Annotated in this window: 43 protein-coding genes (2 of these 43 running past the window's edge); 17 read left to right on the top strand and 26 right to left on the bottom strand. The window is 59.8% G+C overall.

Annotated elements, in window-relative coordinates:
* The 3 genes from R3C19_10720 to R3C19_10710 form a co-directional block, all read left to right on the top strand.
* Positions 1 to 3,368, top strand: partial view of a c-type cytochrome gene (locus tag R3C19_10720; protein MEZ6060827.1) — the 3' portion only. 133 nt of this gene lie to the left of the window's left edge; only the last 3,368 of its 3,501 coding nucleotides appear in the window; its start codon lies beyond the left edge, outside the window; the stop codon is at positions 3,366 to 3,368.
* 569 nt (positions 3,369 to 3,937) lie between these two features.
* Positions 3,938 to 7,231 (top strand): FG-GAP-like repeat-containing protein, encoded by a 3,294-nt coding sequence (locus R3C19_10715; protein MEZ6060826.1) that lies wholly within the window; start codon positions 3,938 to 3,940, stop codon positions 7,229 to 7,231.
* Positions 7,232 to 7,306: 75 nt separating this feature from the next.
* Complete coding sequence (locus R3C19_10710) at positions 7,307 to 8,233, top strand: hypothetical protein (GenBank protein ID MEZ6060825.1); 927 nt, start codon at positions 7,307 to 7,309, stop codon at positions 8,231 to 8,233.
* Positions 8,234 to 9,229: 996 nt separating this feature from the next.
* Here the strand turns inward: R3C19_10710 and R3C19_10705 are convergent.
* Positions 9,230 to 9,622: an SMI1/KNR4 family protein gene (locus R3C19_10705; protein ID MEZ6060824.1), complete on the bottom strand. Its 393-nt coding sequence runs from the start codon at positions 9,620 to 9,622 to the stop codon at positions 9,230 to 9,232.
* A gap of 342 nt (positions 9,623 to 9,964) precedes the next feature.
* Here R3C19_10705 and R3C19_10700 point away from each other — a divergent pair, with 342 nt between their 5' ends.
* Positions 9,965 to 10,378, top strand: a complete 414-nt coding sequence (locus R3C19_10700) for a phage integrase N-terminal SAM-like domain-containing protein (protein ID MEZ6060823.1) — start codon at positions 9,965 to 9,967, stop codon at positions 10,376 to 10,378.
* Here R3C19_10700 and R3C19_10695 read toward each other — a convergent pair.
* The 17 genes from R3C19_10695 to R3C19_10615 all read right to left on the bottom strand — a co-directional run bounded on the left by R3C19_10695 (position 10,371) and on the right by R3C19_10615 (position 27,604).
* The gene (locus R3C19_10695; GenBank protein MEZ6060822.1) at positions 10,371 to 10,739 is read right to left on the bottom strand and encodes a hypothetical protein; all 369 of its coding nucleotides are present in this window, start codon (positions 10,737 to 10,739) and stop codon (positions 10,371 to 10,373) included. The genes R3C19_10700 and R3C19_10695 overlap by 8 nt on opposite strands.
* A 79-nt stretch (positions 10,740 to 10,818) precedes the next feature.
* Positions 10,819 to 11,031, bottom strand: a complete 213-nt coding sequence (locus R3C19_10690; GenBank protein MEZ6060821.1) for a hypothetical protein — start codon at positions 11,029 to 11,031, stop codon at positions 10,819 to 10,821.
* Between the two features lie 78 nt (positions 11,032 to 11,109).
* Positions 11,110 to 11,646 (bottom strand): hypothetical protein, encoded by a 537-nt coding sequence (locus R3C19_10685; protein ID MEZ6060820.1) that lies wholly within the window; start codon positions 11,644 to 11,646, stop codon positions 11,110 to 11,112.
* Between the two features lies 1 nt (position 11,647).
* Positions 11,648 to 13,984 carry a molybdopterin-dependent oxidoreductase gene (locus tag R3C19_10680; protein MEZ6060819.1) on the bottom strand — a complete coding sequence of 779 codons (2,337 nt, stop codon included), beginning with the start codon at positions 13,982 to 13,984 and terminating at the stop codon, positions 11,648 to 11,650.
* Positions 13,985 to 14,057: 73 nt separating this feature from the next.
* On the bottom strand, positions 14,058 to 15,839 hold the full coding sequence (locus tag R3C19_10675) for a multiheme c-type cytochrome (GenBank protein ID MEZ6060818.1): 1,782 nt from the start codon (positions 15,837 to 15,839) through the stop codon (positions 14,058 to 14,060).
* Between the two features lie 99 nt (positions 15,840 to 15,938).
* Positions 15,939 to 16,988, bottom strand: a complete 1,050-nt coding sequence (locus R3C19_10670; protein MEZ6060817.1) for a cytochrome bc complex cytochrome b subunit — start codon at positions 16,986 to 16,988, stop codon at positions 15,939 to 15,941.
* Positions 16,985 to 17,527 (bottom strand): Rieske (2Fe-2S) protein, encoded by a 543-nt coding sequence (locus tag R3C19_10665; GenBank protein ID MEZ6060816.1) that lies wholly within the window; start codon positions 17,525 to 17,527, stop codon positions 16,985 to 16,987. Before R3C19_10665 ends, R3C19_10670 begins: the two co-directional genes overlap by 4 nt.
* A 192-nt stretch (positions 17,528 to 17,719) precedes the next feature.
* Positions 17,720 to 18,214, bottom strand: a complete 495-nt coding sequence (locus tag R3C19_10660) for a DUF4405 domain-containing protein (GenBank protein MEZ6060815.1) — start codon at positions 18,212 to 18,214, stop codon at positions 17,720 to 17,722.
* Positions 18,215 to 18,651: 437 nt separating this feature from the next.
* Positions 18,652 to 19,434, bottom strand: coding sequence for a sulfite exporter TauE/SafE family protein (locus tag R3C19_10655; protein MEZ6060814.1), 783 nt, complete (start codon positions 19,432 to 19,434; stop codon positions 18,652 to 18,654).
* Positions 19,431 to 21,875, bottom strand: a complete 2,445-nt coding sequence (locus R3C19_10650) for a cation-translocating P-type ATPase (protein ID MEZ6060813.1) — start codon at positions 21,873 to 21,875, stop codon at positions 19,431 to 19,433. Before R3C19_10650 ends, R3C19_10655 begins: the two co-directional genes overlap by 4 nt.
* A gap of 50 nt (positions 21,876 to 21,925) precedes the next feature.
* Positions 21,926 to 22,120, bottom strand: a complete 195-nt coding sequence (locus R3C19_10645) for a hypothetical protein (GenBank protein MEZ6060812.1) — start codon at positions 22,118 to 22,120, stop codon at positions 21,926 to 21,928.
* The gene (locus tag R3C19_10640) at positions 22,113 to 22,472 is read right to left on the bottom strand and encodes a hypothetical protein (protein ID MEZ6060811.1); all 360 of its coding nucleotides are present in this window, start codon (positions 22,470 to 22,472) and stop codon (positions 22,113 to 22,115) included. The genes R3C19_10645 and R3C19_10640 overlap by 8 nt, the downstream gene beginning before the upstream one ends.
* Positions 22,469 to 23,167 (bottom strand): cbb3-type cytochrome c oxidase subunit II, encoded by a 699-nt coding sequence (locus R3C19_10635; GenBank protein MEZ6060810.1) that lies wholly within the window; start codon positions 23,165 to 23,167, stop codon positions 22,469 to 22,471. Before R3C19_10635 ends, R3C19_10640 begins: the two co-directional genes overlap by 4 nt.
* A 74-nt stretch (positions 23,168 to 23,241) precedes the next feature.
* A complete protein-coding gene (locus R3C19_10630; GenBank protein MEZ6060809.1) occupies positions 23,242 to 24,672 on the bottom strand; it encodes a cbb3-type cytochrome c oxidase subunit I in 1,431 nt (476 codons plus the stop codon).
* Positions 24,673 to 24,828: 156 nt separating this feature from the next.
* Positions 24,829 to 25,494, bottom strand: a complete 666-nt coding sequence (locus R3C19_10625; protein ID MEZ6060808.1) for a hypothetical protein — start codon at positions 25,492 to 25,494, stop codon at positions 24,829 to 24,831.
* A 93-nt stretch (positions 25,495 to 25,587) separates the two neighbouring features.
* Positions 25,588 to 26,643, bottom strand: coding sequence for a c-type cytochrome (locus R3C19_10620; GenBank protein MEZ6060807.1), 1,056 nt, complete (start codon positions 26,641 to 26,643; stop codon positions 25,588 to 25,590).
* Positions 26,644 to 26,815: 172 nt separating this feature from the next.
* Positions 26,816 to 27,604, bottom strand: coding sequence for a carboxypeptidase regulatory-like domain-containing protein (locus tag R3C19_10615; protein ID MEZ6060806.1), 789 nt, complete (start codon positions 27,602 to 27,604; stop codon positions 26,816 to 26,818).
* A gap of 792 nt (positions 27,605 to 28,396) precedes the next feature.
* Between R3C19_10615 and R3C19_10610 the strand changes: the two genes are divergently transcribed.
* Positions 28,397 to 29,545 (top strand): cellulase family glycosylhydrolase, encoded by a 1,149-nt coding sequence (locus R3C19_10610; protein MEZ6060805.1) that lies wholly within the window; start codon positions 28,397 to 28,399, stop codon positions 29,543 to 29,545.
* 245 nt (positions 29,546 to 29,790) lie between these two features.
* On the opposite strand, the gene R3C19_10605 is transcribed toward R3C19_10610, so the two are convergent.
* Positions 29,791 to 29,964, bottom strand: a complete 174-nt coding sequence (locus R3C19_10605) for a hypothetical protein (GenBank protein ID MEZ6060804.1) — start codon at positions 29,962 to 29,964, stop codon at positions 29,791 to 29,793.
* A 63-nt stretch (positions 29,965 to 30,027) separates the two neighbouring features.
* Positions 30,028 to 31,965, bottom strand: a complete 1,938-nt coding sequence (gene nagB / locus R3C19_10600) for a glucosamine-6-phosphate deaminase (protein ID MEZ6060803.1) — start codon at positions 31,963 to 31,965, stop codon at positions 30,028 to 30,030.
* Positions 31,966 to 32,180: 215 nt separating this feature from the next.
* On the opposite strand from nagB, the gene R3C19_10595 reads away from it, so the two are divergent.
* Entirely contained in the window at positions 32,181 to 34,322 is a 2,142-nt protein-coding gene (locus R3C19_10595; GenBank protein MEZ6060802.1) for a hypothetical protein, read from the top strand.
* A 143-nt stretch (positions 34,323 to 34,465) separates the two neighbouring features.
* Complete coding sequence (locus tag R3C19_10590; protein ID MEZ6060801.1) at positions 34,466 to 35,608, top strand: DUF1570 domain-containing protein; 1,143 nt, start codon at positions 34,466 to 34,468, stop codon at positions 35,606 to 35,608.
* A gap of 82 nt (positions 35,609 to 35,690) precedes the next feature.
* On the opposite strand, the gene R3C19_10585 is transcribed toward R3C19_10590, so the two are convergent.
* Together R3C19_10585 and R3C19_10580 are read right to left on the bottom strand one after the other, a co-directional pair.
* The gene (locus R3C19_10585) at positions 35,691 to 36,164 is read right to left on the bottom strand and encodes a hypothetical protein (GenBank protein MEZ6060800.1); all 474 of its coding nucleotides are present in this window, start codon (positions 36,162 to 36,164) and stop codon (positions 35,691 to 35,693) included.
* A 361-nt stretch (positions 36,165 to 36,525) separates the two neighbouring features.
* Positions 36,526 to 39,567: an MMPL family transporter gene (locus R3C19_10580; GenBank protein MEZ6060799.1), complete on the bottom strand. Its 3,042-nt coding sequence runs from the start codon at positions 39,565 to 39,567 to the stop codon at positions 36,526 to 36,528.
* 429 nt (positions 39,568 to 39,996) lie between these two features.
* Here R3C19_10580 and R3C19_10575 point away from each other — a divergent pair, with 429 nt between their 5' ends.
* Both R3C19_10575 and R3C19_10570 read left to right on the top strand, forming a co-directional pair.
* On the top strand, positions 39,997 to 41,013 hold the full coding sequence (locus R3C19_10575; protein MEZ6060798.1) for a hypothetical protein: 1,017 nt from the start codon (positions 39,997 to 39,999) through the stop codon (positions 41,011 to 41,013).
* 831 nt (positions 41,014 to 41,844) lie between these two features.
* Complete coding sequence (locus R3C19_10570; protein ID MEZ6060797.1) at positions 41,845 to 42,906, top strand: hypothetical protein; 1,062 nt, start codon at positions 41,845 to 41,847, stop codon at positions 42,904 to 42,906.
* 427 nt (positions 42,907 to 43,333) lie between these two features.
* Here R3C19_10570 and R3C19_10565 read toward each other — a convergent pair whose 3' ends face one another.
* Positions 43,334 to 43,456 carry a hypothetical protein gene (locus tag R3C19_10565; protein ID MEZ6060796.1) on the bottom strand — a complete coding sequence of 41 codons (123 nt, stop codon included), beginning with the start codon at positions 43,454 to 43,456 and terminating at the stop codon, positions 43,334 to 43,336.
* A gap of 278 nt (positions 43,457 to 43,734) precedes the next feature.
* Between R3C19_10565 and R3C19_10560 the strand changes: the two genes are divergently transcribed.
* Complete coding sequence (locus tag R3C19_10560) at positions 43,735 to 44,118, top strand: BlaI/MecI/CopY family transcriptional regulator (protein ID MEZ6060795.1); 384 nt, start codon at positions 43,735 to 43,737, stop codon at positions 44,116 to 44,118.
* A gap of 1 nt (position 44,119) precedes the next feature.
* Positions 44,120 to 47,710, top strand: coding sequence for a M56 family metallopeptidase (locus R3C19_10555; GenBank protein MEZ6060794.1), 3,591 nt, complete (start codon positions 44,120 to 44,122; stop codon positions 47,708 to 47,710).
* A gap of 304 nt (positions 47,711 to 48,014) precedes the next feature.
* On the opposite strand, the gene R3C19_10550 is transcribed toward R3C19_10555, so the two are convergent.
* Together R3C19_10550 and R3C19_10545 are read right to left on the bottom strand one after the other, a co-directional pair.
* Complete coding sequence (locus R3C19_10550) at positions 48,015 to 49,484, bottom strand: DUF1501 domain-containing protein (protein ID MEZ6060793.1); 1,470 nt, start codon at positions 49,482 to 49,484, stop codon at positions 48,015 to 48,017.
* A 131-nt stretch (positions 49,485 to 49,615) separates the two neighbouring features.
* Positions 49,616 to 50,173, bottom strand: a complete 558-nt coding sequence (locus R3C19_10545) for a response regulator (GenBank protein ID MEZ6060792.1) — start codon at positions 50,171 to 50,173, stop codon at positions 49,616 to 49,618.
* A 289-nt stretch (positions 50,174 to 50,462) separates the two neighbouring features.
* Between R3C19_10545 and R3C19_10540 the strand changes: the two genes are divergently transcribed.
* The 6 genes from R3C19_10540 to R3C19_10515 all read left to right on the top strand — a co-directional run bounded on the left by R3C19_10540 (position 50,463) and on the right by R3C19_10515 (position 56,231).
* Positions 50,463 to 51,059 carry a response regulator gene (locus tag R3C19_10540; GenBank protein MEZ6060791.1) on the top strand — a complete coding sequence of 199 codons (597 nt, stop codon included), beginning with the start codon at positions 50,463 to 50,465 and terminating at the stop codon, positions 51,057 to 51,059.
* A 27-nt stretch (positions 51,060 to 51,086) separates the two neighbouring features.
* A complete protein-coding gene (locus tag R3C19_10535; GenBank protein MEZ6060790.1) occupies positions 51,087 to 51,641 on the top strand; it encodes a heme NO-binding domain-containing protein in 555 nt (184 codons plus the stop codon).
* Positions 51,628 to 52,629, top strand: a complete 1,002-nt coding sequence (locus tag R3C19_10530; GenBank protein ID MEZ6060789.1) for an ATP-binding protein — start codon at positions 51,628 to 51,630, stop codon at positions 52,627 to 52,629. The genes R3C19_10535 and R3C19_10530 overlap by 14 nt, the downstream gene beginning before the upstream one ends.
* A gap of 71 nt (positions 52,630 to 52,700) precedes the next feature.
* Positions 52,701 to 53,498 carry a response regulator gene (locus R3C19_10525; protein ID MEZ6060788.1) on the top strand — a complete coding sequence of 266 codons (798 nt, stop codon included), beginning with the start codon at positions 52,701 to 52,703 and terminating at the stop codon, positions 53,496 to 53,498.
* Entirely contained in the window at positions 53,486 to 54,748 is a 1,263-nt protein-coding gene (locus R3C19_10520) for an HDOD domain-containing protein (GenBank protein ID MEZ6060787.1), read from the top strand. Before R3C19_10525 ends, R3C19_10520 begins: the two co-directional genes overlap by 13 nt.
* A 136-nt stretch (positions 54,749 to 54,884) precedes the next feature.
* Positions 54,885 to 56,231, top strand: coding sequence for a response regulator (locus R3C19_10515; protein ID MEZ6060786.1), 1,347 nt, complete (start codon positions 54,885 to 54,887; stop codon positions 56,229 to 56,231).
* A gap of 508 nt (positions 56,232 to 56,739) precedes the next feature.
* Here the strand turns inward: R3C19_10515 and R3C19_10510 are convergent.
* Positions 56,740 to 57,671: the 3' portion of an ABC transporter substrate-binding protein gene (locus R3C19_10510; GenBank protein MEZ6060785.1), read on the bottom strand. 130 nt of this gene lie beyond the right edge of the window; 932 of the gene's 1,062 nt are visible here — the last part of the coding sequence; its start codon lies beyond the right edge, outside the window; the stop codon is at positions 56,740 to 56,742.

Raw genomic sequence — 57,671 nt, 5'->3', positions numbered from 1 at the left:
GGTTTTCCGTCAGCCTGTTTGCTTCGGAACCGCAGATTCAGAAACCGCTGAACATGGCCTTCGACGCGGCCGGGCGCCTGTGGGTGACCATGTCCACTCACTATCCGTTCCCCGCAAAAGCCGGTGAAGGGCATGACTCGATTCGCATTCTGGAAGATACCACCGGCGACGGCTTCGCGGACAAGGTCACCGTGTTTGCGGATGACCTGAATATCCCAATCGGCGTGCTGCCGTACGGCGACGGAGCCATCGTGTTCAGCATCCCCGACATTCTGTTTCTCAGAGACACCGACGGCGACGGAAAGGCCGACACGCGAAAGAAGCTGTACGGGCCGTTCGACACGACGCGCGATACTCACGGCATGAACAATGCCTTCCGCCGCGGATTCGACGGATGGATCTATGCCTGCCACGGATTCAACAATCAGTCGACGGTAGCCGGAACGGACGGCCACGCCGTCACCATGATCAGCGGCAACGTGTATCGCTTTCGTCCGGACGGTTCCCGCATCGAACATTTCGGCTACGGCCAGGTCAATCCGTTCGGCATGACGATCGACGCCAACGGCGACGTCTTCACGTCCGACTGCCACACCAAACCGGTGACGCTGGTGATTCGCGACGGCTGCTATGAAAGCTTCGGCCGCCCTCACGACGGACTTGGTTTTGTTCCCGCAGTGATGGACCACCTGCACGGATCAACGGCGATCGACGGCCTGTGTCAGTATCAGCACACCGTGTTTCCGGAAGAATACCGGGACAACATGTTTCTGGGGAACGTCATGACCTGTCGCGTCCACCGGAACACCATCGTCCGCAACGGTTCGTCGGTACGCATGAATGAGGAACCCGATTTTCTGATCGCGGCGGATCCCTGGTTTCGCCCCGTCGACATTCAGATCGGACCGGACGGAGCCATGTACGTGGCGGACTTCTACAACAAGATCATTGGCCACTATGAAGTTCCGCTGGATCATCCGGGACGCGATCGCGATCGCGGCCGCATCTGGCGCATTGCCTGGACGGGCACGACCGACAACAGTCCCGCGGCACGGGCACTTACGCAACAGCCGGCAGCGGCAGACCTGTCTCAGTTGATCGCAATGCTGTCGCACCGCAGTAACTCCATCCGGCAACAGGCCGCCGATCAACTGGTCGAGCGGATCGGAACTCCGGCGGTTCCCCAACTGAAGCAGGCGCTCTCAGCAGTGCTGCCCGGAGCCGACCACACAGCGGTGCCGCAGTTGCTGTGGACTCTTTCGCGTCTTGGCGCGGCAAACGCGGAACTGCTGGAAACCGCGTATCAGTCCGGTTCGCAGCGAAGTCGAATTCATGTCATGCGTGTCTGCAGTGAGACCGCCGCCGATGACCGCATCTTCGCGCTGATCAAGCGAGGTCTGGACGACGAAGACGCGCTGGTTCGAAGAGCGGCCGCTGATGCCGCCGGACAACATCCGAGCGTCCTGTTGCTGAAGGCTGTGATCAACGCGCTGGCAACGTGTCCGGCGGATGACGTCTTTCTGCGCCAGGGCCTGCGCATCGCGCTTCGCAATCAGCTTCGTGACAATGGCAATGCGGCATGGTTCACCGGCGAAGAACAGCCCGCGTCGGCGGTGCAGCTTGTGGTCAGTGTGCTGCCGGGACTGAAAACGCCTGCGGCCGGAACTCTGGCGCTGTCCGCTCTGCACAGCGGACACGTCAGCGATGCGGACAAGCCGACCATTCTGCAACACGCGGCAGGCTTCGCGGCGGACGAATCCATTCCGCAGTTGATCGCCATCGCCCGTGAACTTCCGGCCAGCGAACAGGACCTGCAGACGACGCTGTGGAAATCGCTGGCCGACGGGTTCCAGAGTCGACAGACAGAAGTGCCCGCGGAATTTCGTGAATGGAGCAACCAGCTTGCCGACAACATCCTGTCCGGCGCAAATCCGAACGAAGTGCAGTGGGGGCAGTATGCGTTCGACAACAAGACTCCTGTTGCCTGGAACTTCGAACAGCGCCAGCGGCCGGGATCGGAACAGAAATCCATTTTCATCAGCAGTCTGCCGAGCGGTGAGCGGCCCACGGGCGTGCTGAGATCGAAGGCTTTCGTCGTGCCGTTCTCGCTGAAAATGTATCTGTGCGGACATCTGGGACCGCCCGACAAGGCTCCCGAACCCGGCAATCGCGTCGTTTTGCGAGACCTGGAATCCGGAGCCGAGCTGGCTTCGGTACTGCCGCCTCGCAGTGACATTGCCACAGAAATCGAAATCCCGCTGGCCGGCCACGCAGGGCGAGTCGGGTATCTGGAAGTCATTGACGGACTCGATCTGGGAGCCTACGCGTGGCTGGCGGTCAGCCACATTTCGCCGCGCGTTGTCAACACCGACGAATTCGACCAGGGAGCGTTCTCGCGCCGGCTTCAATCGGCGGTTCGCATTCTGCTGGATCAGCAGCAGTCCGGAGTCACTCTGTCGGAAACTCATGTTGCGATGCTGGGCGATATCACGGAATCAATTTCGATCGATGGCGACGTCCGGGCACTGGCCGCAAAGGCTCTGCTGCAACATCACAACCGAAGCTATTCTCTGGACGCCGCGGATCTGCTTCGTTTCGGAAGCCTGCCCCGATCCGTCGACCGGCTGATTTCCGAATACGCCAGCGGCTCGAACGAAAAGCTAAACAGCCTGCCGGAAGCGGATTTTCTGAAGTACGCTTTTTCGGAAATCAATCAGCAGTTGCGGCAGCACTTGGTAAGGTCTCTGGCGTCAAAAAAACACACGGCCGAAATGCTGGTCGTGTTGATTGAATCCGGCGTCCCGTCCGCGGAAGTTCTCCGCGACGACCGTCTGGCTCAGCAGATGAACGCGCTGAGTCCCGAGATTGCTGAACGAGTCACCGCGCTGCGCGAAAAACTGCCTCCCGCGTCCGCCGACACTCAGCAGATTGCCGACCGTATCGTCACGCGGCTGCGGCTGGGTGAAGGCGATTCGGAAGCCGGACAGGCACTGTTCAAAAAGCACTGTTCGGTTTGCCACAAGCAGGCTAACGAAGGAGGCGTCGCCGGCCCGCAACTGGACGGCATCGCCACTCGCGGAGCCGCCCGGCTGCTGGAAGATCTGCTGACGCCAAACACCAACGTCGATGTCGCGTTCCGGACGTCCGTGATCGTTCTGACCGACGGTCGCACCCTGGCAGGAATCGTGAAACCGTCGCAGGACGGCCGCCAACTGACGATCATTGACGTTGAAGGAAAAGCGGTGACAGTTGGCATCGATCAGGTCGACGAACGAATCGACAGCAACCTGTCCCTGATGCCCGCCAACTTCAACACCATCCTGAGCGAAGACGACATGGTCAACCTGACCTCCTGGCTCGCGAAGTAACGGGTGTCCGTCGAATACGGCGAAAGCGAACTCACGTCGCATTCGGTAGCCGTCACGTCCCAGCAGCCGTCACGTTCCGCGTGACGAGCCGGCCGGGCGGTCTCCCATCAACCACGCCGGTCTCATCGGATCCAGACCATGTCACTTTCACGTCGCGCCGCCCGCCGATCACACGCGCGATCGGCCCGCACCGGCGAGCTGCTTGACGTCAGTCCGCAGTGACGGCGCGGCGGGAGGTGCCTGACGGTCAGTATCAACGTCCCGGCTGAAAGTGGACACGCGCCGTACGATGGTCGAGCAGAGACTTTACAATGGTCACGCACCCCCCTGATGTACGCTGCTTTCAATTTGCCCTTCGGGGAATTGCCAATCTTGTATTTAGAGCGGCCGGGGTGCCGGTTATCCTGTGCCGGGAAACGGCCCCACGGTCGGCATAACTGATTCCCGACCGAAAACCCCGATTTAGGCGACCGGTCGGCGTCATGGTTCCAGACGGGTTCTTCATTGTGCTGACGTTTCGCCACGTTCGCCTGGTGAACGGTTCCCCCATTTTCCTCAAAAGACACTTTATGAACCTGACTTCAGTTGTTGAGTTTCTGCGTAACGTTGGGAACAGTCGTCGTTCACGTCGGCGGCACAGAGCATCGGCGACGGCGGCTCCTTCAGAGTTGCTGGAATATCGCACCCTGCTGGCCGCCGATTTCGGAGACGCTCCGGAACCGTTTGCGGTGATTCTGGCGGAACAGGGTGCTCGACACGAAGCGATCGGGCCGATGCTCGGTGCTTCTCGCGACACAGAAGCCGATGGCATGCATTCGAATGCAGCCGATGCTGACGGCAGCGACGATGGTGTGACGTTCAGTGAGCTGCATGTCGGGCAATACGACGCGAGCGTGACCGTCAACGTGCAGAACGCTGCTGGCGGCGCGAAGCTGGACGCGTGGATCGACTTCAACCGCGACGGTCAATGGAACGCGGCTGTGGAACAGGTATTCGACAGTGTTTCTGTTGTCGAAGGAGACAATGTGCTGTCGTTCGATGTTCCGTCCGGGGCAGTCGGTGGTCAACTGGTCGCCCGCTTCCGACTCAGTACGGCTGGCAATCTGCAGCCCGGCGGCTCTGCTCCGGACGGTGAGGTCGAAGACTACAGCATCAACGTGGCGGGACTGGCCGCAGGGAGCCGGCACTTTGGAGGTGTCAACATCCTGCGCGGCGGGTCGAGCATCACCGCGCTGCAGTCGGCGGACATGGACGGTGACGGCGATACGGATCTGGTCACCAGCTCGAGTCTCGATGACCTGGTGCTGTGGCATGAGAATCTGGATGGCGAACGGTTTGCGTCGCACGTCATCAGCGACAACGTGATGAGTGCCTCCGACGTGTTTATCGTCGATCTGGATGCGGATGGTGACTTCGATGTGATCAGCACGGCATCAGGTAACGGACGCCTGGCGTGGCATGAGAACGATGGCCAGCAACAGTTCACGACGCATGTCATCACAGTCACCAGTGTTCTGCCGAGCACTGTCATGGCGCTGGACTTTGATGCAGACGGCGACCTGGATCTCCTGACCGATGCCGGTTCCGGTGGCCGACCAGCGTGGTTTGAAAACGACGGCATGCAGTCGTTTACCGCGCACGAAATCTCCGGTGCGAGCGGCATCGAGTCTCCTCTGTTCGGAGGCGACGTGGATGGCGATATGGACAGCGATGTTCTGGCCATTTCCTACAACAGCAATTTCGTCACGCTGTTTCAGAACAATGGCAATCAGCAGTTTTCGCGGCGAACCATCATTGTCGCGGCATCGAACATTGTCGGTGCGACAGCGTCTGACCTTGATTCTGACGGTGACATCGATGTGGTTGTTGTCACTGACAGCGGCAGTGTTCTGACGTGGTATGAGAACGACGGCCAGGCAACATTCACACCGCGCACAATCAGCACCGGTCTTGATCTCGTGGGTTTGCTTCGCGCGGTGGATTTTGACGGTGACGGGGATATGGACATCATCGCGACCTCAAACGGCAGCCAGGGGATCACGCTGCTGGTCAATGACGGCAGCCTGAATTTCTTAACCGTTCCGGTGACAACTGCCCACACCGGAATGTCGCACGCGCTGGCGGCTGACATCGACGGAGACGGCCTGATGGATCTTGTCGGTGCCTCGACACAACTAAGACCTCGGTTGACGAACGAAAGCTTTGCCTGGTATCGCAATCTGGGGGGACAGCAGTTTTCCGCACTGCGGCACGTGCAGCGACCGCCTGCGACGGCCGATCTTGCGAGTGCGGACGTCGATTCCGACGGGGACACGGATGTCATCGTCGCGCTGTCCGGTGAAAACACCGTCGTATGGTACGAAAATGACGGCGGGCAGTTCGTCGGCACGCACAACGTCAGTGAACGTGCTGGAAATGTCAGCCGCGTTTTTGCCATCGACATCGACGCTGATGGTGACATCGATGTGCTGACCGCGGCCGGAGCCGACAATCAGCTTGCTCTGCATATCAACGATGGACAGCAGGTGTTCTCTGAGTTGATCGTCAGCACGGCGATTCGAACTCCCGTCGACGTCATCGCGACCGACGTGGATGGCGATGGCGATTTGGATATCGTCGCGGCCGGAACGGAACCGCGTCTGGTTTGGTTCGAAAACGACGGGTCATTGACGTTTACGAGTCACACGATCATCGCCGGGCTGCCGAGCGACACCGACTTCTTCGTCCGGCAGAGCATCTCGGCAATGGATCTCGATGGAGATGGTGACGAGGATCTGCTGCGGACGGCCGGTGAATTCAACACGATCGAATGGCTGGAGAACGACGGATCCGGCAACTTCACAAGCAGAATGATCGACAACGCTGCAAGTCGCGCGGCAAGTGCGGTGGCCGCCGATTTCGACGGCGATGGCGACATGGACATTGCCGGCGGGTCGGCGAAGTACGGTACCGCGCTGGTCTGGTATGAGAACGACGGGGCACAGCAATTCACCGAGCGTCTGATTGAAACGATCGACTACCGTAATTCCACGACTGTCGGGTCCATCGAGGCTGCAGACATAGACGGTGACGGTGATCTGGACCTGGTCAACAATGGCTTTGGAAACCTGCCTCCCTGGTTGTTTCGAAATAACGGAGCCGGAAGCTTTTCTGTCGAGTTCATCGATGAGATCCGAGGCGCGGCGGTCGTGGATCTGGCGGATCTGAACGGCGACGGATTTCCGGAGCTTCTGACGGAATCTGAGTTCTTTCTGCCTCACCTGCGCTGGTATCCGAATGTGCCCGCCGCATTTGACTACGGTGACGCGCTGGCCGCTTACGGTGTGACCGCCAGCGCCGATGGTCCGCGTCACGCCATTGACTCTGCAGCCGCCGTACTGGGAAGCGGCGTCGACGCCGAACCAGACGGTCAGCCCGACAGCAATTCTCTCGGTGATGATGCCGATGGAGCCGACGACGGTGTTGTGTTTCCGGTCGGGATCGTGCCTGGTCAGCGGAACCTGTTCGAAGTGACAGCATCCGACGCCGGCTATCTCCACGCCTGGATTGATCTCAACCACAACCTGATCTTTGAACCCAGCGAGATGATTTTCGACAATCGGCAGGTCGCCCCAGGCACGAACAGCCTGACGGTCACTGTTTCCGCCGCGACAGCACTGGCCGGTGAGACAACTGCGAGGTTCCGGCTGACGTCGCGATTCATCCGGCGGACCCCGGAGTTCAGGGACGCCAGGCCGACGGGTTTCTTCTCCGACGGTGAAGTCGAAGACTATTCCGTCACTCTCCTGCCCGGAGTTCCCGGTGTCGCTCCGCAGGTGAACCGCGGGTTTGAGATCGCCAGGCTGCCGATCCGCGTCGCATAGGTTCGTGACGCCGTCAGTTACGAACTCTGGTACAGCAACCTGTCCACCGGGCAATCGCCCGTCATTCACCAGACAGTGACGACCACCACGTTTACGCCGTCAACTTCGTTACCGATCGGCCTGTATCGAATCTGGGCACGGGCGAATCTGGCGGGCGGCGGACATTCACCATGGAGTGCACCGGCCGACTTGCACGTCAACACGCGGGCAGAGCTGAACGTCCTTCCAATACACGGAACTGATCCGCGGCCGACGATTAGCTGGTCCGAACTGCCGGGAGCCGTGCGGTATGATATGTGGGTCAACAATGTGACGACTGGAGAATCTCAGGTTCTGCGAAACACAGACGTTACGGGAACGTCGTTGACTCCCGATCAGGATCTGGAATTTGGCAGATACCACATCTGGATTCGAGGCATCGACGCACTTGGTCGACCTGCCGCATGGTCGGAACTGGTCGAGTACTCACTGGGGCCGCAACCGCTGAACCCCGCCAACCCGACCTTTGAACAGCGCCCTGTGTTTGAATGGACGGCCACCGCCGGTGTCGGCAGTTATGAGATCTTCGTGCGATCATCTTCCGGAGATATCCGTCAAAGCGGATTGACGGGAACAACATGGACTCCTTCCACCGACCTTGCGCCCGGTCCGATTCGATGGTGGATCCGCGGTGTCGCCCCGTCGGGAACTCCCGGCCTGTGGAGTCTGCCGGTGGTGATGAACATCGTCGGACGCACCACCGTGTTGACTCCCTTCGGCTCGACGACTGACACAACCCCGGCGTTCTCGTGGCAAACCGTCACGGGGGCAGTCCGATATGAACTGTACGTTGAACGCCTCGGTGAAGGACAGGCGTTGCGTGAAAACAGTCTGACGGAAACCAGCTTTACTCCCGCCGCGCCACTGGCGTTGGGGAACTATCGAGTCTGGGTGAAGGCGATCAGTTCGCTGGACAATGTGACCGGTATCTGGAGCGACGCCGTGGTTTTCACCATCGTCTAGCCCGCAGCCGTGAGGGCTCCGCGCGAGGATGCAAGGATGCCACGACCTCACGTCGTGCTGCCCACTCACCACACGGCCCAACTTTTCACACCGGCGAGCCGCGCGACGTCAGTCCGCAATCCGCACCGCCGACCGCCAGGAAACCGGCCGAACGGCGAGAGGTCGTTCGGACGCGAAAGCGAACTCGCGTCGCATTCGGTAGCCGTCACGTTCCAGTAGCCGTCACGTTCCGCGTGACGAGCCGGCCGGGCGGTCTCCCGACAACCACGCCGGTCCCATCGGACCCAGAACTCCGTCATTCCCGCGCAGGCGGGAACCCAGTGTCCGCGCAAGCCCGCCCGCCGATCAATCGCACCATCATCACGCAACGGCGACCGCGACGTCAGTCCGCAATCGCCACCGACGAACGCCAACAAGCATCCGAACACCGATAAGCATCCGAACGCCGAGAAAGCGACTCGCTGATTCACTGGCAGAACCAGTGGCACACAATGCAACCTGTCGTCAGTCCGCGGTCGCATTCGGTAGCCATCACGTTCCAGCAGCCGTCACGTTCCGCGTGACGAGCCGGCCGGGCGGTCCCATCAACCACGCCGGTCTCATCGGATCCAGACCATGTCACTTTCACGTCGCCGCCCGCCGATCACACGCGCGATCGGCCCGCACCGGCGAGCTGCTTGACGTCAGTCCGCAATCATCGCCGCCCGTGTGGCACTGGCTGTGCCAGTGTGCGTCAACGTGGACGGCCTGTGCCGTGTCGAATTCCGCCACGGTCAAACCGGTTGACTCGGTCATCCGTCGCAAATCGGCATTCCTCGAATCACGCCCGACACATGACCAGACACCGCCAGGCGAAGCACTCGATCGTCCCCGCTGAGTCACTGGCGCAGTCACTGGCACACAATGTAACCTCTCGTCAGTGCCACCCCGCCGAGTGACTTTGTAAAGTGAATTCGGCACCGCCGCCAAGTCGGCGTGGATTGCATTGTTATGCGGTCACCACTCGCTCTCAGCTTCTGCTCCCGCTTTTTCTTTCTCATAGTAATCCTCAAATGAGGAATACTGCAGCGTGGTTTGTTGTGTCTCATGATCATACATCCAAATCCCTTGTGGATGACCATTGCGAAATATGAACCACCAATCGCCGCCTTCGTTGTCAGCAACAAGAATGATCTTTTCAATAAACTTCGGATCGTCCGGCAATTCCAATTGCGATGCCGGAGTGTTCTTGTTCGCGTGAATCACATCGTGCGGGTCGCTGTACAGCAGGTGGCCATCGTCGTACGGATCAGGAATCTGTTCTATGAGCGGCACAAGCCGTATCAAGAAGTCCCGGTAGGATGCTGGCAACTCATAGCCAAGCGACTGTTCAATTTGTGAAATATCCATTGAAGGTACTCCTGACTCGTGTGGTGCCGACAGATGCTCGTTTTCTGCACGAGGCTCGGAACAACCCAGGCAAGCTACACACGAAATCAACGTGAAAACGAGTTGACGCATTCGGATGCATTCCCGGACAACGACCAAAATCACCAGGTTGCCGCCAAGTGACTTCGACTTCAGGAAACGCCCGATCGGCAACTCGGGTGCATTTTCTTGTTCAAGTGAGCCGCTTTGCGGCGGGTGGATTGTACGAGGAGTGACTTGAGATCGGAAGGGATTTGTGTGCGATGGCTTTCTGGTGGCTGGTCATTTCGGCCGGCCCGGCTCACTCACCAGGGAGACACGCTCATGTCGCACGATCACGAGACACCCGCTCACAACGACGAACGCAGCAACGACGAACGCAACCGCAGCCGCCGCGGCAGCAACCGCGAACGCAGCCGGCCGCCGACACTGCGCGAGCGGATGTTGCAGGATCTGCAGTTGCGGGGGATGGCGGAACGAACTCAGCAGGGTTACCTGCGTGAAGTTCGCAAGCTGGCGGCGTACTACAACATGCCGCCCGATCAGGTTTCCGAGCTGTCCATTGCAGCGCACCGGAACGTTTCAGCGTGGCGGCTGGGAAGATCTCGGGAGCGGGACGAGTTTGTCGAGGCGGGAGTCTGTTGGCGGATCCACGCCGAACCCGGCGAGCAATGCCGAGAACCGGCTTTCCCCGTTCGCAGCCATCGGCTGACATCTTCGATCACGCTGCTCAGATGAAATCCTGGTACGTGAAGTCGCAGCGAACAAGGCACGCTTCCGAAAGTTCGTCGAACAGCGCAGCGATGAGAGCCCGACGACCGGCGTTCCCCAGGCGACCGTCTTCGGAAAAGCCGAATTCCGAACGCGGCAGCACGCCGTCGATGACGGGTTTCTGGCCGCCGGGTCCGTGCCCGATTTCATAAGCCACGAGGACCGCCTTGCCGTCGATGATCCGCCAGACAACACGGTCGCGGACGTGACAACAGTCAGCAAGAGCGAAGCCTTCGGGAAGGCACACTTCCGCGGCCTGCGCGCTATCGAGCTTCTCACCCGTCAGCTTGCGGCCCGCCGGTTTCGACTGCTTCGTACGGCCCGTCATCGACGTGCGGATAGTCATCGACCTGCCGGACTTGCCGCCAGTCCGACGCAGGACTTCCGCGTCGGCAGAGTACGACTGTTCAAGCTGCGTTGCCGGGATACCTGCCTGCGCTGCCTTCGAATTCGGCTATCCATCGTCGCAGCGTTTCGACTTCCGTCCGCAGCCTGGGATTCTCAATCGTCGATGCCGCGAGTTCTTCCCGCAGCCGGGCAATTTCGTCCTTCAGCGAAGCCGGTTCCTCCGGAATCCTGCCGCCGGCGCGTCCTGGTTCGGGATCACTTTGTTGTGGCACGGATTCTTCCGTCACTGCTGCCTACACACCCCGCCCATTTCACGCCACTCCATATTTCACGCTGCAATAGACACCTGCCTACGTGTCGCCGATCGCGCGGAAGAGGTGGCATTGGCGGCAGTTCACGCGTTCGGTGTGACTGCATTTGATTTCCGGACGAGCGGACGGACCGGAATGGCACGCGGCACAATTCTCCCGCATCAGTTCGGAATGCGGAATCACAGGAGGAGCACCCGGATAGGCTCGTTCGCCTTTTTCCACGCGCTGCTGAATTCCGACGAAGGTATTCGAATCGAATTCCCCGTCGGAGGTCTTAAACACGTGGCACTGGCGACAGTTCTGCGTTCGGCCGGCAACTGACGTCAGCGTATGCGGATTGGCGGGCGCGAATCCCAGATTGGGAACAGCCATGCCGACGGTAGTGTGGCATGTGGAACATTTGGCTCCCAGCGGTTCGTGGGGAATCACGGGCGGAGCGCCGTCGTAGGCCCGGCGATCGGAACGAACTTCGGTGGCCGTCAGTTTGGGGATCGCGGCCGTTCCGGAATCGTCACCGCAGCCGGACAGCAGCAGGACGATCACCACCATTCCTGTGGCGCTCAGTGCGCGGCTCATGTCACACCCTTTCAATCCGCACGGCACACTTTTTGAAGTCCGGTTCCTTGCTGATGTTGTCCATTGCGTCCAGGGTCAGTTGGTTGACCAGCCGCGATTCGTCAAAGAACGGCACAAAAACGCTGCCGCGCGGCGGCTTGCCTCGTCCGTCGACCAGTGCCTTCATCTGTACCTGCCCGCGGCGGCTTTTCACGCTAACCGTGTCGCCGTTTTGAATTCCCATCACCAGCGCGTCCGCTCGGTTGAGTTCCACATAGGCCTGAGGAATCGCCTGGTGCAGCGATTTGACTCGCCGCGTCATGGAACCGGTGTGCCAGTGTTCCAGAACGCGGCCGGTACACAGCCAGAACGGATATTCGTCGTCCGGCACTTCCGCCGGCGGCTGATAGGGACGCAGCCAGACGGCCGCCTTTTCGCCGAATCCTTTGGCTTTGTAGAAGTGGACTCCCCTGGCTTTTTTGACATACGGGTCATGTCCGGCGGCGTAGCGGTACAGAGTCTCCCGGCCGTCCACAACGGGCCAGCGCTGACCGCGAGTCTTCAGAAGCTGATCGTAGTCCGCCAGGTCCTTGCCTGTTCCCAGCGTAAACCGACGATATTCCTCGTACATCTTTTCATGCCAGTCGTCGTCGTCGGCATAGGGAAACAAATGCCCCATATCCATCCGTTTGGCGACCTGCATATACTGCCACGCGTCTTCTTTGGCTTCGCCGGGCGGATCGACCATTTTTCGCCAGTGCTGCGTGCGGCGTTCAGTATTGCCAAACATCCCCTCACGCTCGACCCAGCCGGCCGACGGCAATATCAGGTCGGCGACTTCTGTTGTCGGTGTGGGATAGATATCGCTGACGATGATGAACCTTCCATCGCCCGGTTTGCGTTCGAAGCGATGCAGATTGGGCAGTGTGACCCAGGGATTCGTTGTCTGAATCCACATGACTTTCACGTCGCCGCGCTGCAGGGCTCGAAACATGTCGACGGTGTGCAGTCCCGGCTTTTCGTTGATCGTGCCGGCTTCCAGTCCCCAGAGTTCCTCCGTGATGCGGCGATGTTCGGGATTGTTGACCACCATGTCTGAAGGCAGCCGGTTTGACAATGTGCCGACTTCGCGAGCCGTTCCGCAGGCCGATGGCTGGCCGGTCAGACTCAGCGGATTGCTGCCTGGCCGACTGATCTTGCCCGTGATCAGATGCAGGTCGTTGATCAGGTTGTTCATCCACGTCCCGCGCACATGCTGATTGACGCCCATGCACCACAGGCTGACCGTGCCGCGATTCGGGTTTCCGTAGACGGCTGCCAGAGAACGAATCTGTCCGGGAGACACACCTGTGATTTCACTAACATGTTCGGGAGTATATTCCGCGACGAATTCGCGAAGTTCATCAAGGCTGCTTTCCTTTGCTTCGTCTTTGAATGTATACGCGTTCGCCTGATCGCCGTAGCAGCCGTAGCCGATCTGCTCCGCGTCTTCGATTCCGCGCCGAAAGACGACGTTTTCGCGGATGAAAGCGTGGTCAATCCGGTCCTCCTTCAGCAGCAGGTGCAGGATGCCGTTCGCGAGAGCGAGGTCCGTGCCGGGTCGGAACTGAATGAACGTGTCCGCGAAGTCGCTGGTGGGAGTCCATCGTGTTCCCATATCAATGATGCGGACACTCGGATTGCGGCGCTTGTTTTCCAGAATGCGGCTGAACAACACGGGATGCGTTTCCGCCATGTTGTTGCCCCACATGATGAAATCGTCGGCGATGTCAAAATCGTCGTAGCAGCCCATCGGTTCGTCACTCTGGAACTGCGTCATGAAACCCATGACGGCGCTGGCCATGCACAGCCGCGCATTGGGATCAATGTTGTTGCTGCGCATGCCGCCCTTGATCCATTTGTTGGCCGCGTAGCCGTCGAAGATGGTCCATTGTCCGGAACCGTAAATGGCCACGGATTCCGGACCGGAATCCTGCAGCGCTTCCTGGTACTTTGACGCGATCAGGTCCAGAGCTTCATCCCAGCTGATCTGAGTCAGTGTACCGTTCTTATCGCGGCGCTGGGGATGCAGCAGGCGGTCTTCGCCATACAGCATCTGCGGCAGGTTGTAGCCCTTGGCACACAGCAGACCGTTGTTGACGGGGCTGTTTTCGTCGCCGCGCACGGCCACAATGCGGTTTTCCCGGACAGCGACTTCCACGCCGCAGCCGGTTCCGCAATAGCGGCAGGGAGCCTTGTCCCAGATCACGTTCAGCAGCGAGTCCTGACCTTCACCGCCGGCGAAGGCCGTTTCGCGGCCACATCCGACCAAAGCCGCCGCGCCCGTTGTTGTCGCGGCAAGGAAGTCTCGACGTTGCATCAGAATTCTCCTGAATGTCCGTGGTCCGGCGCCGTCCGCGTGGTCTTCGCGAAGTCGCCTGAGGACCGGCTTGCTACTGAGTCTCCGGCGACTGCGTTGCCGCCGCGTCTTCCTGTGGCGGATCCGCCGCGGCTGCGTCGGCGGAATCAGTGGCGGCCGCAGCGTCGGGTGAACTGGCTGCGCTGGCTGAGTCCGCTGCGTTTGCAGTGGGCGCGGAATCGCCCGCGTCCTGAACGCTGCCGTCAGCGACCGGAGCCGGCGCCGGTGATGCCGTTGCCTTTGTTTTCAGGAACCACGCGTGTTCCGGCCGAGCCAGCAGTTCATCAATCACGGCGGTGACAGCATCGGCCTGCGCGGTCTTACCTTCGGCCCGGGCATGTTCCGCAATTTCCTGAGCCTGCGGGATCATTTCCATATAGAACCGTTCGGCGACTTCGTACATGCCGTGCCAGTGAGCATAGTCGGGAGCCATCATCGACGCTCCGTGGCGAGCACGACGCCCTTCGTGGTGCCACAGATAGAACCACGTCCATTCAATTTCTTCGTCGAAGTCCTGTTTTGTGATCAGTTCCTGTTCCCGCAGCACGGCCATCAGCTTCGTGCCGGGCTTAGCGAACTTCTCGTTGTAGTTGACCACAAAATCATCGTACTGCTGATAGAAGGCGTTGACATAGTTTGGCGTGTGGCAGTGCAGGCAGACGTCTTTCATTTTCTGACGCTTGTCCTGCCACGAGCTGACGATCAGCTTCTGTCGTTCGACCGGATCGGCTTCCTTGATCACGTTGCCGTCGATGTCTGTGTCCATGGTCAGACTGACGGGAGGACGGTTTGTCCACGAAATCCGCTGTCCCGGATCGTGAGTCACGACGCCTCCGTTGCGGGAATGGCCGGACATATGACACGTGGCACACGTCGGAGCCTGCGTATAGTCTTCGCCCAGCACCCAGTTGTGAGCGTCCAGGTTCATGTGATCCTTCAGGTCGCGGAAGGCGACGCCGTGCTTGGATTCCTCATAGATTTCCTTTTGAGGATGGTCGGGGCCGAGATGGCACTTACCGCAGTTTTCCGGCTGCCGTGCCCGTCGCGGAGAAAAGTCGTGCCGCGAATGGCAGGCGGAACAGGAACCGCGGGACCCGTCCAGATTCAGACGGCCGATGCCCGTGTTTGGCCAACTGCTTTCACTCAGCACGGGGCGGCCGTTGTCATCCTTCCGAACTCGCGCGAGTGCTTCGATGTTTGTGGGAACGCCGTCCTTGTCCGGCTGCAGGTCATCCACAGTGATTAGTCCGCCGTCGGTGGCTTCCAGAGCCACTTTGCTGCCGTGGCACTGCTTGCAGCCGACGTTGACACTGGCCATACCGTTGACCATATCGACGTTCATGCCGGGAGTCGGCGAATGCGGATTAAACGGTTCCCGAGCGCCCTCCACGGTTTCCGCCAGAAAGTTGTCCAGCGACGCAAGGATGTTTCCCGCCTTGGCGTGATGGCTTGCCAGAAACTCTTCCGTTTCCGTCTTGTGACAGCGACCGCAGTCCTTTGGCGTCACGATTGTGGCAATGGTTGCCCCATAGTGATCGAACGCATCGATGTCGCCGTGAGCGGCCTGGTGGCATTCCACGCAGCCCACGCCCTTGATCGCATGCGTGCTGCCGCGCCAGTGGTCAATGATGCCCGGAGAGGATTTGGCATGGCAGTCCACACAGGATTTGGAGTTTGCCGGCACGGCAATGTGCCGCGCGATGCTGCCGGATTCTTCCCGCCGGCGCAGGACTTCCATCGCCTGCACAAAAATCAGTGATGCCAGGAATGCGAGTCCCAGAAATCCAATGATGAACTGTTTTGTTCTGACGGTCATGACACGCTTCTTGCTGTTGTTATTGGAGTTTGTCCCGGCCGGATTTCCTGAACCGGATTCCGGGGACCGGACCACGGACCTGTGGCCGCCGAAAACGGTCTAATGCGCTACGGATGCTTCCCAGACGGTCAACCCGATCAGCAGAAACGTGGCCACGATGCCGACGTAAACGCTGATGTCCTCAATGCCGGTCAGTCGTCTCAGTGCTCGATCAATCCACGGCCAAAGAAACATGGCCGCGACGATAAATCCGGTGCTCAGCACGGCAAAAGTCAGTGAGAACAGCTTCAGCCAGCGGAACGACACATAAAAAAACCACTCCGGCTTGATCAATTCGGGCGTCGTCTGCGGATCCGCCTTCGGTCCCATCGTCGCGGGGAAGATCGTGGCCAGAGCACTGAGCAGGATCATCAGCACCAGCCCGATCGTGATTTCTGAAAGCAGATGGTCCGGAAAGAAATTGAAGTGAGCGGGCTTGTCCTTCGGTTCATCTTCGAACTTCAGTTCCGTGACGCCGTGCAGCCGAATGAAGGCAATATGAACGCCCACCAGCAGGATGATGGTCGTCGGCAGCACCGCGGCGTGAAGAATGTAGAACCGCGAAAGCGTGCGGGGGTTGTAGGAATCACCGGCCAGCAGCATCTCCTTTGCAAACCGTCCCACGACGGGAACGGCGTCGCTGATATTGGCCGCGACGGTGGCTCCCCAGTAGCTGAGCTGTTCAAACACCAGGCTGTATCCCGTGAACCCCGTCAGCAGAGTACACATCAGCAGGCACATGCCGATGACCCAGTTCAGTTCGCGAGGCCGGCGGTAGGCCGACGTGAAGTAGACTCGCATCTGATGCAGAATCACGGCTGCGATCATCAGAGTCGCGCCCCACTTGTGAAGGCTGCGAAGATACCAGCCGAACGATGCTTCATTGGTGATGTAGCGGACCGATTCGTACGCGGTTGAGGCCGCCGGCTGATAATAGAACGCCAGCAGAATTCCCGTGGCAACCTGCACGACAAACAGGTACGCCGGAGTTCCGCCCAGGCAGAACCACCAGCGCTTCAGGTGATTCGGAACGGGTTCGTTGGTCAGTTCCCGCAATTGGTCGCCGGTGATCGGCACACGTTCTGCCAGCCATTGCTTCACGGTGCTCATGCGGTCTCCTCACCCGTAACCTGAATGGCTTCCGTGGGCACTTCAATCATCAGCAGCCCATTTTCCACCGACAGGGGGTAACGGGTCAGCGACTGACCGGCGGTTGCCGGAGGACCTTCGGTGGCCACGCCCGCCGCGTCGAAGGCACCATTGTGGCAGGGACAGAAGAACCGATTGTTGACGGCTTCCCAGTGCACCTTGCATCCCAGATGCGGACACACGCTGGACAGCGCGATGAATGCCTCGGCTTCGTCACCTTCGGTCTGGCGGGCCACGACCACCTTCGCTCCGCCGGGCAGTTCAAAAGACAGCGACTGCCCGATCGCGAGGTCGGCAATGCGACAGACATACTGCCACATTCCCGCACCGACGGTGGTGGGGTACAGAAACCGAATCGCATGTGCGCCCAGCATCCCGTAACCGGCGACCAATCCTCCGGCCATCGTGGCGGCTGCCGCCTGGTCCAGAAAGCCGCGCCGGTCAGTGACTGCCTCATTCGCCCCGGTGGACTCCGTTGCCACTGGCGTTTCGTCGCTCATCGATGAATGACTCCCCTCGTTACCGTGTCAGCATTTGCACAACTTGTTCCATTCACCTGCGATTGCCCGTCGCCAGGGAAGTTTCGGCCGCTCGAAACCAACATGTGCGATTGCGGAAATGTGTACTGCTCCGGACCGCACATGTGTGACCTTCCGCGCACTGAGTGAAGTTCGACGGCTGGACTGCACGGATCACGCGGGCTGCCGAATGGAAAACGTTGCCAGCGCCACGATGACGGCTCCGGACACCAGCAGTACGATCAGCAGGCCGACTCCGTAGATCGTCCGAATGCCGTCGTCGGGCATTTCCGTTCGTCCCAGCACTCGCCGCACAACCACGCTGCACACCCATGTCCAGTGCAGCATGACGTGCAGCAGCACACCAATTCCCAGCAGCGACAGCAGGGCGAACTGAACGCTGCACCACTGGCCATAGTTCATGTTCCAAAGTCGCCAGCCGCGAGCCGCGACGCCGGGAGGAAAGACGAACTGCACAATTGTCGCGACGATTCCCAGCGCCGCCAGGACGACCAGCAGCGTCGTATCCAGCCAGAAATTCAGCAGAGTCCGTGACATGCGGCCGGTTGACGCGGCAGTCTTTGTCGACGGGGGCTGCTCGCGCATGTCATCGGGCAGCGATATCTTGCTTTCCCGGCGTATTGTGTCGAGACCTGCTGGGTTCGGCATGGTGAAGAATCAACGGGTTCGGTTTCTTGAAAGAGTGTCGTGGCCAGCGCGCTTCCATGTGTGGCACTGGCCGTGCCAGTGCGTCTGCGACACGGAATCCACTTCCACAGCCGGTGCCAAACAACTCATCAATTCCGTGCTCACAAAGCACGCGGGGTGATTAACGATTGGCTGTTCGAAAGTCAGACTGGACAGCGGCGCGGGACGGCGGACATACCGGAGTGCGACGTTTCTTCGCCGTTCCTGCGAAGTTCACACGCCCGGACCGTTCGGCGGAGCTTCGGTGCTTCGTTATTCGTTAAAAAAATCCTCTACCATGGGGCTGAAATCGGCACAACGGCAGTTACCCTCCCACCGCCAGGCGCGGTCAGACGGCTGGCCATTGCGATTCGGAAATCTCATTCACTTCCCACTTCAGAATACATTGATTCCGGCCGTCAGGGAGCCGCATCGGTTCCATCGCCGGAAGCGATGGCCTCGTGAGGCACCTCGCCAGCGGCGGCTCGGGCTTCGCAGAACGGACAGGCTTTTTCCGGCTGCCTGGCCGCCGCTGTCGACGCGAACACGATGCCGCGACCGACGGTCAGCAGGCCCGTGGCCAGCACACAAGCCGCCGCCAGCCGCGTGAGTCGGCGTCGCGTTGCCAGCGATGCGACGGACAATCCGGTTCCGGTCAGCAGCATCACGGGAATCGTGCCCGCTCCGAACGCCAGCATCACCAGACTTCCATGCAGCAGGCTGCCGGTGCTGGCCGCCAGAGCCAGGAACGAATACACGAGTCCGCACGGAAGAAAGCCGGTCAGGACTCCCGCCACCAGAACAGCCGACGCCGACCCACCCTGCAGAAACTGCGAGAACAGCTTCGCCGTCAGGCACGGCGACGCGGACCGACGCACGCGCCACCGCAGCCATCCGGCCGCATGCAGTCCCTGGACAATCAGCAGCAGGCCGGCGATGACGGCAAACGCGGCCTGCAGGGGAACCGCGTTCTCCTGAGTCGCCGAAAACCGCACACCGGCGAATGCCGCGGTCAGGCCAAGAAAGACGTATGTGAATACTCGGCCGCCGCTCCACAGAAGCTGTCGAGCCAGAGCGCCGCGAATGCCCGTCGTGCCGGCATTCATCATCGCGGAAATCGCGCCGCACATGCCGATACAGTGTGCGGAACCGAGGACTCCGCTGACAAACACCAGCGGCAATTCAATTCCGGCGGGCGTCATCTGGTGCCTCCCGCGCTTTCAACAAGGCTGAACCGAGCTGACGTTTTGCACGAACTTCGCAGGACATCCTGAACGTGATTCGACGCGACCGGTATAGCGTTCCGCGACTCCGCCGCACCCCCAGCGCCGGTTTCTTCGGTGCCGGAATTGGACGGTGTCTGAGTGTCATCGTTTGCCATGTCGCCGTTTTGCATCAGTCTCAGGCTGTTGGAAATCACCAGCAGGCTGCTGCCAATCATCAGCGCGGCGGCGATGGCCGGGTTCAGCTTTCCGGACGCCGCCAGCACGACTCCCACGCTGTTGTACGCAAACGCCCAGAACAGGTTTTGGCGAATAACAGAGCGAGTCCGGCGGGCCAGATCAATGGCCCAGGGAACTCGCGTCAGGTCGTTGGTCAGCAGGCAGATGTGAGCCGAATCGCGCGACACGTCGGCTCCGCAACCCATGGCGATCCCGGCATCGCTGGCGGCCAGAGCGGGTGCGTCGTTGATTCCGTCACCGACCATCACGGTCGTGCCCTGCGTCCTGCGAATGTCTTCCACCGCCGCGACCTTATCTTCGGGCCGCAGGTTGCAGCGAATTTCCGTCTGCGAATTTTCTTCCGAGTTCGATTGCATTTGTCGACTGAACAGTGCTTCTCGCAGGCGATGTGCTTTTGCTTCTCGATCTCCGGTCAGTACATGCACGGGCAATCCCAGACCGGATAGCCGCTCAATCGCGGCGGGAGCTTCGGTTCGAATTGTCTCAGCCAACAGAACCGCGGCAGCGGGCACTCCGTTGGTCGATACCATGACAACGGAAGCCGCCTGCTGGTCCGCTGCCAGCCGCAGTCGATCCATCTGCATTCGCAGTCCCAGCGGAAGTTTGTTGCGGCACTGAGCACAGAATCGATCGGCATCGGTTGAAGACGGAATGGGAATCACAGCGGGAGCGCCGGCCGGGACGTGAAATTCGCAGCAGGCGAATTCCATGCTGCCGAGTCGCGACAGCCGTCCGTCGGACGCGATGCCTTCGACACCGCCGCTTGGAACGGTCCGAGTTTCGTATCGTGTGGACGACACCCGCCGCGCGACCTGCGGCCAGCGGAGTTCCAGGTACCGGGAGACAGCTCGCGAAAACGGATGAGCGGACGCCTGAGCCAGCTCGTGGCCGACTTCCGCAACGGACAGTGCCGCCGCGTCGCCAAGCAGCGTCATCTGCATGACTCTCGGTTCGCCGGTTGTCAGCGTGCCGGTCTTGTCGAAGCAAACGGTTTTCGCCGCGGCGAGCCGCTCAATGGCCTCGCCGCTTCGAAACAACACCTGATTGCGTACCGCGGTGCTGAGCGCCGTCCACACCGCCAGGGGAGTCGCCAGTCCCAGTGCGCACGGACACGCGATCAGCAACACGGCAAGACTGACCTGAATCGCTGTCCCGATTCCGCTGGAAAAATGCATGACGAATGCCGTCGCGGCGACGAGCGTCACAATGGGAAAGAACCACGACGCCACTCGATCCGTCAGCCGCTGATAGTGCCCGCGAGTCTGTCGGGCCTGTTGCAGAACAGCCAGCAGCCGTCCAAACGCTCCCGCCCGCAGCGCGGCGGTGACCCGCACGACGACATCGCCGTCCAGGTTCACAGTCCCCGCAAGAACCTCATCGCCGATCGCCTTCGCCACCGGAGTGCTCTCACCCGTGAAGACATGTTCGTCGACGGAGGCCGATCCCTTTACGACGACAGCGTCGGTGGCAAATCGCTCGCCCGCCCGCACACGCAGCCGGTCGCCCACTTCGATCACGGCGGAATCAATCTGTTCCTCAGTCTGTCCGTCAGCGTTGTCCGCCAGGCGGAACACATGAGCCGGCAGCAGTCCGGCCAGACTGTCCAGCGCTTCGGTGGCCTTCTGTTTGCCGACCGCTTCGAACCAGCGGCCCAGAGTCACCATCACCAGGACCATGGCACCGACTTCGAAGTACGTTGTCCCGGAGTCGCGAACGACGTTGGCCGCGGAAACCAGGTAGGCGGCGACGACTCCCGTGGCAATCAGCAGGTCGGTCGAAAAAATGCGGTGCTTCCAGCCTTCAACGGCACTCTGCAGCAGTGGCATCCCCAGCAGCAGCAGCACCGGCAGGCCAAGGACCAGACCGAGCCAGCGAAAGACTTCGAACAGTTTCTGCTGGAACGGGTCCGGCTGAACGTCGTAGACATCCAGAGACCACCTGACCATCGTAAACGCCATCAGGTTCATCGTGAAAAAGATGGCCAGACCAAGCCGCACCATCGTCCAGCGAACAGCACCGGCTGTCCCGCGTTCGCGCACAATTGTGTGAGCAACGCGACAGCCGTAGCAGCAGTAGGCATCCTGAGAAGCCGTGCTCGGCGGATGAGCCTCTGTTCCGGCGACGGTTACCGTGCCGCCGGTCGGCAGCCCGCAGTACACGCAGTATTCCGGCTGCGTCATCGCCCCCGACAACTCCAATTTCTGATTTTCGCTGTCGGGGTTCACGGGCATCATGGCGGAAGCAGCAACTCCACCTGCATCGCGGGGAAGAAGTACCGGATGATGTAGACCACCGCACCGATCCAGAAGCCGACCCAGATCAGTCGCACGTACCACGGAATCACGTTTCCGCGGTAATGATGAAACGTATGTTCTTCACGAGGCGACGGCTGTTCCACATTCGATGGCAGATTTGTATCAGACATTGGTTGGCGTTTCCTGCTGATCCAGTTCTTCTTCGTTTTTCAGCATCCAGTGTTTTGGCGATTCCAGATCTTTGAACATTCCGTTGACGGCGGCCCACAGCAGCAGGCAGAAGAAGCCCATGCTGGCCAGCAGGTAATTGACGACCGGTGTGATGGCAAAACCGCCATCCACCTCGCCCTCGGACAGAGTCACCAGTTCGGCAAACTTCATCACGAACCCCAGCATGCTGGGAATCAGAATCAGCACGGCAAACACGATCGTAATGGTCCACGCCCAACTGCGATCACCGGGTGACGAGTCGGTCCATGTGTCCCGCGTTTCCGGGGTTGATTGAGTCGTCAGGCTGCTCATTCGTTGTCCTCCGTCTGTTCGTCGTCGTTCGCAACCATCGACGGCTGGTAGGCTTCGTAATACGGATAACTTTCCTGCCACGACCCCAGCCATTGAATGTAAGTGATAATGGCCAGGCCTCTGGCATTGGGCTTGTCGGCAGAACCGTCAAAGAACCACGGGTACTCCGGCATCGGTGATCCTTCCGACAGGTCCAGTGGCCGGAAAAAGTGGACAGCGTGCCAGTCGTTGCTGCGCCGGCCTCCTTCACGGCACAGGTCCGGCCCGACTCGCCGGGTTCCGAACAGGACCGGTCGCTGCAGTTCATTCTGGTACTCCCACGAATGTGAAACCGGGCCCCAGCGTTCCTCTTCGTTTGATACCGGGCGAATGAACTGGCTGTGGCAGTGCCAGCACCCTTCACCGACGTACAACTGATGACCGTACTCCAGAGCTTCGGCGCATTTTTCGTTCCACCAGTCCTGATCGGCTTCTTCACCGCCGGGCGGTTCGCCATAGACGGCATTGAACGAGTCCGGGTACCTTCGGGCCAGGTCTTCAAACTGATATCGCAGATTGCTGTTAATCAGTTCGGCGACCTTTTGTTCCGGCAATTCGTCATACATCAGGGCGGGGACCATCGCATTGGACACAAACGCCAGCACGAAGAAGCCCAGTCCTCCGATGAACAGGATGCCCGATTTGCTTTCAAACATTTTGGAAACTCAGTCAGTGTTAGTGAAATATCCACCGCATCAATTTGCACGCGGTGAAGGAACCGGCCGTTCCGCTACGCAGCCTCAGCTTCGACACGGCCTGCGTGGCTGCCTGTCGGAGCCAGACTCCATGTTTTCCAGATGTTCCAGAGAAACACCAGCAGTCCGGAGAACATGCACAGCCCCGCCAGGGCACGCAGTACCCAGAACGGATAGGAAAAGTCGACAGACGCGTCCCAGGGTTCCAGAGCGGCCCAGGACCAGCCCTGAAAGACTCCCAGCAGAGTCAGGTCGCCGGCCATCACAAGCACACCGATCGTGCTAAGCCAGAAATGCCATTCACACGCCTTCGCGCTGTACCAGTTCCGGTTCAGCATTCTGGGGAACAGATAGGTCATCACACCCATGATCCACATCGAAAACACACCGAACATCACCAGATGAGCGTGTCCGACGACCCAGTCACTGAAGTGGATAATCTTCTGAAACGTCAGCGTCACCTGGAACGCACACTGCAGACATGTCAGGAAATAGAACACCATGCCGGTGTAGAACCAGCGAATCGGCAGGTTCGTTTTGACAGTGCTGAACGCCCCCCAGATCGTGCCGAAGAAGTTGATGACGACGGTTGTGACCACCAGTTCCACGGCGATCGTGGACACCACGGCACCGTACTGCAGAAACATGGGAATCGGCGTGTACAGAAAGTGATGGATGCCCTGCAGCGGATAGAAGAAGGCCAGACCCCAGAATCCGACCAGCGACAGACCGTGACTCCAGATGGGGCGCTTCAGCAGGATCGGAACGAAGTAGTACATCATTCCCCAGCCCAGCGGAGTCACAAACAGGCCGACCAGGTCGTGAATGAATAGTCCTCCGACAGCTCCCGCACTTGTGCCGGTCACAAAATACTGCGGCACAAAGTTGCCCATGGCGTATGTCAGAAATGTCCAGACAAACATCGCCATGAAGTACCACAGCGTGACATACAGCGGTCCCTTCATCTTTGCGATGGGCGTCATGAAGTTGATGGCCACCAGCAGAAGCCCCAGTTGAGCCACCGGGTCAATCCACACCGGAGTTTCGCCCCACTCCAGACCCTGAGCCTGGCCGATCAGCAGTCCGACGGCGGTTGCCAGGACAACGCCCTGCCAGGCAACAAAAATCGCCACGGACAGACGCCTGTCCAGAACAGGCTGCAGCGTCAGGCGAGGTACAATCCAGTGCAGAATGCCCAGAAACGCGTTCGCCAGAAATCCGTAGGCAACGGCGTTGGTATGCAGCATTCGCCAGCGTCCCGGTGAAAAGAATTCAATGCCGGCCAGCGGATTGTGACGAATCAACTGCATCGCCATCAGCAGTCCCGCAATCATGGAGATCGTCAGGAATGTCAGGGCGGCGAGAAAATACGCCTTGACCAGCGTCTCGTCGACAAGTTCCGCGTGAGACCGCAGCGATGTGCCGCCGGACTTACTGTTGTTCGCTGAAACGGTTGCTTCGCTCATATTCTGTCAGACTTCTTCAACAGTCCGCTGTGAAATTGATGAACCGAGGCCGGTGTGTCACAGGTTCCGTGCGTCGGTTCACCATCGTCAGAAGCATCGAACCCCGCTGCCGGAACGGACCGGCGGAGACTCGGCCACCACAATCCATCATTTCCATTAAGCCGGCTGATCCGTCGGGCGCGTATAGGGAACAAACGCGCCCAGGGGAGCCATCAATGCCATTGTCCATCCAAATACCAGGTGAGTTCCCAGGGCAACCCACCACGGAAGAATGCTGTTGTCTGTGATCCAGGAACCGCGGAACAGCAGCGGCTGCAACCATGCCAGAATCAGGTAGAAGTTGACGATCCAGACGACCACCGCCAGAACCGTGCCAACCGCCAGACGAGTCACCAGCGGTTTGTTCAGCGCCAGTCGGCAGATGACCCAGTGAAAGACAATGCCCAGCACCATGCCGGTTCCGATATACAGGCAGCAGCCCAGAGCCAGGATCACTCCGTCGTTAATGACGTACTGACTCTTTTCGCCGGACGTCAGACCCAGCGCCCTTTCTCCCAGCGGGAACGTCAGGTAGACGCGGATGATTTCCAGCGGGTGTTTGCCGGCGATGGGAGCGGCGATGACGTTCAGCAGCAGGCTGGCCATCGCCGCGATGCCGCCGTAGACGAAACCCACGGTGGCGTAGTATGTGGAGTAGAACTTGTCGTAGTTCCACTGGTCGGACAGCCGCGACGACGCAACCTCCGATTCCAGCGAAGCGACCTGCCGCCGCAGCGAATCCAGTTGCTGTTGTTTTTCCTGAATATCAGACGTTTCGGTCATGGCAGTTTGTTCTCGCACCTGCGATTCGTGTGGCGACATCTATTCGCGAACTCACATCACCCTCAGCCGCTGGCCTGTTTTCGTCCGGCCCGACTACTCACCTGCTTCGGAATCGGACGCATGGCCGGTATCGAACGGTTTCATCAGTCCCGCCGGAATGGCTTCTCCTTCGCGACGGCGGTTGGATACGTGCAGGACATAGGCCACCAGGTTCCAGATCGTTTCCGGCTCTTCCTGCAGCGAACTCCTGAACCCCGGCATTGGAGTTCCGTTGATTCCGTTCAGAATCCGGCGATAGATGTCGATTGGTTCCTGACCGCCGTGCAGCATTCCCGAAGTCAGGTCGGCGGCGCGCGTCGAGTAGCCCCACGAATCGCGGCCGATGTTGTCTTTGGTGTGTCCGCGTCCGTCGTCGCCGTGACACTTGCTGCAGCCCTTGCTCAGAAACGCCTTGCGCCCTTCGGTCACACGGTCGGGAGTCAGCTGTGGCTGAGGAGTCAGCGGCTGTGTCAGATCGGCTTCCGCCTCATTCCAGCGGCGCACCACGTCTTCCACGAATTCCGGTACGTATTCCGGATCCAGTTCCTCCGAAACGTCTGCTTCCATCGCCAACTGAAGTTCCAGTTCTCCGCGCTGAGACAGCACCATCACATAGTCGACAACGGCTTCGATGTCTTCCTTCGGCAGGATGCTGAATGACGGCATCGACGTGCCGGTGATTCCCCGGCGCAGAGTGCTCACCAGGTCCTCGCGACGAGGCTTGCCGCCGTATTGCGTGGACGTGAACTTGAAAATGCCCTTTGTGTAGTCGCGGGGACGCGGATACAGAAGATCAGCGGCCGGTCCGTCGCCGGCACCGGAGACTCCGTGACACTGCACGCACCGACGCATGTAGACCGCCTGGCCGTGTTCCAGATGCAGAGTGAAGGCCAGCGGCGCATCGGGTTTGCTGACGAGTTTCGGGTTAACGGCACTTCCCGAATGCTCATGCACGACATCATTCACGGCCTGCTGCAGTTGTTCGGGCAGAGCCTGCACTTCCCTGCCTGACGCCCACTGCAACGGCTCCGCCCGCTCGCATCCGACGACTGCCAGAGCCGCCATGGCTGCCACCGCGAACCGTGTGTCAACGGCACTGCGTACAATCATCCGGAATCCTGAAAGCATTGGTTCTCACACCGGAAAACAGGGAGAAGGTCGAGAATCTCATGACCTGAAGAACGGACATGCGTTTTTCAGGCCGGTGCCCGCAACGAGCGACCGTGTCGCACGCACCGTGGCTGCACGGTGCGGCCGGGCTGAACGGCGTCAGCAAACGTCGCTACTTTGCGGGAAAGCGATCGGAGCCGTACTTCAGCGTGACCTCTTCGGTCTTGCCGGCCGCGACGTCCACTTTCAGGCCTTTTTCAAGCACATCACCGCGTTCGTGCCAGACACGAAATTCGTGCTTTCCGGGCGGAAGGCCGTCGATCTGGAACTTGCCGTTTTCGTCGGTCACCGCCATGAACGGGTGATCCAGCACCAGGTGATACGACGACATCCACGCGTGAATGTCACACTTCACATTGAAGGGTTCCGCTTCGGCAAGCCGGTACTCGATTTCCACTCCATCCTGCTCATTCGGTTTGATCAGCAGGTTCGTCGACTGATTGCGTTTTGGCACGGTGTGCAGATTGTGCTGAATCGCATCGCTGCTCTTGACCAGCACCTTCTGGCCCGCCTGAATGGTCATCGCGTGCGGAACGAAAGCACAACCCTTCTGGTCGATGACCACAGGCTCTTTTGGAGCTTCACCCTTGTAGCCCTTTGGCGCGCGGCGGAGATACACGAAGACGTTTGCGATTCCCTTGTTTTCCCCCACAACAAGCGACTCGTCCGCGACCGGTTCCGCAGAACAAACTTCCGCGTCCTTGACGGCAGCCCCGGCTGCCACCAGCGGCGGCAGTTCCACAACGTTGCCGTCAAACAGAATGACTCCGGAAAACGACCCCGTATCCGCCGCCAGCGCGCCGCCGACGCCAGTGCCGGCCAGAATTATGGATGCCGCACCCGCCATTACCCAGAATCGGCAAATTACTCGCTGCGCAGACCTCATAGCTGATGTCATCACTCTTGCACACTCCGTGTTGAAAACGTGTTTCCCGGTTCCTTCGGAAAACGAACCGAGCCACATGGTTGGGAAACTGACCGTGTCATGAATGTTGTGCCTGAACGGAAGCAGGCGGTGTGCCAAAGAGTTGTCGCGAGAAAGCAGCGCCACGGGCTTTCTTCAGACCTGGAAAGAACTTCCCCGCAACGCAACAGGGAACCCCTCAGAAACGCCAACCGGCACATTCGCTTCAGTTGCGTTAGTCGGAACTTCCACAAATGGCACTGTGCCGAACAATGCCGATCGACCGGATGAAGATCGAAGTGACGTGCGAGTCCGCACGGTGTGTGCCATAAGTGTGCGTGACTGCGCGTATGGATCGGGCTTTTGAGCATGCCGTGTCCGGATCGAGGCACACTGATCGAGTCGCTGCACACATTTTCATCAGGTCTTTCCCTCTTGGACGTCGACGATCGCCGCACACGCGGTTCGGCGTGAGGGACAGTGGTGACGTGTCGCTGCACTCGAAACGATGTCGCTCGTTCGACGGTCAATCACAGCCAGTTGTCAGACTCGCACCGGCGGTGAGATGACCGAGGCGTGCCGCACGGTTGCCTCGCTGCGGGCTCGGATCAGCCGGAATGGTTGCACATGGCACGAAGTGCTGCGGACGTTTGGCATGCCGGTGCGACGGAATCGGAATTTCTGCGGAGCCTGTCTGAAACGCCGCCGTTCCGGCTACGATGGCAGCCAGTTTCCATCGTGAACGGCGACAGTTCTGCAGTGTGCCCCTGACTTCATCAAGGCGATGCGATGCGACCATTGGCACGACTCCTTCATCCGGCTGCGTTTTTGTGTGCGCATCTTCCACATGCCGGCGCGGCGCTGTTTGCGATCGTGCTGATGACCGCTCGGCCGTTATCGGCGGAGCCACCGGAACCGGTGCGTGTCAGCGACGACGGAACTCACTTCGTCCGCGGCAGTGCCGGCGAACGCTTTGTGGTGTGGGGCGTCAACTACGATCACGATCATTCCGGCCGGTTGCTTGATGAGTATTGGGTTGACGAATGGGAGACCGTTGTCGAGGACTTCCGCGAGATCAAAGAACTGGGAGCGAACTGTGTGCGGGTCCATCTGCAGTTCGGCAAGTTTATGGACTCACCTCAGCAGCCGAACCGCGCGGCGCTGGCTCAGCTTGCGAAGCTGGTGACGCTGGCCGAACAAACCGGGCTGTATCTGGATATCACCGGGCTGGCGTGTTACCACCGGAAGAACATTCCCGAATGGTACGACGACTTGTCCGAGGAAGATCGCTGGACGGCTCAGGCCAGGTTCTGGGAATCGGTGGCGGAGGTCTGCAAATCAAGTCCCGCCATTTTCTGTTACGACCTGATGAATGAACCGATTCTTCCCGGAGAACCGTCAACAGACTGGCTCACCGGAGAGCTGGCAGGCAAGTTCTTCGTGCAGCGGCTGTCGCTCGATCTGAATGGTCGCTCGCGGGAAGAGGTCGCGGAAAAGTGGGTGAATCTGATGGTCGATGCGATCCGTCGGCACGACGAACGGCACATGGTCACCGTCGGTGTGATCCCGTGGGTGTTTGTGTTCGGCGGCGGGAAGCCACTGTTCCATTCGCCGAGCGTCGGCAGGCGACTCGACTTTGTCGCGGTCCACTTCTATCCCAAATCCGGTGAGATCGAAAAGGCCCTGACCGCTCTGAAGGCGTACGAAACAGGGAAGCCGGTTTTGATTGAGGAAATGTTTCCGCTGAAATGCAGCATCGACGAACTGGCGGAGTTCATCGACCAGTCGTCGACGCACGTGGACGGCTGGATCAGCTTTTATTGGGGAGCCACCGCGAGCGAATTGACGTCGAAACCGAACGCCTCACTGGGCGAAGCGATTACCGCGAAGTGGTTGGAGAAATTCGCGGAACTGGCGACGCCGAAACAAGTCGCTTGAGCGGCGAGTGAAAATTCAGCCACAGCCACAGATTTCACAGATTTTCACAGATGACGTGGACGTGGTGCGCTGTTCCTGGCCGGAATTGATCTGTGTGAATCTGTGAAATCTGTGGTCAGTTCACAACGATGGGAGCGGCGGGTGCGCAGTCGCCGGGTTCCCGCCACCCGCCTGCGCGGGTGCAGGCTTCGCGGGAATGACGGGGCGGGCGCGGGAATGACGGGGTGGCGGCGGTGGCGGGGGAATCACGATGGTCGCGTCGGGACGCGGTCGAGGATTACGATCAGGAATGTGGCGATCGGGCCGAGCAGCACGGACAGCAGGAACCAGACCAGGCCGCTGCGGTTCTTGCCCTGAGCCAGTCCGGCGTTGATGAGTGCCAGCGTTCCCCAGCCGATAGTTACCGTTGGTTGATGCATAAAGGTGGTCCTCATCGCTGACGGTGGCGCAATCGCGGCCGGGTGGCGGACACGTTTTTCCGATCAGTCGTCCAGGCCCCATTTTCCATCCCACCGCACGAAGCCTTCGATGGCTTCGTATTCGGCGAGTCCCAGCGCGTCGTACCGTTCGGCGGTATGAGCGTTGCGTGCTTCGGCTCGCTGCCAGAATTCCCTCATGTCCGGACCGGGAAACAGAGCTCGGTCCTTTTGTGATTCGTGTTTGAAAATTGCCTGACGCTTGCGGCTGACTTCCAGCGGGCTGAGCGGCACGGCCATTTCAATCTGATACACGGGCCATTCCTGCCACGCTCCCCGATACAGCCAGACTTCTGAGTCCCGGAACCAGCTATCGTTGCGGCACAGGTCGCACGCCAGAATGATGGCTTTCAGACAGGTGCGATGAGTGCCGTGCGGGTCCGACAAGTCACCGGCCGCATAGATCTGATGTGGCTGCAGATCTCTCAGAAGTTCGACGATGATGGCGATATCTTTGTCGCCCAGCGGCTTTTTCTTAACGCGTCCGGTTTCGTAGAAGGGCATGTCCAGGAAGTGCAGTTTCTCATTGGGGATGCCGCAGCAGCGAGCACCCGCTCGCGCTTCGCCGCGGCGGATGATGGCTTTGATTTTCTGCACGACGTCGCTGTCCACCTGGCCCGGTTTCTTGTTCTTCAGGAACTCATCGACGTGAGATTCCAGGTCGGTAATCTCACGTGAGTTGACGTTAAATTCCGAACAGAACTCCGCGGCAAATTCGGCAAAGCGGATGGCGTCATCGTCGAAGACAGCGATGTTGCCGGACGTCTGATAGGCGATATGAATGTCGTGCCCCTGCTTCGCCAGCCGGATCAGCGTGCCGCCCATGGAGATGACGTCGTCGTCCGGGTGAGGGGAAAAGCACAGGATGCGTTTGGGAAAGATGTGGTCAAAGCGTCCGGGCCGGTCTCCGGGACGCTTCGCATCCTGCGGCTTTCCGCCGGGCCAGCCGATGATCGTTCCCTGCAGATGGCGAAAGACTTCGAGGTTGATCTCGTACGCCGAACCGTATTCGACCAGCAGATCCTGCAGCCCTTCTTCGTTGTAGTCGGAATCGGTCAGCTTCAGGATGGCCTTGTTCATTTTTTCGGCCAGCCAGATCACGGCTCGTCGAACCAGAGCGGGTTCCCACTGAACGGTGCCCACCAGCCACGGAAACAGAGTCCGCGTCAGCCCCGCGGCGGCGGCCTGGTCCAGCAGCATCTCGACATTTTCGTGCCGCTGCAGGTACGTCGCGGGAACGGCGGGGCTTGGGTCGCCTTCAACCGTGCGAGCAACGATGGGCGCCTTGTTTTCGCCGAACGCAAGGATGAAGATTTTTCGAGCGTGCAGAATCGTTCCCACACCCATCGTGATGGCTTTGCGAGGAACGTTTTCGGCCCCGAAGAAATCGCTGGCCGCGTCGATCCGCGTGACGGTATCCAGCGTGATCATTCGAGTGCGCGAAGTTTCATCGGATCCCGGTTCGTTGAAGCCGATGTGTCCGGTGCGGCCGATCCCCAGCAATTGAATGTCGATTCCCCCGGCGTCGGCGATTGCCTGTTCGTACTGCTGGCAGTATTCCGCGACTCTTTCGGCAGGCACGGTACCGTCCGGGATGTGGACGTTTTCCTTCGGGATATCGATGGCATCGAACAGATGTTCGTTCATGAACCGCACGTAGCTCTGCAGTTCATCGGGCTGCATCGGATAGTATTCGTCTAGATTGAACGTGATCACGTTGCGGAACGAAAGACCGTCGTGGCGATGCATGCGGACCAGTTCGTCATAGATGCCCGTGGGCGTCGAACCGGTGGCGAGTCCCAGGACGCAGTTCTTTCCCTCAGCGGCCCGGCTGCGAATCAGATCGGACATGGCATTCGCCACATGCCGAGCTGCCTCGGACGCGTTTGTGAACACTTCGCATTTCAGATGCTCCAGCTTTCCGATGTCCTGATTGACAGCCATTGACTCAGCGTTTCCTGCAAGAAGTGGGGATGAGCGAGCGGGGATTCTATCGATTCGCGCGCGGTTTTCGATCGATGCCCGGCGGCTTCGTTGCTGTACGGCTGACGGCATTCCTGGGAAGATGCCGTCCGGCCCGCGTCCGTCTGTCTGGTCGGCGTGGCGTGGGCGAGTGGCCGAAGAAGCCGAAACTCACTGATTCGAAGGCGGAGTTCAAAATGCCCTCCGGCTGGCTCTGGAAACCCGTTGCTGCCGTCGTTGCCGGCGTCGCGATCATGCTGGCGGCGGGATTGTCGGCTGTTCCCGCGTGGTCCGGCGCGTTCGTCGCGATGATCGCCGGAGCCGCGGTTGCTGTGGGAAGCCTCGTGCTGCTGCGCAAGCTTCCTGAAGACAACCTGCCCGAATCCGAAGCCGCGCAACTCGATCGGCAGCGAACCGAATTCGAACAGTTGCGGCTGCGAGTCGCCGGGCAGTTGGAAGAAGAAACGGCTCGACTGGAAATACGGCAGCGCGAGCTGGCGGATCGGTTCGTGAGATTCCACGAATTCCTGGAATACCCGGACGTGACTCAGGACGCGCATCTGAGCCACGACACCGTCGCTCGGCTGTCGGAGCAGGATCGTCAGGTGCAGCGAATTCTGGAAGCGGAGGCTCAGCGAGTCTACGAGAAGATTCGCGCGAACGGCTACTGGGTCGCCGAGCGAATCGACAACGATGCGATCCGCAATGAAGTCTTCGATCTGATTCAGCGTGTCGCGCGAGTCTACAATCCGGGCAGCCGGAATCCGCTGCTGGAAACCAGCTTCGAACAGCTCGCGCGAGCCGCCAGTCGGGTCTGTCTGCACGTGCTGGTTGTGCTGGAACAGCTTCCGCTGGACGTTCAACAGTACAACATCAATTCGCTGTACAGCTACGTTCGCCGGGCGATTACCAGCTATGGAGCGTATCAGAAGGCGTCACCGTGGCTGTCGTATCTCAGCCGCGGAGCGTACCTGGGACGCTTCGCCGCCGGCGCCAATCCGCTGACCGTCGGCGCGTGGTGGCTGGCGACGGAACTGGGAAAACGCGGAGCCGCGAAGTTCGTCGAAAACGTCGTCGATCGTCAGGCCATCGCCGTGCTGCACGACGTGGTGACGGTTTTGGGTGTGGAAGTTTCCAACGTCTACGGTCCGGGTCATCGCCAGCGAGATCCCGCGTGGGTGCTGGGCTCGGAGATCGCCGAACTCACTCAGCGATTTCCGCTGTCCCGCGAATCTCTGAAGGAAGCTCTGCGGCTGGTGACGTCGCTGCCGCTTCGAAGCGAATACGACCGCATCTATCTGTATCGCTGCCTGGCCGAACACCGCGCCGCCGGACTGCGCATCAATGATCCCGCCATGCTGACTCGCGAACAGCGCGAACAGATCGCAAAGCAACTGGAACACTTCTTCACGCACTACATTCACGGTGCAACCGAAAGAGACACCGCGAAGTGGAAGGCGGACGTCGAGCACCGGCTGGACCTGCGGTTGTCTCTTGCGAACGACCGACCAAAACAGGCCGGCACCGATCCGATTCGAGGCAGCGTCGAATCGATCCATGCGTTTCTGACATCGGTGACCGCAGTTTCGGCACAGCAGGCGGAGAAGCTGATCGAACAAACGGCGCTGGTGCGCAGGCTGCCGCCGGAACAGCGGGCGTCGCTGTTTCAGTCACTGACGCGCGACGGTGGCGGTGCCGGGGACGGAATACGGTTTGAACCTCCGGATCTGGATCCTGCCGACGAGTTGACCGAACTGTTTCTGAACGACCTGGTTGCCGGCGTCGTTGCTACGGACCAGTTGACTCCCATGGTCGAATCGGTGCTGCTGGAAACCGGAGCGTACTTTCGCCGCACGGCCGTCGACATGCAGGCGACCATTGATTCGGCCAGCGTCGCTCGCTTCCGGCAGCGCTGTGCGCCCGCGGCGCCGCTGGCGGACGTTGCCGGTCACGCGGCTCGAACGGTCCTGAACCACATGCAGCCGGGCGAAACGATCACCGGGTTCTACACAGCCATCGACGTTATCGAGTGCGAAGGTTCCGATTCGCTGACCGACATCTTTCTGGTCTGCCTGGCGGACAGCAAAGCAGGCACTCGCCGCGCGATGCTGCTGCAGTCGGACGCAGCGGAACCTGTGGTCTGGTCGTCCGATGATTCGGTCCGTGTCGCTCGAAAAGATGGTTATCTGATTGACGATTGCGCGGTTTCCGGCGGGCTGTGGAGTTCGGCGCTGACTTCGCCTGGAGTCGGCTTTGTGGTTTCCGGTATCTTTCGAGGCGGCGGGTACGAAAAATGGTTCGCACCGCTGATCGCGTTAAACCCGAGCGAAGAGACGTAGGAACCGTGTCCCCGCTGCCGCGTGACAACTCGAAACCCGGGACTTCGTGGCGTTTTCGAAGGCCGTGCGAAGCGACGTCCGGCCGGCGAATCGGATTCCATCGACAAGCAGTTCTGGCCGGGATCGCTGCGGTTCTGTTCCTGATGCCGACGCGCCTTTTCGCGCAGACGCCGCAGGCTCAATCGAACGATGCGCCGGTCCCCGAACTGTCCCACATGCTGGAAGAAATCACGGCGGTCATCGGAACGGAAGAACGGACGCTGTCCGGACGACTGCTGGCCACCGACACGGCCGGCACGCATCTGTTTGAAGAACGCAACGCGACGCTGCACCAGATTCCGTCCGACGCGGTTCGGCGCAGAGAAACGCGGAATGAACCGTTTCGCTATCTCAGCTCCGAAGACCTATCCGCCGAATTGCTGAAACAGCTTCCGGGCGGCTTCGAAGTGACCTCCGCCGGGCCATTCCTGGTGTGTTCCAACGGGTCATCCGAGTACGCGATGTATGTGGGAGAACTGCTGGAACGGGTTGCGGCCGAGTACTTCGAATTCTGGAAGGAGTCCCCCGTCAGCGTTTCCGCTCCGGCCGTTTCGCTGCCGGTGATCGTTTTTCGCACGCCGCAGCAATACCTGGAATTCGCACACGGTCAGCATCCTGACATCGAATTCACCGACGTGCCGGGGTACTACTCCATTCGATTCAACCAGATGCTGCTTCCGGAGGGTATTCCGCAGGACGCTTCGTCGAATCGCCGTTCGCTGCTGCAGTACCTGCGGAATCAAACGCGTATGGTTGAGACGATCGTTCATGAAGGCGTGCATCAACTGGCGTTCAATACGGGCCTGCAGGTGCGCTACGCCGATAATCCGCTGTGGATGGTTGAAGGTCTGGCGGTGTACTTCGAAGGCGTCAGCAACCGGGGCACATTGTTGTGGAGCGGTCCGGGGCTGCCCAGCCGCACGCGTCTGCCGGCATTCACAACGGCCGCCGAACGCGGGACGCCGGCGCTGCCTCTGGACGACCTGATTTCGTCAAACGCGCCGTTTCAGACATCGGACCGGGTTGCCGAAGCCTATGCCGAAGGCTGGGCGCTGACGTTCTATCTGGTTCGGCGAAACCGGGAAGCGTTTGATCGGCTGACGATGTCGGTGCAGCAGCGAAAGCCGGTCGTCAGCGTCAGCGGTGATGCGTGGCGAAAGGAATTCGCCGACGCCGTTCAGCAACCGCCGGAGGAACTGGAGGCCGAACTGATTCGATACATGGCTCGCATCCGTCCGCCCCGATGAAGTCTCGCTGCGCACCGACCGGCGTCGAGTGCGACGTGGCACCGGTGCGTCGCGGAACATCGTCGTCCGCCATCACCGATTCTCAGCGATCATCGGCAGTCAGCGAAGTGGAGACGCCGAAGCGGACGGAGTCGATATCGTCCTCGGAAATCTCATCGTCGTCGTGGAATTCCCGCCGGTGATATTCCACCTGTTCACCCGGCGTGTTGTTGCGAACTTCCTTGTCGCAGAGCTGATAGTCGCCGACTTCCGAGCGTTTGAAGAACATTCGAAACCACAACATCTGTTCAACATTGGGCTGCGGCGAATGCAGATGGATGTGGATTCCGTCTTCGTACCATTCGTAAAGCATTCCGAAAAAGCCGCTGGGAATGTACTTCACGGACGCCAGGTCGACTCCGATTGAGCGAAATCCGTTAATGGCGATCAGTTCGGTCAGCACTTCGCGAAGCAGAGCCAGGTCGGCTCCGTCCCAGATTTCGATGCAGTCCAGTCCGACTGTTGCCGTCTCTCCGTCCGTTTGGATGTTGAGTCGCTGACGTTTCTTTTGGTTCATAGCGGAGGTGCCGTTCCTGCAACGAGTGACAAACGCGTGTCTGTGTTGAGGGGGTCCTTCGAGGTGAGGATGGGAAACGTAAGTTGCAAAGGTCGCACCGGAACAGGACGAACCAGGCCACGAAATCTAATTGTCGCAGCAAACGGCTTTGCAGACAGGACTTACGGAAGCCGTCAGGCACTCAACGTCAATCCGGCACGGAAGTGTGCGTCGGTTTTTCGCATCAATTTGCACTAGCGAGGATGCCGAAATGCAACACTTTGCCATGCCGCGACTGCCGCCGTGTTCACGGTTCTGAACAGCACACACCGGGGAAAGCAGGGTTCCGGGCTGTGAATGCCGCCGATCAGCGCATCGCTGCTCAGGCAGCTTTCTTCTGCTGCTGTGGCTGCTGCTGCTTCTTCGACGACTGATTGCTGTCGTCGGACGCGGCGTCGGCGGATTTCGGCGTTCTGAGCAGGACCGGCTCCATCGATGCCGGCTGATGGCGGGCCACCAGCGTCAGCACTGCCGGCAACGGAATCAGGGCCACCGCCATGCAGCAGGCCACGCCGATCGAAAGAACTGCCCCGACGCTGAATAATCCGTGGTGCCCGGATACCAGCAGGCTGCTGAATCCCACGATTGATGTCAGCGACGTAAACAGGACTCCGCTTAGCGTGTCCGCTGACGGCACGTATGATTCCGCCGCAGCGGCGACCTGCCGGCGGCAGTCATGAACCATGTGAATGCCGTTGTCGACGCCAATGCCCAGAACCAGCGGCAGCACGATCAGGTTCAGCGGATTAAAGTGGAACCCGGCCAGCGCCATGATTCCCAGCAGGATGATTCCGCCGGCCAGCGGCGGCAGCAGTGCCAGCAGTGTGTCCCGCAGGTTGCGGATATCCAGCACCGCCGCGACGAATCCCACCATACCCAGGTACAGAATCACCAGCAGGTCGACGTTCACTTCTCCCGCTCGGCGGAACATCGTGTATCCGATCAAACCCACGATCACCATCGGCGGAACCAGCGTCAGCAGTTTCTGACCCGGACGCAGAAAATCGAGCAACAGGAACAGGGAAATGATGCCCAGCGAATACAAAGCGATCGCCTTGTAGGACCGGTGCAACTGAGTCACGGATTCGTAGTTCTGCACCGGGACTCCCGTGACGTCGGCCTTGACGGTTCGAAGGTCGCGAACGAAAGCCGCCAGTTCCACATCGTTCCAGATGTCTTCCCTGGGATAGACCTTCAGCAGCCACGCTTCCTGATCGTTGTCGGCTCGCAGATAGCGATGCCGCCACTCCGCCGGAAGGTCGGCCATGCCCACGGGAGCCAGCTCTGACGCGCGGGCGGCCTGGTCAAATTCCTTCAGCAGCGACGCGGCCATCAGGTTCTGGTACGCCTCCAGAAACGCCGCCTGTCGGGCGGGTTTCAGTTCCGCGAAGCTGTCCAGGAAATGATCCAGCAGAGCCGCCGCGGTCCTGGCTTCCGACGTCGACGACCGCTTCAGTTCCTTCAGCAGGACTTCCATCTGTCGGCCGACACTTCCGGGACTCAGCGCAGCGAAGTCCGGATAGCTCTGCGGCAGGTTGCGCAGCTTTTCGTTCAGGCTGCGAATCAACTGCTGATTCGCCGCGGAAGGCGGATCCGGCAGGCGGCTGGCCAGCTCACCGACTCGCCGGACCGACGGCAGTGCCGCGAACTGCTGTCCCAGTTGCAGAGCTTCGTCGCGGGAATGAGCGACGGCGACCGCGTACAGCAGAGATTCGTCGGCGGCGTCTGTCAGCGTCTTTTCGGCCTGAACACTGGGCATCGTCGCGTCGTGCAGGCGCAGCAGGTTTGCGTCGTAGCCAACGCGGCAGGCCAGAGTCTGATTGTTCAGATAAAACGCCTGGCTGCTGATTCCGCCGATTGCCAGCACGGAAACTCCGATCACGACCAGCGGAAAGCCGGCCACCGCGGCTCGAAACCAGCGAGCATTCAGCGGCTGCGGCAGTTCATCAATTTCGACTTCCGCGTCCGACAGCGAAATCAGAGCCGGCAGGAACGTGAAGGTTGTGAATGCGCAGATCAGGATTCCGCCACCGGCGATGATTCCCAGTTCGGCAAGGCCCGGAAAACCGGTCAGCGCCGCGCTTCCGAACGCCAGCGCCGTCGTCAGCGCGGACGTCAGAATTCCCGGACCAACGGATTCCGCAGTCAGTTCCAGAGCTTCCTGCAGTTCGTAAAGTTCCTGGCGAAGGTGCAGATACCGCGACAGGAAATGGATTCCGAAATCGACGCCGAGCCCGATCAGAATCGCCGCAAAACAGATGCTCAGTATGTTGAGGTGACCGATGGCCAGTGTCGCCAGGGCAAACGTCCAGCACAGTGCCACGACCACCGTCAGCAGCAGCAACAGCGGGTGGCGAGCCGTTCGGAAGCCGAATGTCAGCAGCAGCCCGACGCAAACGAACGCGATCACTGCGGCCTTCAGCATGTCGCGGCCCGATCTGGCCAGTTCGTCATGCTCCAACACGGGAACTCCGGTCAGCGACAGTTTCAGGTCGGGACTGGACGGCTGATATTCGGCGACAATTTCCTGAATGTGGTTTCTAAGCTGCCGAATGGAATGTTCGTTGGCGTTGAATTCCGAATCGCTGGCGACCGGCTGCACATGCAGCAGTCCGACCGTGCGTTCCGGATTCATCAGATAGGCGACTTCCGCGTCTTCGGCCGTGGCTTCGATGTCCACTCCGATGATCTGCGGCCAGGGTGACTGGAAGGAAGCGGTGTCCAGTTGCCGGCCGTTCGGATCTCGCTGCAGCAGCGCTAGGAATCGGTCCAGGCTGATGGCGAACCGTTCGGCCGACGCGTACGCGGAATTCGACGATGGATCGACTCCGGACTGCGTCTGAAGCTCCTGCGCCAGGCTCGCCGCGTGCTGGTCGACGCGAATGCGGTCCCACTGCTTCTGAGCAATGACTGGTGCGTAGCGGTCGACGGTTCGAATCGCGGATGTCAGTTCCGCTTCCGACAGGAACTGCAGCCCCTTTCGACGCAGCGTTCGCTGATCAATGCGATACAGCACGTTGGAAAACACGTCCGGTTCGCGCTGAAGCCGTTCGCCCAGGTCAGTCAGCACCTGTTGCAGAAGCTGTGGATTCGGGCTGCCGGTCTGAGCGACGACGACGAAGTCCGAATCGGAACCAAACACCTCGGAATATTCCGTCCATGCCCGGGAAAATTCGGTGTCGGGATCAATCAGGTCGGCGCGGCTGGTTCGCAGCCTGAGTTCCAGCACCGTGAGGCCGACCGCAGCGCAGGCCGGAATCATCACCATCCACAGGGACAGTCGCGGTCGCCGGGCGACAAAGCCCACCACGCTTCGAAGAAGCCTTCGCAGCAGGCCGGTCCGTTGATCTGTTTTCGCTGACACTGAAATGACCGTCCATGGTCAAACCGTAACGACCCGCCGGTCGCGGCGGAGAGCCCGCTTATCAGAGTAATCGTCACCAGCCGGATAACTGCTGCAGCCGAATCCCGGTTGCCGCGCAAAGTTGGTCCAAGTCCGGCGAACACCCGGGCCCGGCGGACTTCCGCAGCTACGGTCGTGCATCTGTCCAGCGCCGGGAAAACCCGCACTCACGGCCGCCACAGCCGGCTTGAAGGAATTCCAGGGGAATTGTCGCAAATTCGGTTTTTTTCACGTCCGCCTGATCGGGCAGATCCGATTCAAACAGAAGGCGGGTCAGAAAAACCCGCACAGTGCACTCAGCAAAAATACCAGGAACGCCGGGAATCGTGACCGTAGCCTGGTTCTCTATGTCCTTTCTTCCCGGTTGGTTCACAAGCAGGAATGGCACCCATGATTGGCACCCGAATTTGCAAAGATGTTCTGTCGAATTATTTCCCTGGCCGGAAGACGCGCCGCCGTGCTGTGATGTCGGTCGCTCCACAGCAACTGGAGTCAAGGCAACTGCTTTCGGTCGGCGGCCTTGGGCAGCCACCGTCCGTCGAGATTGATTACTACGACGCATTCATCATTCGCGGCTACCTCCGGAATGATTCCAACCTGGCATTTGACTACATCAAGGTTGTGGAACAGCAGAGAAACGCAGGGCCGTCCACCTATTCCTTCACGGATGTCAACGCCGATGGCCTGTTTGTCATCATGATCTTTGACAACCTGGCGCCCGGTGAAACGAAAGATTTTTCCTTTACCCCAATTGAGTTTGGGTTTGATTCAAGCATGTCGATGGTTCAGCAGGTCGGCGAGACGGTCTCCATCACACTGGTGGGAGTAGATACAAACACCGCGCCGCGATTTGACTGGATCGGAACCGATTCGGAACTGATTAAGGGGCGCGTGATCGACCCTGATCCGCTGGATGTGATTCAGATTCAATACCGCGGAGCAGATTCCACAACCTGGCTGACCACCAGTGAAGGACTTTCCGCGATCGGCACCTTCGCGTTCAGTCCCTATGACGTGGTGCCGTGGAATACCTCCGGAACGGTTGTCGTCCGAGCCACCGATGGCCGCAAGTTTACCGCGGAGGTAGCGCTGGAAATGCACATGCCGGACAACCCGTTCATGACTCCCGGACCCGGCGGTGGCGGCACCGGAACCGGCACCGGCACCGGAACCGGGACAGGAACTGGTACCGGGGGGACCATGGCCAGTGTCGTCGACGCCGACAGCAGCGATGCTGGAACGACCGTTGTGACGTCGCCCTCGGAGGAGCCGTCCGACAAGCTGACCGTCACCGGGACTCAATCAACCGCGCCGAGCACGATGGCGGCATCCGTCAATGCGGATTCGCTGTTCACACCGGATGACGACCTGCTGTTCTTCGACCAGTTCTTCTCACAGTTCGTTTAGCCGCCATTCGCAAAACAGCTGCTGCGATTTCGCAGGGCTGCGGTACGGCCGGCAACGAGCGGATACCCCTCCAGCGTCCCTGCTCCCGATTCAATCCAGACTTCACCCTCCTGTGCCTGAGCTGGAGGGTGAAGTCGGTTCGATTCCTCCGGGAAACGCGGGTGTCGGTCCAAATGCGTTTCAGGCCAACTGGGCCGACATAACGTAAGCCGATGGCGGGAGCCACCGGATTGGCACCGGGAGCTTTGTCGAAGCCCCGGAAGCGCGACACAGACTCACGCAGCGTGCATGTGTCCACACGACTTCGCCTCCGCGACATTCGCTTTCCAGTCTGTGTTCAGGGGATCAACCGCCGCGGAAGGCCATGCGGGTTCCCGGTCTCCCAGATGAGCCGCATTTGAACGCCGTCGAGGGAATCTCCCGAATTCCGGGGGAACCCAGATTCGCGAGCAGATCGCGGGGATACCAACGATGGGGAATGAGCGAGTGGAGAATAGGGGATGGGGAATTCGTGCAGATTCCTCCATTCTCAATTCGCTCATTTCCCTATCGTTCTAACGTTCTATTGTTCGAATGGAAAAAAGTCATCTGGACCTGATTCCGGAGTCTGACTACCCTGCCGCTCCCTCCGGCCGCATCGAATTCTCACCGTTTGCGGCCTTCACAGGCTGTTGAAGCAGCCGGTCGAAATAAGTCGTCCGGGAATCGCCCGGTCTGCATCGTCCTTCGCGGAACGACCACGTTCCGGGACTCTGCGCACGAAAGTTGTTTCGATTGGTGCTGTTGTCGGCACGCCGTCAGACCTCTCTTCTCTCGCCAGGGACAACACGGATGTTTTCCTTTCGCCCACGTCGTCTGACGTACCTGTTGTTACTTTCCGCCACGCTGCTGAATGCGGCTTCCGCTGTCGCCAAGGTTGAAGCCGTCAAGGGAAAACGCTATTCCCTGGACAAGGTGCATGGCCCCTGGATGGTTATGGTGGCCAGCCTGCGTGACGTTCCCGAAGACCTTCGCAAGACCGACGGCCTGAGCGCCTGGGAAGCGGCTGACGCGTTGGTCTATGAACTGCGCCTGAAGGGAATTCCGGCCTACACGTTCCTGCAGCAGGAAGAATTCGGCGAACTGCGGTCCGCCGGCTATACCGCCGGGCACTCCACTGGAAAATACATCGCCCGACAGGAATTCATTGCCGTGCTGGCCGGAAACTTTCCGACCGCCGAAGACAAAGACGCACGGATGATCCTGGATTTTGTCAAGAACAGGTTCGAGCCTTCATTCCTGAAAGACAAACGCAACGGAGGCATTCTTCCCAGCACTCCCGGTCGTCGGCGAGCACTCAGCCGGGCGATGATTGTGGCGAATCCGCTGCGGTCATCCGAAGATCTCGGCAACAACACGATCGATCCGGTGGTCAAACAACTGAATTCCGGAATGGAGTACTCACTGCTGAAGAACAAGGGCAAATACACTCTCGTGGTCGCTTCGTTCTCGGGAAGTTCCGTCATGCAGGTCGGCCATGAGACCAACTGGAAGGCGATGAACCACTTTGACGAGTTCTTCGGCGATAGCCTGGACGCCTCAGCCAACGACGCCTGGCAGCTCTGTCAGGCTTTGCGGATGGCAAGGAAGTTCGGTTACGATCAGGACTACGATGCCTGGGTCTACCACGATCGCTTCAAATCTGTCGTCACCATCGGCTCCTTCGACAGCGACAGCGATCCCCGCCTGGTTGCTCTGGCCAGGGAATTTACTTCCAAACCGAAACCGCATCCACAGACGGGCGAAGTCATCGACACGGCCGAAATCTTCTCAATTCCCCGGAACGGCCCCCCGGATAAGTTCTGGGTGTTCGACATCAAGCCCACACTGATGGAAGTTCCCCAGATCCGATAGCCCCGGATGTTCTCCCGTTCGTCACGCAGAACGGGACTCTGCTGAAGCGAATCATGCAGGCACTGTCCGGTGACGCGTATCAAGCTCGGTCCTGCGGTTTTCTCGGGACGTCAACAGTCGCGCGCCGGAGAAAGGACCTCCGCACGGAGTACGCCGCCACAATGGGTACCCTTCCGCTTCGTGAGCAGTTCGGCGTCGCGCGAGACCAGTTGGCAGTATTATACGGGCCGCGGCGGACGCCGATTCTTTTGCTTTTCTTACTCCCGCGAGCCCGAATGTCTCATTCTGCCCCGCCGCGGCATAGGCGAGCGGCAGATGGGCTGTCCCCGCCCGCAAGCGGTTGTGTTCGCTGAGAACCGGGGCAGCGGCGCCTTCGGCTGGCGGTAGATTCTCATCCGCCGCACGCCTTAAGTCGCGATCCGAGCTTTCACCCCGGCACCGGCATTGTCACCAGCGTTCGCCCGGAAGTCGCCGACAGCCCGCCGGTGCCGCGCTGCCGCGAAAGCGGACTCACGTCGCGCTGCTCGCTGGTGCCAAGAGCCGGTTGCATGGTGCATGATCGACCTGCCACGGCTCGCTACCTTCGCGTGCCCCCCAGTGCTCAGCCCGCGCGAGCCGCATCGGCGGACGTGAAAGTCGCGTTCGGCACAGGCAGCGACGCGTTGCCGCAGACGACGGCATTTCTCAGCCGGCCACGGCGCCGAACACAGGTCCCGCAGGCGGCCTGCCGGGAGAATTTGATTGACGTGACGAATTCTTTCGCTACATTGTGCCGGAGTGGCGAATTCGTTCGCCACCGTGGGTGCCCGTTGACAGGAGAATTTCGTGATGGCTCGCCAGGCGTCGAATCAGCCGACAGAGGTGGAACTGCAGATCCTGCGAATTCTGTGGGACCAGGGTCCGTGTATCGCACGACAGGTGCACAACGCTCTGCAGGGATCGAAGCAGACTTCGTATTCGACCACCGTCAAGATGCTGTCGGTGATGCTGGATAAGGGACTGGTGCGACGCGACGAACAGGCGTCGCCACAGGTGTACCGAGCTGCTGTGACGCGCGATTCCGCCGGCAGGAAGCTGGTGAAGGATCTGGTGGACAAGGTCTACGACGGTGCGGCCATGAGTCTCGTGCTGCATGCTCTGAAGTCGGCGAAAGCGTCACCGGAGGAACTGGCGGACGTGCGTCGGCTGCTGGATGAACTGGAGGGGAAGTGAGATGACTTCTCTCGAAACCTTCACAGCGGCCCTGGAACCCACGATCGATCGACTCGGCTGGACGCTGGTTCATTCGCTGTGGCAGTTCGCGGCGATCGCCGTCGTGGCAGGGATTGCGTTGCGACTGCTGAATCGGCAATCCGCTGCGGGGCGGTACCTGACTCTGCTGTCGGCAATGGTGCTGATGATGGCCGCCCCGATCGCGACATGGTTTGTGATTCCGGAAGCCGAATTTGTGGCATCGGTGGAAATACCGATCAGCCCTTCTGAATCGCAGGCACCGCCACTTTCGGTTGAAGACGGAGCGGTCTTTACATCGCCGCCATATTCCGGGGCATCGCCTGAGTTCACCGAACCTGAACCCGCGGCGCAGCCTGCTGTTTCCGCATCTCCAATTCCGTTGGCTCCGACTTCGCAACCGTCGTGGCATGAACGCGCCGCCCGAGTGCTGGAACCGTGGTTGAACATCATCGTCGCGGTGTGGTGCTGCGGAGTGCTGTTGTTTTCCATTCGGCCGGTATGGAGCTGGCTGAATGTGCGGCGGTTGCGGACGGCGGGCACATCACCCGTCTCCGAATCCGTGCAACAGGCATTGCACCGCGTTGCCGAACGGTTGCAGGTGAACCGGCGAGTCAACGTGCTGGCGTCTTCGCTGGTGACGTCGCCGATCGTCGTGGGGTGTTTCCGCAGCGTGGTTCTGCTGCCGGCGAGTTTTCTTGCCAACATTCCGGCGTCGCAACTGGAAGCCATTCTCGCTCACGAACTGGCTCACGTTCGCCGTTACGACTATCTGGTCAACCTGCTGCAGACCCTGGCGGAAACACTGTTTTTCTATCACCCCGCTGTCTGGTGGCTGTCCAGTCGTATTCGCGAAGAACGAGAAAACTGCTGCGACGATCTGGTCGTGGCTGCGCTGGGCAACAAGGTCGAATACGGTCGAGCACTCCTGGCCGTTGAAGAATTCCGATCGGCCGGTGTTCCGTCAGCATTGGTGCTGGGTGCGAAAGGCGGATCACTGCTGAGTCGCGTTCGTCGATTGCTGCCCGAACCGTCTCCCGACGAACAACGAGGCAACGCTGGTCCAGCCGCTTTGGCCGTTGTGCTGACAGGACTGCTCCTCGGCGCACTCTGGGCATCGACGACGGCCGACGCCGACGAATCAACGGCTGACGACGCGGCCGAAACGAAATCTTTCGTGGCGAAAATCAGTGACGACATGTCAGTCGAGTTGCTGGCGATTCATTCACACAGCGATCCTGCCGATATATGGCAGGCCAACGGAACTCGCTTTGCAACGCCGCCGGAGATCCAGAAGTGGCGTGACACGGCAAATCGATTCAACAGCGACGCACGGCATTTGATTTTTCGCTGGAAGGGAGAAGCATTCGCGAGGTGGAACGGTCCGGACAACACTCCCGGCCTGACGTACCGTGTCCCTGGCCTGCGAATGTACCTGATTCCGGACAAATCCGGAGTGGCTCGCGTCATTGCCGAACCTGCAGACGACGGTGATGTGGTTTCCGCGAAAGTCGGCGTCACGGATGTCGATTGGGGTCCGTGGCAGAAAGTCGATGGCAAAGGAATGATCATCGGCCCGGTCGATATTCCGCCTGCCTGCCGCGATGCCTACGAACACATCAAACCGGATCACATGGAAGAACGAGTCGGCTCGTGCCTCTTCTGCTGGTCCGGCCTGGAAGGCTTTGACGACAGGGCTCAGTCACAGCTTGTCGCCGTCACGGCTGACGGCGAACGCCAGGACTACGACGGCCGCACGGCCTGGGACGGCCCGTCCGGCCCCGAAATCGCCGAAGTCTTTAACCTGCCGCTGAACGACATCGATCACTTCGAATTCCGCCTGCGGCCGTATCGTCACTGGGTGACGTTTGAGAACGTGTCATTGCAGCCGGAGAAGAAGTCGAATGTGAAAACTTCTGTGGAATCGATTCCCGTTCCCCCGCCGGACAGCTACGTGGCCGAACTTCTTGACGGGCGTTCCGTGGAACTCGTCGGCATCACAAAGAACACTCGCCCGGCCAGGGAAGGCTGGAAGCCGGATGGGCGCCGGCTTGATGAAAGTGTCGGTGAGTGGCCGAAGGGGTTGACTCTCCATGATGGGAATACGACCAGTCGGCGTGATCCGAAGAGTGTCTCCCTGGACCCAGACGCTCGCGATTTTCTGTTTCGCTTTCGCGGACTGGCATCCCAGCCGTCGCTGAGTTTTGAGTTGCCCACATCCGGCAGCAATTTTTCGCACGACCCGGTCAATGATCCCTACCTGCTGCGCGTTTCCGGCCGACTGCGGGATGAAACGCAGTTTCCTGGAAGCAGTTCTGATTCGTTTGAGGAAGTTGCAAAAGTCGCCGTAACCGACCGCCCTTGGGGCAGATGGTTTCAGGTTTCGGCCGAAAGCGGCGAGGTCCTCAACCCGCTGGCTGACGACGACGCGTACCGCTCTTTCTACGACAGAATTGTCATCAAACACGTAGGAACCATTCCTTATCCCCAGGTTCCTGACGGACCGGCCATGGTGTTGCGGCAGCCGATCAGTCATCAGAAACAATATGACTTCCAGATTCGTGGTTTCGATTCCGACGGCGAGGAATGCTGGATTCTTGGCTGGGAAGGCAGGAGCAACCAGGAAGTCAGCGACAAAACATACCGACTGGGTAAATCACTTCCTGCCGGCCGCACTCTCGAACGCTTCGAATTCCGCCTGCGACCGTACCTGTATCTGGTGACGTTTGAGTACGTGGTCACAGATGGTCCTGCGGATGAACCTTCGGATGTGAAGATCACCGTTGAAACTCTGCACGATATAGACAATGCTGACACCGTCGACGCTGCTCCTGCAGTTCCGAACCGGATCGAACTTCTGGCGACGTTTGCAAAGGAACTTCGAACGGCGGCGCCCGTGGACTGGACCGTCGAACAGAAGGACCGGGCGTTTCGCTTGCTCGGGCCGGAGGCGGAGGACGGTGAAGTGAGGGCTCGCATTTTGATGTGGTTCGATGACGTGTCAATCAATTCCAGCGATCTGGATAAGCGAGACAAGTCGGACATGGACATCGGTTGTCTCGACAACACGCAGATCGGTCGGCTGTACATCACTCGCAATCGTGCGGCTATCGAACTCTGGGAACACGCCTACTCGGCCATTCGAGCCATCCAGCCCGTCGAACATATTGCGTTTGCCGATCTGGATGACCTGCGCAACATTGCCTGGTTTGATGCGGCGTATGTGCGTGACGTGAGCATTGATGCAGCGGGGGATCTTCAATCGGGAACCGGCAGTCCTGTGGGAGCCGGCATCACGGCGAATACAAAGTTTCTTGTGATCGGGCGAGTTCCCGAAGCCACCGAAGAGTCCTCTGCCGCAGAACGAAATGCCGGAGAGAGGTTCAGCGCGAATCTGGAATTACTGAAAGCCGCGGCGGCGAAACACAACGTGGCCGCAATTTCCATCGCTGACTTCGAACGTTACACCGAGCGTCGTCTGAAAGAAGGTCGCGGTTTTTCAACTCGCTGGACCAACGATCCCAACCAGATTCAGCCGCCGGAATTTCTGCTGACCGGTGAACGCCCTCGGTGAGGACTGGCAACAGGAAATCATCCGACTTCATTCTCGGAGGAGTTCATGTTCAGCCACAGATTTCGCAGATTTTCACAGATGACGCGTCCTCGGCTCGCTGTTCCTGGACGGAATTGATCTGTGTGAATCTGTGAAATCTGCGGACAGTTCCTGCGGTGGGAGCGGTGGGTGCGCGGACGCTGGGTTCCCGCCACCCGACTACTCGGGTGCAGGCTGCGCGGGAATGACGGGATGTTGGGGGCGGAAGAAATCTGTGTGAATCTGTGCAAATCAGTGGACAACTTCCTGGGGGACGCGTGAAGAGCTACGCCAGAATTCCTGTGACCACGTGTCCGCCGATGTCGGTCAGCGATTCTTCGCGGCCCTGGTGGAAGTAGGTCAACAGTTCGTGGTCCAGGCCCATCAGGTGCAGGATTGTGGCGTGGATGTCGTGCAGGTGGACTCGGTCAATGACGGCTTCGAAGCCGAATTCGTCGGTTTCGCCGTATCGCAGGCCTCCCTTCACACCGCCGCCGGCGAACCACATGCTGAAGCCGTACGGGTTGTGGTTGCGGCCGGGAGCGTCTCTGCCTTCGCTGAATGGCATGCGGCCGAATTCACCGCCCCAGACGATCAGCGTTTCTTCCAGCAGACCGCGTTGTTCCAGATCCGTCAGCAGAGCGGCGATGGGCTGGTCAACTTCGGCCCCGTGGCGGCCGTGATTTTTTTCGATGCTTTCGTGAGCGTCCCAGGTTTCTTCCAGATGTCCTCCGCCGGAGTACAACTGAATGAAGCGGACGCCCCGTTCGACCAGTCGGCGGGCGATCAGGCAGTTGCGGCCGTACTCATCGGTCGGCTGCCGACCGATGCCGTACATGTCCAGTGTTGACGGAGTTTCCTGGGAAAGACCGACGGCTTCGGGAGCCTGCGACTGCATGCGAAAGGCCAGTTCGTAGGTGTTCATACGAGACGCCAGCTCTGATCCGTCCGGGCGCCGGCTGAGATGTTTCTGATTCAGTTGAGAAAGCAGGTCCAGTTGTTCGCGCTGAACATCGACGGTCACATGTTCGGGGCCCTTCAAATCGAGAATCGGATTCCCCGATGGTCGAAACAGGGTGCCGGAAAATGTCGACGGCATGAAACCGCTGGCCCAGTTCGGCTGCCCGCTGATCGGTCCGCCCCGCTTATCCAGCATGACGACGTAACCGGGAAGGCTCTGGTTTTCGGTACCCAGTCCATAGACGCACCAGCTTCCCAGCGACGGCCGGCCGATGAACGTCTTGCCGGTGTTCATGGCGACCAGTGCGGATCCGTGAGCGTGGCTGTCGGTATGACACGAATTGATCACCGCCAGTTTGTCGGCATGTTTTCGAACGTTCGGGAAGTAATCGGAAATCAGCAGACCGCTTTCGCCGCCGGGCAGAAATCGTCTCCAGTTCGGCGTCAGGTATCCGACCTTTCGGCCACCGGAATTGATGTAGTTCTTGCCTTCCGGAAGCTGCCGGCCGGCGTATTTGATGAGTTCCGGTTTGAAGTCAAACGTATCGACCTGACTGGGAGCACCATTCATCATCAGAAAGATGCACGCTTTCGCCTTAGCGGAAAATCCGGATGGCTGCGGAGTCAGCGGATTCAGCGAAGCGGTTTCCGCCGCAGCGGCGCTGCGGTGGAAGAAACCATCACCGGCCAGCAGACCTGTGATCGCGGTTCCGGCGAATCCGGCTCCCATGTTCCAGACGGCTTCGCGTCGCGACTGACCACAGGGGAATTGTTGTGAGGGGAAATGTCGTGTCATGGCCGGTCCCTTTGCACGTGTGTCCGCGGCGGCGCGATTGCGCGCACGCCGCGGCTCACTTCGTCACTCGTTCCTGTATTTCAGCGACTTCACGGGACGGAAGCCACTGAAGTCCGGCTGCGCCGCGGTACTCAGGCGGGGCACGGCAGCAGGCTGCGAAATTCCAGGCCGAGTTCCGGGCAGGAGATTTCAACGCACCGTCCTGCACTTTCGCTGCGGTCCGCCAGGCTGACGATCTTCATTGTGAAGTCCGGCACGTCGCCGAGTCGACCGACGGTTTCCGCAAGGCGATCGACGACGCGGCTGCGCATGAACCTGCGAAGAGCGACACCGCGTTCCACGCGAGACAGCAGTTCATTCGCGGAGATGCCTTTGGGAATGAACTCCATCGCGTGCCGCTGACTGCCGAGTTCGCGTTCTCCGTCGCCGGCTCCCGACAGCATAAATCTCAGCGTGTCGGGGTGGTCTTCGGCAATGCGGCTCAGCAGCGCGTCGCCTCGAAGTCCGGGCATATTCAGATCCGTCACAACAACATCGACGGCTTCGCGGTCCATCAGTTCCAGAGCCTGCTGGCCGGATGACGCGAATCGCAGCTCCCATTCCGGCCTGCTGCGGTGAGTGGAGCGTCGCAGAGCATTCAGCCATGCCGGGTCGTCATCGATGAACAGGATTCGTAGCAGATCATTCATGTCCGGTAGTCCCCCTTTCATTGAACGCACAATCGGAACAATCGGAATTCCGCCGGGGCCGGCCGCAGACAGCGAGGGAATCGCTGACACAGAAACGTAGGCCACCAAACAGTCACGTGAGTCAGAAAAGTCACGTCAGTCACAAATTCCACGAAGATCGGATTTGACAGGAAAGTTCCGTGAGCCAGGTTGAAGGTGTGCGGCAGCGAACTCTCCGCTGCGGCGGGCCGGGAAGAATGAGAGGTTGTCCCGGCAGGTTCTGAAGCGTCGAATCGATCAGGGGAATGACATGAATGCCAGGAACGTGCTGACCAGTGGCGAAGTGGCCAAGTTGTGCAACGTCAACTTTCGAACCGTCCTGCGATGGATCGAACGCGGAGCACTGCCCGCTTACAAGCTGCCGGGACGCGGAGACAACCGGATTCGAACTCAGGACTTCCTGGATTTTCTGGCGTCGCACCAGATGCCGGTCCCCGAACAATTCCGGCCGAACAGCAAGCGGATTCTGGTTGTTGACGACGAAGCACACATGGCTCGCAGCATCCGCCGGGTGCTCAAGAATGAAGGCTATGACGTCAAAACGGCGGAAGACGGATTTCGCGCCGGCACGCTGCTGGGCACGTTCGCTCCGGCATTAGTCACGCTGGACCTGCAGATGCCGGGGCTGAGCGGCTTTGACGTGATGTCCTTTATTCGACAGACACCCGGCCTGGAACAGGTGCGGATTGTGGTGATCTCCGGGCTGGATTCCCGAAGACTGGAGCGGGCACTGGAAGATGGTGCCGACGCCGTACTGCCGAAGCCCTTCGACAATGCGGAACTGATTGAAATCGTGAATCACCTGGTGGACTCGCACAATTCCGCACGCGCCGTGGAATGTGCCTGACGCTTCGTAACGAAAGGGGCACGCGTCATGAAGGGCATTGCGTTTACGCTGCTGAACGAACTTGTGGAACAGAAATTCGGCATGGAAGTCTGGGATTCGCTGCTGGAAAGCACCGGTCAGGACGGCGTGTTTACCGCGGCCGCCAGTTATCCGGATCAGGCGATTCTGAATCTGGTCGCGGCGCTGTCACAGCATTCCGGGATCGCGGCGGAGGATCTGGTGCGGGCATTCGGCGAATTCATGTTCACCGGATTCGCTCAGCAGTACCCGTCCTTTTTTCCCGACGGCATCTCCGCACGCGAACTGCTGAAATCCGTCGACGGCATTATTCACGTGGAAGTCAAGAAGCTGTTTCCCGACGCGCTGCTGCCGCGATTCGAATACGAGGAACCGTCCGCCGACCGGCTGGTGATGATCTACCGTTCGGAACGACAACTGTGTGCTCTGGCAGAAGGACTGATCAACGGAGCCGCCGCGTGGTTCGGCGAACCGATTCAGCACTCGCAGACAAAGTGTACTCACCGCGGCGACGACCATTGCCGCTTTGAACTGACATTCGGAGGCCGCCATGACCGTGACTGAAATCCTGCCAGCGCAGATTGATCCCGGCGTGCTGATGCGCACCGTGGAACGAGAACGGAAGGCTCGCCGCATCGCCGAGCAGCTTCTGGAAGACAAGGCCCGCGAACTGTATCTGGCCCGCGAAGAAGTTCGCGAACAATACAATTCGCTGAAGCAGACGCAGGGACAGCTTGTCCATTCCGAAAAGATGGCGTCGGTCGGCCAGTTGGCGGCCGGAGTGGCCCATGAGATCAACAATCCCATCGGGTTCGTCACCAGCAACGTCCAGACTCTGACCGACTATGTCGACGTTTTTTCGAGTCTGATTTCCCTGTCTTCGGAACTGGTCACCGCCGTTCGAAACAGCGACGCGACTGCTGCGCTGCGGCTGGCGGATCAGATCGACGAACTGCGAAGACGTGAAGATGTCGACGACATTCTGGACGACACAACGGACCTGCTGCAGGAATCGCTGGACGGGCTGGTTCGTGTGCGGGAGATCGTGCAGAACCTGAAAAGCTTTGTTCATCTGGACAATGCCGAAGAACAACTGGCGGACGTGAATGACGGCATCGACGCGACTCTGAAGATTGTCTGGAACGAACTGAAATACAAATGCCGCGTCGAAAAGAATTACGGCGATCTGCCGAAGATTCGCTGCTTTGCCGGTGAATTGAATCAGGTGTTCCTGAATCTGCTGGTGAACGCCGCGCAGGCGATTGAAGACAGCGGCGTGATTACGATCGCCACCGAAGCCACCGAAAGAGAAGTGCTGGTCAGGATTTCAGACACCGGGCGAGGGATTGCTCAGGAGCACCTTAACCAACTGTTCGACCCCTTCTTCACCACCAAACCAGTCGGCCAGGGAACCGGCCTGGGGCTGTCGGTTTCGTACGGAATTGTGCAAAAGCATCGCGGGACGATTTGCGTCGACAGCACTGTTGGTCAGGGAACCACGTTTACCGTCCGGCTGCCGATCGACGGCAGTGAAACCGGCGGTCACAACTGAAGCCGCCGACATTTGCCGTCTTTCAGCGAATCGAATTCCGCCTGACGCCCAACCGGGAGCCATCAACGCCAATGAATCAAAAGACCGTTCTGTGCGTCGACGACGAAGTCAACGTTCTGAAAGCTCTGAAGCGACTGCTGCGCCGGGAACCGTTTCGGCTGCTGACTGCGGAAAGCGGTCCGGCCGCTCTGGAAATTCTGAACTCCGAAGAAGTTCACCTGATCGTGTCCGACTTTCGCATGCCCGGCATGACGGGAACTGAGCTGCTGTCGGAAGTTGCCGTGCGGTCGCCGGAAACCGTGCGAGTCGTGCTGTCCGGTTACGCGGACGCGGCGTCGATTGTCGAAGCCATCAACAAGGGGCACATCTTCCGGTTTCTGGCAAAGCCGTGGAACGACGACGACCTGCGCGCGAACCTGAAGGTCTGCCTGGAACAGCATTCGATGATCGTTCGCCATCGGGAGTTGACGGAGGAACTGGCTCAGCGCAACGCGGAACTTCGCAGCCTTTCGGAACGCCAGCAGGCATTGATTGAAGAGCGCACGCGGTCGCTTCAGATGGCTCAGGAAATTGTTCAGGTACTGCCGCAACCGCTGATCGGTGTCAGTCGCGACAGTATCGTTGCTTTGTCCAACCGACAGGCGGACGAACTGCTGGAGTCTCCCGTGGGCTACGAGATCGATGAGGTTTTCCCTCCGGAACTGGCGAGAACCATCCGCCGTTCACTGCGAGATGTCGCGGACGGAACGGAATCGGAAACCGTCCGCATCGGCGACACAGAATTCGCAGCGACTGTCATCACACTTCGTCAGGGCGGCTCCGTACGGGGCAGCCTGGTACTACTGGAGGCCGTGCCATGCGCAGTCTGAACATGACCAGCGTTCTGGAAATGATCCGGGGGCTTCCCGCGCTGCCTGAAACGCACGTGCAGGTGATGCAGCTGTCGAGCGACCCGACCAGCAGCGTCGCGGAGATCGCTCGTGTCATCAACACCGACGCAGCGCTGGCCGCCAGGGTGCTGAAAGTCGCCAACACACCCTTCTATGGAATGAACGGTCGCATCGAAACTGTCTCGCGAGCGGTCGTGATTCTCGGATCGCGCACGGTGTACAGTCTGGTGCTGGGCGCCGGCATTGTGGAAGTTCTGAACAGCGAAGATCCGCGCACGGAATGCGGCATCGATGTCTGGCAACATTGTCTGCAGACCGCGATCGCCGCGCGAACTCTGGCGGAACACAACGGAACGCTGGACGCTGATTTCGCGTTTACCGGCGGGCTGCTGCACGACATGGGAAAACTTGTGCTGGCGTCGATGTTCCCGGAAGGGTACCGCAGTGTGCTGGAAGAACATTCCGCCACCAGCGTGCCTCTACAACTGCTGGAACAGCAACTGTTTGGCATCGACCACGCTCGCGCGGGAGGCGTGCTGTGCCGAACCTGGAACCTTCCGCAGACGCTGCGAGTGATCGTGGAGAACCACCACTGCGACGACAGCGTACAGTCTGTGGCTTCGGCAGTCGCGAACGGCAACGTTCTGGCGCGACTGGTCGCTCCTCGCGCCAGCGGAGAAGTGTTCGTGTCCGCTGCGGAACTGGCGCGACTGTTCAGCAGGCAGAATCGGGCCGAACTTCTGCGCCGGCTGGTCGTGTCGCAGTCGATGCAGCCTCCGGTGCTGAACGAAAATTCGCAGCGCTGTGACAGTGTTGTGATCGATGTCAGTGATCCGGACGTGCGCGAAGCTGTCAGGCTGGTGGCTCTGGCGTGCGGACACACACCGCTGAATCGCGATGACGCGGCCGATGCGGATCTTGTGATTTCGGAAACCGGTACACTCGATGAAGCACGGCCTGCATCGGAGTTGCGCCACATTTCTCTGTCGACCTGCCTGAGCGACGCCGGCGGCGTGACGGCTCTGAATATCGCCGCGCTGCACCGTGCGTTTCTGTTCACGACCGGACCGGCGCTCAGACCGGCAGCAACACCGGTTGCGGATCCGGCCCGGCCCGCATCAGGAAAACTCCAGCACAACACCGGCTGCGACAACGGTTACCACAACGGCTTTGACGAACACATCTCCGGTGTCAGTCCGATTCTGAAAACGGTTCCGGCGGAACGATAATTCACCATCATCGAATCACGGACGATTCTTCAGCAGTCGCCCCTCGTCAACTGTCAGCGGCGCGGAATGCTTCCGCATCGCGTCCCGAGTTCGGATGTTTCGAACCGGGAAACCACGGACATCGAGGAGACCGGCCATGTGGATTCCGAAGATTCTTTTCGTCGACGACGAACCGAACATCGTACGAGCGTGCAAACGCGTCCTGCGGAACACGGACAGCGAAGTCTTCATCACGACGACCGCCGGTGAGGCTCTGGAACTAGCGAAGGAACACGAATTCGCGGTTGTGGTTTCCGATCAGCGAATGCCGGGCATGGAAGGCACAGACCTGCTGGAACAGATCCGCCGCATCCAGCCCGATGCCGTGCGAATCATTCTGACAGGTTACGCCGACATGTCCGCCGCGGTCGACGCCATCAACCGCGGCGCCGTGTATCGGTTTCTGATGAAGCCGTGGGACGACGAACAGCTCCGTTCGACAATCTCGCACGCCGTGGCCCAGTTTGCTTTGATTGAAGAAAACCGGCGGCTGCACGTGCTGTCCGAAGCGCAGAACGAACAGCTTCGCGAGTTGAATGAAGGGCTGGAACGTCGCGTCGCCGAACGCACCTCGCAGGTCATCGAACTCAGCGGACGGCTGGATCAGACGCTGAAAGGCGCACTGAACGTGCTGGCTCAGCTTGTCGAAATCAGCAGTTCCACCATCGGAAATCACTCACGCCGCGTCGCCGATCTTTCGCTTCGAATCGGCCGCGAACTGTCGCTGTGTGACGACGAACTTCGCCAACTGGAAGCCGCCGCGCTGTTCCATGACATCGGCAAACTTCATCTGCCGGGGGCCGTGCTGAGAAAACCGCGCAACCAGCTTTCCAAAGAAGAACTGGCCACTCTGCAGCGACACGCCACTGACGGCGAAGCCATCGTGAAGGCAATTCCGTTTCTGGATGACGCCGCGGCTTTTGTCCGTCATCACCACGAACGCTTTGACGGAACCGGCTACCCGGACCGGCTCAGCGGCAACACCATTCCGCTGGGCGCCAGAATCATCGCCGTGGCGGACGCGTTCGATAAACAACTGAACGAAAAGGTCACCTACAGGGACCGCACGGTTACCAGTGTCATCGCCGACGTAAAGCGCCGCGCGCCGGAATGGTACGACCCGACGATCGTTGCGGTTCTGGCCAGGTGTGTTGGCGATTCCGAATCCGCCGGATGCGAACTGGAACGTGTTCTGGAAGTCAATGCGGACGACCTGGTCCCCGGCATGGTGCTCGCACAGGATCTTCTGACCGATTCCGGTGCGCTGCTGCTGAGCCGCGATACGGAACTGTCCAACGAGAGTCTCCGTCGCCTGAAATCGATGACGGCGCTGTCACTGAAATGCGGTGTCAAAGTGTACCGAACAATTCAGCCTGCGGACCAGGAAACCAATGTGCGAAACAGATCGGCAACCGTCGGCACGCTGGTTTCGGGAATGGTGTAGTGCTGTGTCAGCCGAGTAGTGATGGATTGAACGGGCGCTGTCAATCGGCGCGATTCGGGAGGGTGAGGCTCCCGTCGAGCCGCTTGTGCCACAGGACATCCGTTGCGGCAGCGGCCTGGCGGGAGTCTCACCCTCCCAAACGTTCGAACGCACACCTGCACTCTGCCATGACGCCCGACAGACCAGGCGTGCCTGGCCAGCAGGGAATTGAGGAATTGTGTGGCGCTGGCTGAGCCGGTGCGTCGGCGCTGCGGCAACCACTGGCACAGCCCGTGCCACACAGCAGGACACGTTGCCCAGAGCATTCGTTGCACCGGATGGCGGTCGTGCAACGTTCGCAGGATTCCAGTTCGCAGTTCGGTAATCCCGTCACCGCCCGGCGGTAGCACGCAAATGAGGTGTTCGTGGTAGATCGGCACTTCCGGCGAGCGGCACTACCGGCGAGCGGCACTACCGGCGAGCGGCACTACCGGCGAGCGGCGCGGGCGGCGGGCGGCGCGACCTGCGCTCACGGAGCAGATTCCAGGAATCGATTCGTGAAACAGTCTGCTGCCTTCACGCTGCCCGCTTCGACAACCTGCACGGCTTCGATTTGTTCGACCAGTTGCTGCCAGCGTTCTGTGGTCATGCTGCCGAAGACCTCACCATCGGCCGTCCGGCAAAGCGGCCGCAGCGAATCGACGGCGTATTGCAGGGCTTCGATCGAAATCTCTTTGTTCTCCAAATTCAGACGCTGGTTCGTCGCTTCGGGAGATTCCAGATACTGCTGCCAGCCCTGCTGACAGGCGATGACCAGATCGCGGACCAGTTCCGGCTTCGCATTGATTACGTCTTCGGTGGTCACCAGCAGGCTGGCATACGGGTTGAAGCCGATTTCCGACAACATCAGAACTTTGGGATCCCCGCCCTTTTCTCGTGCAACGAACGGTTCGCTGAACACGTAACCCTGCTGAGCGAAGTCCGGCTTGAGCAGGAATTCGCCGACCAGTCCGTTGTAGGGAATCATGGTCACACCGGTCAGCGGAAGCTGTTTTTTCATCCACAATGCGAAGGGTCGCGCTTCACTGATCGCCAGCTCGACGTTCTTCAGTTCCTGCAGCGATGAAATCCCGGACGATTCATGAACCATGATGCAGCGCGGTGTCTGTTGAATCGGAGCCAGCACGGCAACGATCGGAACGCCTCGTCCGCGCGCGGTGACAACCTGGTCGGCCGTGGACACGGCGAATTCAATGCGGCCGGCGGCAAGTTCCTGAATCACCAGGTTCGGCGCCGTGGAGCCGCCGGGAATGATTTCGACGGCCAGTTTTCGGTCCTGGAACAATCCCAGTCCATCGGCCGCGACAAATCCGCCGTGTTCCGCTTCCGGGTACCAGTTCAGCGCGAGCGTCGTCTGCCGCGTGCCGTCCTGCGAATTCGCCGACGGACTTTTCTGGTCGC

It is taken from the genome of Planctomycetaceae bacterium, from assembly GCA_041398785.1.
Classification (GTDB): Bacteria; Planctomycetota; Planctomycetia; order Planctomycetales; family Planctomycetaceae; genus JAWKUA01.
The sequence above is the reverse complement of the archived record's forward strand: the minus strand, read 5'-3'. Positions and strand labels throughout refer to the sequence as shown.

Coding starts and splice junctions, on each gene's coding strand:
- R3C19_10715 (MEZ6060826.1), top strand. CDS start 3,938: ATGAACCTGACTTCAGTTGTTGAGTTTCTGCGTAACGTTGGGAACAGT.
- R3C19_10705 (MEZ6060824.1), bottom strand. CDS start 9,622: ATGGATATTTCACAAATTGAACAGTCGCTTGGCTATGAGTTGCCAGCA.
- R3C19_10700 (MEZ6060823.1), top strand. CDS start 9,965: ATGTCGCACGATCACGAGACACCCGCTCACAACGACGAACGCAGCAAC.
- R3C19_10695 (MEZ6060822.1), bottom strand. CDS start 10,739: ATGACGGGCCGTACGAAGCAGTCGAAACCGGCGGGCCGCAAGCTGACG.
- R3C19_10685 (MEZ6060820.1), bottom strand. CDS start 11,646: ATGAGCCGCGCACTGAGCGCCACAGGAATGGTGGTGATCGTCCTGCTG.
- R3C19_10680 (MEZ6060819.1), bottom strand. CDS start 13,984: ATGCAACGTCGAGACTTCCTTGCCGCGACAACAACGGGCGCGGCGGCT.
- R3C19_10675 (MEZ6060818.1), bottom strand. CDS start 15,839: ATGACCGTCAGAACAAAACAGTTCATCATTGGATTTCTGGGACTCGCA.
- R3C19_10670 (MEZ6060817.1), bottom strand. CDS start 16,988: ATGAGCACCGTGAAGCAATGGCTGGCAGAACGTGTGCCGATCACCGGC.
- R3C19_10665 (MEZ6060816.1), bottom strand. CDS start 17,527: ATGAGCGACGAAACGCCAGTGGCAACGGAGTCCACCGGGGCGAATGAG.
- R3C19_10660 (MEZ6060815.1), bottom strand. CDS start 18,214: ATGCCGAACCCAGCAGGTCTCGACACAATACGCCGGGAAAGCAAGATA.
- R3C19_10655 (MEZ6060814.1), bottom strand. CDS start 19,434: ATGACGCCCGCCGGAATTGAATTGCCGCTGGTGTTTGTCAGCGGAGTC.
- R3C19_10650 (MEZ6060813.1), bottom strand. CDS start 21,875: ATGACGCAGCCGGAATACTGCGTGTACTGCGGGCTGCCGACCGGCGGC.
- R3C19_10645 (MEZ6060812.1), bottom strand. CDS start 22,120: ATGTCTGATACAAATCTGCCATCGAATGTGGAACAGCCGTCGCCTCGT.
- R3C19_10640 (MEZ6060811.1), bottom strand. CDS start 22,472: ATGAGCAGCCTGACGACTCAATCAACCCCGGAAACGCGGGACACATGG.
- R3C19_10635 (MEZ6060810.1), bottom strand. CDS start 23,167: ATGTTTGAAAGCAAATCGGGCATCCTGTTCATCGGAGGACTGGGCTTC.
- R3C19_10630 (MEZ6060809.1), bottom strand. CDS start 24,672: ATGAGCGAAGCAACCGTTTCAGCGAACAACAGTAAGTCCGGCGGCACA.
- R3C19_10625 (MEZ6060808.1), bottom strand. CDS start 25,494: ATGACCGAAACGTCTGATATTCAGGAAAAACAACAGCAACTGGATTCG.
- R3C19_10620 (MEZ6060807.1), bottom strand. CDS start 26,643: ATGATTGTACGCAGTGCCGTTGACACACGGTTCGCGGTGGCAGCCATG.
- R3C19_10610 (MEZ6060805.1), top strand. CDS start 28,397: ATGCGACCATTGGCACGACTCCTTCATCCGGCTGCGTTTTTGTGTGCG.
- R3C19_10605 (MEZ6060804.1), bottom strand. CDS start 29,964: ATGCATCAACCAACGGTAACTATCGGCTGGGGAACGCTGGCACTCATC.
- nagB (MEZ6060803.1), bottom strand. CDS start 31,965: ATGGCTGTCAATCAGGACATCGGAAAGCTGGAGCATCTGAAATGCGAA.
- R3C19_10595 (MEZ6060802.1), top strand. CDS start 32,181: ATGCCCTCCGGCTGGCTCTGGAAACCCGTTGCTGCCGTCGTTGCCGGC.
- R3C19_10590 (MEZ6060801.1), top strand. CDS start 34,466: ATGCCGACGCGCCTTTTCGCGCAGACGCCGCAGGCTCAATCGAACGAT.
- R3C19_10585 (MEZ6060800.1), bottom strand. CDS start 36,164: ATGAACCAAAAGAAACGTCAGCGACTCAACATCCAAACGGACGGAGAG.
- R3C19_10575 (MEZ6060798.1), top strand. CDS start 39,997: ATGATTGGCACCCGAATTTGCAAAGATGTTCTGTCGAATTATTTCCCT.
- R3C19_10570 (MEZ6060797.1), top strand. CDS start 41,845: ATGTTTTCCTTTCGCCCACGTCGTCTGACGTACCTGTTGTTACTTTCC.
- R3C19_10565 (MEZ6060796.1), bottom strand. CDS start 43,456: ATGCAACCGGCTCTTGGCACCAGCGAGCAGCGCGACGTGAGTCCGCTT.
- R3C19_10560 (MEZ6060795.1), top strand. CDS start 43,735: ATGGCTCGCCAGGCGTCGAATCAGCCGACAGAGGTGGAACTGCAGATC.
- R3C19_10555 (MEZ6060794.1), top strand. CDS start 44,120: ATGACTTCTCTCGAAACCTTCACAGCGGCCCTGGAACCCACGATCGAT.
- R3C19_10550 (MEZ6060793.1), bottom strand. CDS start 49,484: ATGACACGACATTTCCCCTCACAACAATTCCCCTGTGGTCAGTCGCGA.
- R3C19_10545 (MEZ6060792.1), bottom strand. CDS start 50,173: ATGAATGATCTGCTACGAATCCTGTTCATCGATGACGACCCGGCATGG.
- R3C19_10540 (MEZ6060791.1), top strand. CDS start 50,463: ATGAATGCCAGGAACGTGCTGACCAGTGGCGAAGTGGCCAAGTTGTGC.
- R3C19_10535 (MEZ6060790.1), top strand. CDS start 51,087: ATGAAGGGCATTGCGTTTACGCTGCTGAACGAACTTGTGGAACAGAAA.
- R3C19_10530 (MEZ6060789.1), top strand. CDS start 51,628: ATGACCGTGACTGAAATCCTGCCAGCGCAGATTGATCCCGGCGTGCTG.
- R3C19_10525 (MEZ6060788.1), top strand. CDS start 52,701: ATGAATCAAAAGACCGTTCTGTGCGTCGACGACGAAGTCAACGTTCTG.
- R3C19_10520 (MEZ6060787.1), top strand. CDS start 53,486: ATGCGCAGTCTGAACATGACCAGCGTTCTGGAAATGATCCGGGGGCTT.
- R3C19_10515 (MEZ6060786.1), top strand. CDS start 54,885: ATGTGGATTCCGAAGATTCTTTTCGTCGACGACGAACCGAACATCGTA.